This is a genomic window from Sphingomonas sp. CCH5-D11, assembly GCF_001557395.1.
GTDB lineage: Bacteria > Pseudomonadota > Alphaproteobacteria > Sphingomonadales > Sphingomonadaceae > Sphingomonas.
This window is the reverse complement of sequence record NZ_LSKH01000018.1, coordinates 1-51,337: the sequence shown is the minus strand read 5'-3', so window position 1 is coordinate 51,337 and position 51,337 is coordinate 1. Positions and strand designations below refer to the sequence as shown.

Genomic DNA, 51,337 nt, shown 5'->3' with positions numbered 1-51,337 from the left:
GCTCGGCACCGCGCCGCCGGTGATCGATTCGGCGGACGTGCTGCGTGATCCCGCCGGCACGCTGTCTGCCCTCTGCGGGGCGCTCGGCATCCCGTGGGATGAAGCGATGCTGTCCTGGGCGCCGGGGCGCCACGTGGACGACGGCGTCTGGGCCGCGCATTGGTATGGCCGGGTCGAGGCATCCAGCGGCTTCGGCCCGCCCGAGCCGGAACCCGAGGCGTTGCCGCCAGCGCTCGCTGAGGTCGCCGACGCATGCCAGGCGGATTACGCCGCCATGGCGCAGCACCGGATACGCGCGCGCTAACCCTGGCCGGGCGCGGCAGGAAGCGCCGCGCCCGAGCCCTTGCTATCGGCTGAGGAACGTCAGCAGATCCTTGGTCAGCCGGTCGCTTTCGGTGGCGAACAGCCCGTGCGGCGCGCCGTCATATTCCACCAGCTGGCTCATGCCGATCGCGCTGGCAGCGGCGCGGCCGGTGGCGTCGATCGGCACTGTCTTGTCGCCCGTCCCGTGGATCACCAGCGTCGGCACGCGGAACGCCGGCAGGTCGGGTCGGAAATTGGTGAAGCTGAAGCTGCGTGCGCATTCCAGCGTGGAACGCAGTGACGCCTGCATCGCCAGCCGCCATGCCCAGTCGAGCGTCGCCTCGCTCACCGGGCTGGTAACATAGCCGACGCCGAAGAAGTCCTTGAAGAAGCTGCGGAAGAAGTCGGCGCGGTCGTGCCGGATGCCTTCGCCGATCTGCAGCAGGTCCGCCTCCGGCGCGCCATGCGGGTTCTCCTCCGATTTCAGCAGGCCCGGCACGACCGAGCCGATCAGCACCGCCGCGTTGACGCCGCGGCCGTCATGGCGGCTCATGTAACGCGCCACTTCGCCGCCCCCCATGGAGAAGCCGACGAGCGTTGCGTCCTGCTCCACCCCGGCGGCCTTCATCACTTCCGCCAGATCGTCGGTCAGCGAATCATAGTCATAGCCGTTCCATGGCTGACTGGACCGTCCGAAGCCGCGCCGGTCATAGGCGATCACGCGATAGCCCGCCTCGGCCAGCGCCAGGGCCTGCGGATCCCAGCTGTCGGCGGAGAGCGGCCAGCCGTGGATCAGCACGACGGGTCGACCCTCGCCCCAATCCTTCACAAACAGATCGGCACCATCGCGCGTCTTGACGTAGGGCATGTTCAACTCCGGTCGGTGAGACTGGAAGAACGGTAGCGGCAAGGCCGCGTTCCGTGCCCGGGCCGCCGCCTAACGCGTTTGCCGCAGCGTGGGCACGTCGTCCCGCACTTCGGTCATCGTTGGCCTTCGGATCGACGGCCGCAGCCGGGCGATGCTGCACAGGCCGGCGATCAGTGCGAGGCCGGCGGCGACCATCGACGGCACCGCGCCAGCGCCGACCCCGGCGGCGAGCAGGGCCGCCGCCAGCGTTGCGCCGGTCGTCTGCCCGGTGAGCCGGACGGTGGAGACGAGGCCGCCCGCTGCCGCCGCCCGCGCTTTCGGGGCGGAGCCGACGACCAGCCGGGCATTGGGCGGCAGGTACAGGCCGAAGCCCGAGCCGCACAGCGCCATGCGCCAGGCCACGTCGAAATAGCTCGGATCCGCCGGCAAGGTGGCGAGCAGCGTCAGCGCCACCAGCGTCACCGCCATGCCGATGCCGCCCAGAATGCCGGCCGGCACGCGATCCGAAAGAAAGCCGGACAGCGGCGCCACGATCATGTTGGTGAGCGGCCAGGGCGCGATGCACGCGCCGATCTGGGTCGCGGTGAAGCCGAGAGCCGACAGGCGGAAGGGGGTGGAAACCAGCAGGGTCATGGAGGCGGTGAACGCCGTCAGGCTGCCCACCGCCGACAGCGCGATGATCGGCCGCGCGAGAAGATCGACGGGCAGGATCGGGGCAGGGGCGCCCATTTCGCGCCGGACGAAGAACCAGCCGAGCGCCGCGCCTGTCGCGATGATGGCAAGGCTCACCACCGGGCTGTCGCCATGAACCAGGCTTTCCGCCCCGCCGATGGTGAGGCCGAACATGCCAGCGCACATGATCGCGCCGATAAGATCGAGGTGCGCGAGGCCCGGCTTGGGATCGGGCAGGGAGCGACCGAGCGCGATGCTGATGACGGCAAAGGGCAGCGAACTGGCGAATACCCAAGGCCAGGGCGCCACCGCCAGCACCAGCCCGCCGATCGTCGGCGCGGCCGCGGCGGAGCTGGTGACGATCACCGAATTGATGCCGAGCCCGCGGCCAAGCTGGCTCGCCGGATAGGTCTGGCGGATCAGCGCGGATGAGACGCTCAGCACCCCCGCTGCCCCGATCGCCTGTACCGCCCGCACGATCAGCAGGAACGGCAGGCTCTTGGCGAAAAAGCAGAGCAAAGTCGCGACCGCGAAAATCACCTGCCCCGCCTGATAGGTGCGCTTCAGCCCGATCCGCTCACCCAGCCCGGCGAACGGCAGGAGAAGCATGACCAGCATCACCTGATAGACGGTGACGATCGACACCACCGAACTGGGCGCGACGCCCAGGTCGTGCGCGATGGTGGGCAGCGCGACATTGGCGATGCCGCCGTCGATGATGACCAGCGCGGAGCCGCTTCCCAGCGAGGCTATCGCAAAGAGGCGGCGGGGAAGGGGCAGGCCATCCGACATCGCGGCCTGCATTACGGAAGCTGGCCGGGCGGGCAAGCGCCGCTGTCATCCCGATGGCCCGCGGTCGATTGTTGTGGCGGGTGCAATTCATCCTCCCGAGCCGCACGGCGTGAACGAGCGGTGACTGGCGGGCAAACGTCGCAAGGGGCGGGATGATCCGAAACAGTTCCGGCACATTGCGGCCGGTCGGCGCGCCCGGCATGGAGGATGCCTGATAACGGGGGAGCGACACATGAAGCATCGGTGGTTGGCGGCTGTGGGATTGGCGGTGCTTGCGACCTCGGGCGGGATCGCCCAAACCGCGGCCGTGACTGATGATCCCCATATCTGGCTCGAAGATCGGGAGGGCGCCAAGCCGCTCGCCTGGGTAGAAACCGAAAACAAGCGCACGCTGGCGCGGCTGGAGGCGGACCCGCGCTATCCGACCTTCTACGCCGAGGCGCTGGAGATCGCCTCCGCCGAAGATCGCATTCCCATGCCGCAGATCATCAACGGGCGCGTCTTCAACCTGTGGCGGGACAAGGCGCACCCGCAGGGCATCTGGCGGGTGACCAGTGCGGCCGATTTCGCCAGCGCCAATCCCGAATGGACGACGCTGATCGACCTTGATGCGCTTTCCCAGGCGGAAGGGCGCAAATGGGTGTGGAAGGGCGTCACCTGCCTGGAACCGGACGAGCGCCGCTGCCTTGTCGCCTTGAGCGAAGGCGGGGAGGATGCGACCAGCCTGCGCGAATTCGATCTCCAGACCGGCACGTTCGTGAAGGGCGGGTTTGATCTGCCCGCGTCCAAGCAGAACGCCGACTGGATCGATGCCGACACGCTGATCGTCTCGCGCGACTGGGGCGAGGGCACGCTCACCAAGTCCGGCTATCCCTTCGTCGTGAAGATCCTGAAGCGCGGCCAGCCGCTCGCCTCCGCGCAGGAGATCCATCGCGGCACGCCCGACGATATCGGCACCTGGCCTTCGGTGGAGCGGGACGCACTGGGCAATCGTGCGATCGTGATCACCCGCGCAAAGACCTTCTTCACCTCGGACATCCTGCTCTGGGACGGCACCAGGGCGGTGAAGGTGCCGTTGCCCGGCAAGGTGGAGGTGAACGGGCTGGTGAGCGGCCAGCTGGTCGTTCGCACCAGCGAAACATGGCGCAAGGTGCCGGAAGGCGCGCTGGCCTCGCTGCCGCTCAAGGATGCACTCGAAGGGCGCGGCGACCTCGTTACGATCTTCGCGCCCGGGCCACGTCAGTCGGTGGACCGAGGCAATGTGGCCGTCACCGATTCCGCGGTGATCGCGTCCGTTTACGACAACGTACGCGGCCGGGCGATGGTGTTCACGCCCTCGGGCGAGGGCTGGAAGAGCCGTGCGCTTGATCTGCCCGACAATCTGTCGGTCGATCTGGTGACGGCCGAACATGGCGGCGATCGCGGCTATCTCACGATTTCAGGCTTCACCACGCCGACCCGGCTGATGGCATTCGACGCGTCGAGCACGGCGGCGCCGGTGGCCGTGAAATCCTCACCTGCGCGGTTTGATGCCAGCGGCCTCGTCGTGGAGCAGTTCGAGGCGCGCTCGTCGGATGGTACCATGGTGCCCTATTTCCTCGTTCACCGCGACGGAGCGCCCAAGGATGGGAGCACGCCCACGCTGATGACGGCCTACGGTGGCTTCGAGATTTCGAATACGCCTTATTATTCCGGCATCACGGGCAAGCTGTGGCTGGAGCGGGGCGGCGCCTTCGTACTGGCCAACATTCGCGGCGGCGGCGAGTTCGGGCCGAAATGGCATGAGGCGGGCCGCAAGACGAAGCGCCAGCTGGTGTTCGACGATTTCGCCGGCATCGCCCGGGATCTGTTCGCGCGCCGCATCACCAGCGCGGAGAAGCTTGGCATCTATGGCGGCTCCAACGGCGGTCTGCTGATGGGGGTGGAGCTCACTCAGCACCCCGAACTCTGGGGCGCGGTGACGATCCAGGTGCCGCTGCTCGACATGCTGCGCTACGAAGGCATCGCCGCCGGCGCGTCGTGGGTGGACGAATATGGCTCCGTTTCCGTGCCGGAGGAGCGCGCCTTTCTCGCCAGCATGTCGCCCTATCATGCGCTCCGGAAGAATGGCCGTTATCCGGAGCCGTACATCTGGACGACCACTAAGGACGATCGCGTCGGCCCGCAACATGCGCGCAAGTTCGCGGCACGGATGAAGGAATATGGCCTGCCGTACCTCTTCTATGAGGATACGGCCGGCGGCCATTCCGGCGATGCCGATATCGCCCAGGGCGCGCGGCTGCAGGCGTTGCAGACGGTGTATTTCGCGCAGAAGCTGATCGGGCCCGGCGCCCCGTAAGGCCGCCCGGCGCGCCGGCCTGATGATCAGTCGGGCGCATCCGCGGCAGCGGCCGGGTGGCTGGTGGATTCCGGCGCCAGATAACGCTGGTTGGCTGCGCGCAGCCTGGCGCCTTCCTCGTCATAGAGGAACGGCAGGAACGCATATCGCTTGCCGCGAGTGACGGTCTTCGCCTCGTGCAGCAGCGAGCAGGAGAAGATCACCGCCCCGCCGGTCGGCGCGCGATAGGTCTGCGGGCCATATTCGGGAAAGCAGAGATCACCCCCGTCATAGTCGCCGGCGTTCAGGTTGATCGTGCAGGCGAACTTGCGATGCGCCGTTCCCTTGGTCGTATTGTCGCGATGCGCGCGGAAATGCCCGCCGCCATTGTCGCCGTCATAGCAGGCGACCAGCCACCGCTCGATCCGTGTCGCTTCCCAGCCGAGCGCGCGCTTGATCTGCGGGATCAGGAAACGGGCGAGGCGGGCGCGCAGCTGTTCGCGCAGGGCATCATCCTCGATATGGTAATCTGACCGGCGCTTGTGGCTATGATCGATACGCCCGACCGTCAGGCCGTTTTCCTCGCGCATGAAGCCCGACTCCTCACCGCCATTGGCCTCGTAAAGCTCGATCAGTCGCCGGCACAGCGCCGGCTCGAACACGCGCGGCACGATCAGCACCGGCGCGGCGGGATAGATCTCCGGCGCCGCTATCTGCGTCTGCAATGCCGCAATCGCCTGGTCGCCGGCGTTGAGCGGAAACCGGTCCAGCACGCGCAAGGTGCTGTCCAGCAGCAGCCAGTGCGGCCGGTACTTGGCCGGGCCCTCCGCCTCGTCGCACGCCCCGTACAGGCGCGACACGGCCGCGTCATGATCCAGGAACCAGCGGATGCCGGGCAGTTCCTGCCGCACCACGCCCTGCGTCGCATCGGCGGGATCGGTCGATACGCCGAAGAAGCTCGCCCCCCGATCATCGAACAGCGCCCGGTTCTCCGCCAGCAGCTGGAGCGCCGGGGCGATCGCGGGATGAGCGGCGCGGCCGGCGAACAGCATCAGGATCGGGCGGCCGGCGGCGGTGTCAAAGGCGTAGCGCGGGTTGCCGGACAACGCCGGGGCATGAAACCAGGGCGCTTGGTCGCCCGGGAGCAGCAGATGGGGCATAAGGAACGCTATCATTCCGCCAGGCACGGCGCGATTCGTTTTGCTACGTAGGTTTACGGATGCAAAGTGGGAACGCACCGTTGCAGAAAACGGTTATTGCTGCACTGCAACAGCATGGATATTGCCGGTGAGCATGAAGCTGAACACCGATGAAGATCGGGTCGCCGCACCAGCAACGCCGCCCGTCAGCATGCCGACCGTTTTCGAAGCGATCGTGAAGCAACAGGCGATCGCCGCGACCTATAATCGCGGCACGGTCACGCTGGCCCCGCACATCGTCTACACCAAGCACGGCGAGTTCTACCTCGACGCGCTGACGCTGGAGCGTGACGGCAAGCCCCCGCGAGAGCCGAAGATCGGCGCGTTCAAGATCGCTGGCCTCAGCGGCATGCGGGTCACCCCGCGCCGCTTCACGCGCAGCGAGCTCTTCAACCCGGCCGAAGAGCGCTACGAAGGCGTTACGCTGCTAACCATCGAGGGCTGAGGGCGACCAGCCGGGCGGCGCAAGCTCGAACCCGGCAAAGTCGAACCCCGGCGTCACGATGCAGCTGACCAGCGCCCAGCCGGCCGCCGCCTCGGCTGCCTGCCAGGCGTGCGCGGGCACCAGCACCTGCGGCGCGTCTGGCCCCAGCCGGTGCGTGGTGATCGCGCCTTCCCCCTCCACATGCAGCAGCAGCGGGCTGCCGGCGTGCCACAGCCACAGCTCCGCCGCATCCACCCGGTGCCAGTGCGACCGCTCGCCAACATCGAGCAGGAACAGGATCGCGGTCATCGGCGATCGTTCTCCCGCCGGCGCTGGCAGGCGCACCGTCTCGCGATAATGGCCGCCCTCGGGATGCGGCGCCAGGCGATGGCGCGCAATCAGGGCGGCCGCCTCGCTCACCGGCAGCGGACCTGGCTGTTCTGGTCCACGGCCCGCCCCGCCAGCGCGCCAGCCGCGCCGCCGAACAGCGTTCCGACGATCCGGCTGCGCCCGCCGTCGATCACATTGCCCAGGACGCCGCCCAGCGCGCCGCCGACGATGAGGCCCGTCGTGCCGTCGGAGCGGCGGCAGTAATAGCGCCCGTCGGAGCCGGAATAGACGCGATCGGTGGGGGCCAGCGCACGCTCCTGATATTGCGTGCCGGAGCGGTAATAGCGGGTGGGATCATAATCCCCCTCGTCGCGCCATTCCTCGTCGTCATAGCGCGAGACGGGCGGCGGCGCGCCGCGACCATCGTCCCAGCGCGGATCGCGATAGCCGGAACCCGGCACCCGGCGCACCGACTGATAGCGGTCAAATTCGCTGCGGAAGATCTGCAACTCGCGCTCGAACCGTTCCTGCGCCGCGCGGAAACGCGCATCGTCTGCGCTGGACTGGGCGACGGCGGGCGTGCCGATGGCGACGGCCGCTGCGCCGATGGCGATCGCGATGCGACGGGTAAGCATGTGACGTTTCTCTCCACGCCCACAATGGGCCGCAGCAGGATACGGCCGCCCGGCCATATCGTTCCTGAACGAACCTCGCGCCCCGGACGGACGATCAGCCTTGGTCCTGCATCGGTGCGCCATAAGCATCGATGGCCTCGAACAGGCGGGTCAGCGCGCCGCGCTCCGCCACGTCGATCTCCGGTTTCCAGATCTCGAACAGCAGCACCGTGCGTGTTTCGCTGCCCCGGTTCCACGCTTCGTGTTCAAAGGAATCGTCGAAGATGACCAGTTCGCCCTCGCGCCATTGGTGCACGTCCGCGCCGACGCGCAGCCCGCATCCGGGCGGCGCGATGATCGGCAGGTGGCAGATCAGGCGCGTGTTGAGCAGGCCGTGATGCGGCTGGATGTGCGCGCCCGGCGTCAATCGCGAGAACAGCGCCATCGGCGACCGCCCGGCAATGCGCGGGATCGGCAGCTTCGCCAGCGCCGCCATGGTCGCCGGGAAGCGCGACGCGTTCGCCTCCACCACCTCGCCGCCGCGCCACAGATGAAGCGCGCTCCACGCCGGATCGTCGAGCAGCGGATTGTTCGGCAGCGGGCGATCGGCATTGCCCTCCACATAAGGCGCGAAACCCTCCGTCGCGGCCTCCAGCTCGGCCCGGATCGCCGGGGTGGCCGCTTCCAGTTCCGCCACCCAGGCGAACTCGTCGCGCGCGTAAAAGGCGCGCTGCGGCAGCCCTTCGAAATAGAACATGCTCGGCTGTTGCAGGTACAATTCGCGCCGGCCGAGCAGCAGCTCGATCGATTGCGCGACCCGCGGCGGCTGCGGGCCGGTGATCGCGCCCTCGACATGGCCGGTGAAGCGCGCGTTCGCCTCCTGCTTGAACGCCTCCGCCTGCCGCAGCAGCGGGTGGAGCGCGGGCGGCACGTCGCGTGTCACGGCCGCCTGGTTGAGCGCGGCGGTGTAGAAGTTCGCGGCGGCGCGATCGTCGCCGTCCTGCCGCTTGCGATCGCCCATCAGCAGGAGGGCGGCAATATGACGCGGCTGTTCGCGCAATTGCGCCTGCAGCGCCGCAGTCTCGGCAGCTGCGTCCCCGCTCAACCGGCACGCCTGCGCCAAAGCCAACCAGGGCAGGGGAAAGTCCGCCGGGCGCGCCGCGATGATTTGGTCGAAGTTCGCCCGCGCCTCTGCGCCATCGCCGCGCCGCAACGCCTCCACACCCTGTCTGGCGAGGTGTTCGGCTTCGGCGCGGGTCATGGTCATGCCGCTTCTATCGCGGCTCCACCCCGGCGCGTAAAGCAGGCCAGCGTCACGGCAGGGTGACGAAACTGTCCATCACGCGCTTGTGCCCGGCCTTCTCGAATTCGATCTCGAGCTTGTTGCCTTCGATGCTTTCGATCGTGCCATAGCCGAACTTCTGGTGGAACACCCGCTGCCCGACGGACAGGTCGGACCGGCCCTTGTTGCCGAGGCTGACGGAAGGCGCGCGGCTTTCCACCACGCGCGTCGGCTCGCGGTTGAAGGTGCGGCTTTGCCATTCTCCGCCCGGCTTGCCGCCCAGCGTGCCCGCCGCCCGCTGCCACCCCGGCCCACGCCCGGTGCCGCGCCCGACATCGGCGAAGGGATCGGCCCGCTCGGACCAATTGGCGCGCCACAGGCTTTCGCCCCCGCTCATGGTGGTTTCGCTTTCCACATGATCGGGCGGCAGTTCGCCAACGAAGCGCGAGGGGATGGAACTGGTCCACTGCCCATAGATGCGGCGGTTGGCGGCGTGCAGGATCACGGCCAGCCGGCGCGCACGGGTGATCGCGACATAGGCCAGGCGCCGCTCCTCCTCCAGGCTGCGTGTGCCGCCTTCGTCCAGCGCGCGTTGCGACGGGAACAGCCCTTCCTCCCACCCGGCGAGGAACACCGTGTCGAACTCCAGGCCCTTGGCGGCGTGGATCGTCATGATCGTCACCTTCGGGTCCTCGCGCGCGCCCTCATTGTCCATGACGAGGCTGACATGCTCCAGGAAGGCGCCGAGGCTCTCATATTCCTCCATGGCGCGGACCAGTTCGTTCAGATTCTCCAGTCGCCCTGCCGCCTCGGCGGATTTCTCCGCCTGCCACATGGCGGTATAGCCCGATTCATCCAGGATCTGCCGCGCCAGCTCGGCATGCGGCAGGTCGCGCGCCATGTCGCGCCATCGGGCAATGTCGCCGATGAAATTGCCCAGCGCACGGCGCGCCTGCGGCGTCAGCTCGTCGGTGTCCAGGATGCGTGCGGCGGCCAGGCTCAGCGGCAGGTTCTGGGCGCGGGCGAGCTGGTGCAGCTTGGCGATCGCCTTGTCGCCAAGGCCGCGCTTGGGCGTGTTGACGATCCGCTCGAAGGCAAGGTCGTCGGCCGGCTGGTTGACGATGCGGAGATAGGCGAGCGCGTCGCGGATTTCCTGCCGCTCGTAGAAGCGGAAGCCGCCAACGATGCGATAGGGCATGCCGATGGCGATGAAGCGATCTTCGAACTCGCGCGTCTGGTGCTGCGCGCGGACCAGGATGGCAACATCGTCCAGCGACTTGTCGCCTTCGGCCCGGAAGTCACGCTGGCAGGCCTCGATCTCGTCACCAACGCGCCGGGCCTCCTCCGGGCCGTCCCAAACGCCGATCACGCGAACCTTTTCGCCCACGTCCAGCTCGGTCCACAGCTGCTTGCCGAGCCGGCCCGAATTGTTGCCGATCACGCCGCCCGCCGCGCCCAGGATGTGCGGCGTGGAGCGGTAATTCTGCTCCAGCCGGATCACCTTGGCGCCGGGAAAATCCTTTTCGAACTTGAGGATGTTCTCCACCTGCGCGCCGCGCCAGGAATAGATCGACTGGTCGTCGTCCCCCACGCAGCAGATGTTGCGCCGTTCCTGTGCCAGCAGCCTCAGCCAGAGATACTGGACGGAATTGGTGTCCTGGTACTCGTCCACCATGATGTATCGGAAGCGCTGCTGATATTGCTCCAGCACCTCGCGATTGGTCTTCAGGATGGTCAGGACATGGAGCAGCAGGTCGCCGAAGTCGCACGCGTTCACTGCGCGCAGGCGATCCTGATATTGTTCGTACAGCTCACCGCCGCGGCCATTGCCATAGCGTTCGCTCTCCCCCGCATCGATCTCGCGCGGGGTGAGCCCCTTGTTCTTCCATTCGTCGATCAGCCCGGCGAGGCTGCGCGCGGGAAAGCGCTTTTCGTCAATATCGGCCGCGGCGATCAGCTGCTTCAGCAGGCGAAGCTGGTCATCGGTGTCGAGAATGGTGAAATTGTTCTGCAGCCCGACCAGTTCGGCATGGCGGCGCAGCATCTTGGCGCCGATCGCGTGGAATGTGCCCAGCCACGGCATGCCCTCGACCGCATCGCCCACCAGCCGCCCGACCCGCTCGCGCATCTCGCGGGCGGCCTTGTTGGTGAAGGTGACGGACAAGATTTCGCTGGGGTAGGCGCGGCGGGTATAGAGCAGATGGGCAAGCCGGGCGGTCAGCGCCGCGGTCTTGCCGGTGCCGGCGCCGGCCAGCACCAGCACGGGCCCATCGGTGGTGAGCACCGCTTCGCGCTGCTGCGGATTGAGGCCCCTAAGATACGGAGGGTCGGCAAGCTGGGTATCGGTCACGCACGAACAGTTAGGGAACGAGGGCGGTGGGAGCAAGCGACGTGACGATCAGCGGAGGGTGCCATTGCGGCGCGGTGCGTTACGTGATCAGCGGTGAGGTCAGCCGACACTCGCTTTGCCATTGCAGCGACTGCCGGCGCTGTGCCGGCGCCGTTCCGGTGGGCTGGGCATCGGTGCGCCGGGAGGATCTGGCGGTTCAGGGCGACACGACGATCTATCGATCCTCGGACGATGTCGAGCGGCGCTTCTGTGCTGGTTGCGGGACCGGCCTGTTCTACGAGAGCGAGTCGCTGTTTCCCGGGCTGGTCGACGTTCAGTCTGCCACGTTCGACGATCCCGATGCACACGTCCCGACCGAGCGGATCCAGCTCGCCGATGCGCCTGAATGGCTCGCCCGTGCCCATCTGCTCCCGGGGCATCGCCGCTTCCCAGAATGATCATTGCAGTTGATGCGGCTTCATGAGAACATAGCGGAAACATGAAGCAGGAGGAGGAGTCGATGGCGACGACGGGCAAATGCCACTGCGGGGCGATCAGCTGGTCGGCGGAAGGGCCGCCGGAACATCATGCCATCTGCCATTGCGATGATTGCCGCCGCTGGTCCGGCGCGCCGCTGGTCGGCTGGATCGCCTGGCCGGCCGATCGCGTGACGGTCAGCGGGGACACGGCTACCTATCATTCCTCGCAGCACGGCACGCGTGAGTTTTGCGGCAGCTGCGGGACGGGGCTGTTCTACCGCAATGCCGAAGCGTTGCCGGGCATCATCGACATCCAGTCGGGAACGCTCGACGACCCCGAAAGCCAGCCGCCGGGCGCGCAGATCATGGTCAAGGATCGGCTCGGCTGGACCGCCGGCATCACTGAGCTTCCCGCTTTTCAAACTTATCCCGGTATGGACTGACTTCGAGAATTTTGCCGGTCGGTTTGCCGGCGGGCAGTCCCCGCGCTTCTTCGTCGGCGCGCGTGGAAAGTTTGTCTTTGCGCCGCCCAAGTGCCGGCGGACGGCAATATTGACGCGGGCTGGCGGCGAGGGGAGAGGGGGGCATGACGACGACCACTGCGACGACCGCGACCAGCACCAATTCCCCCCGCCGCGTGCTGCTGGCGAGCTTCGTCGGCACAGGCGTCGAATTCTACGATTTTTACATCTACGCCACCGCGGCAAGCCTCGTCTTCGGGCAGATCTTCTTCCCGGTGGCGGAGCCCGGCATGCAGCAGATGGCAAGCTTCGCCACGCTGGCGGTCGCCTTTTTCGCGCGTCCGGTCGGGGCCGCCTTTTTCGGCCATTTCGGGGATCGCATCGGCCGCAAGTCAACGCTCGTCGCCAGCCTGCTCACCATGGGGCTGTCCACCACGCTGATCGCTTTTCTCCCGACCTATGCCGATGCCGGCTGGTGGGCACCGTTCATTCTGTGCCTGCTGCGGTTCGGGCAGGGGTTCGGCCTTGGCGGAGAATGGGGCGGGGCGGCGCTGCTGGCGGTGGAGAATGCGCCGCCGGGCTGGCGTGCCCGCTTCGGCAGCGCGCCCCAGATGGGCGCCCCGGCCGGGTTCATCGCTGCCAACGGCCTGTTCCTTCTGCTCGGATTGTGGTTGACGCAGGATCAGTTCCGCGAGTGGGGCTGGCGCATCCCGTTCCTGATCAGTGCCCTGTTGGTTGGGCTGGGTTTGTGGATCCGGCTCAAGCTCACCGAGACGGCCGAGTTTGCCGCCGCACTGGAAGAAGCACCGCCCCCTGCCGTGCCGTTTGCGGAACTGGTCCGCCATCATGGCATTGCCACCATCGCCGGGACGATCGGCGCGATCGCGTGCTTCGCCCTCTACTATATCACGACCGCCTTCGCGCTCGGCTACGGCACGAAAACGCTCGGCTATTCCATGCAGTCGATGCTGCTCGTCCAGCTTGGCGCGATCCTGTTCATGGCGGTCGGCATCTATGGCTCGGCCTGGCTCGCGGACAGCAGGTTCGATGAGCGGCGCGTGCTTGCCGGGGGCTGCGTGGGCGTGGTTCTGGCAGGACCGCTGCTCGGCCCCATGCTGGGGTCGGGATCACTTCTGCTGGTATTCGCTTATCTCGCGCTCGCCTTGCTGCTGATGGGCTTCGTCTATGGCCCGCTCGGCGCTTGGCTGCCGGGCCTGTTCCCGCCGCGTGTTCGCTACACGGGGGCGTCGATGGCCTTCAACATTGCGGGCGTGCTTGGCGGCGGCCTGACCCCGCTGATCGCGCAGGCGCTGGCGGAGAATGTCGGGTTGGCGGCGGTGGGCTGGTACGGCAGCGTGGCGGCCGCGCTAAGCCTGGTCGCGCTGGTCGCGACGCGGCCACGTCCCCGCGCGCATGCGATCGTCGTGCAGCCGTGAGCGCGGCACTGCCAGGCCGTCACATCGTCGTGGCGAGCCGCTATGCGAGGCGGAGCAACGTCAATCTGGCTTTGCCATAGACACGAGTGGCATCCTCGACAAAGCCGTCTACGGTCACCTGCTCGTCACGCGCGGTTTCGATGCTGATCCACGTGGCCGGCCCCGTCCAGCCAAGCCGACCCAGTTTGTGGAGGGCGACCGCGCCGGCGCCGGTGCCGTAGGGCGGGTCCATCATGATCAGGTCCATTGGCGCTCGCGCCGGCCCCAGCGCCAGAACGCTTCCGGCGCGGACATCAGCGCCGGGCGCGGCGAAGGTCGTGATGTTGGCGCGAAGGGCATCCAGCGCCGCACGATCCTGCTCGACGAACAGGCACGAAGCAGCCCCGCGCGACAACGCCTCCAGGCCCAGCGCGCCGGATCCGGCAAAAAGGTCTGCCACTGCCAGGCCGTCAAAGCTGCCGAGACGGCTGGTCAGCATGGAAAACAGCGCCTCCCGGGTACGATCCGCGGTAGGGCGGGTCACGTCTCCCCGGGGTGCCGCGAGCGGGCGCCCACGCCATTGTCCCGCAACGATCCGCATCAGCGCGCGCCCCGCGGTTTAGTAGGCCGGGTCGGACGCGGTCGCGGCGAGCGCGGCGCTTCGTCGCTGCGATCCTGCCGGAACGACCGGGTGCGCTCGGTGCGCGCGCCGCTGTCACGCACGGCCAGCGTGCCGTCCGCGCGGCGCTGTGGGCCCTTGGCCGGTTTCGCGCCGGCTTTGCTCTTGTCGGACGCGACCGGCCGGGCCTTGGCCTGCGCGCGAGGCTCGACACTGGCGCGCACCTCCGGCGCTCGAGCATCATCCACAGCGACGGGCGCAACCCCGCGGCGCCGGGACGGCTGCGGCAGTTCACGCCGGGTCGGGTCTGCCTGAAACGCCTCGACGTCATGATGGCGCACTTCGCCGATTTCGCCTGGCGCCAGCTCCCCCAGGACGAACGGGCCGTAACGCGTACGGATCAGCCGGCTGACCTGCAGCCCGAGATGTTCAAGCACGCGGCGAACCTCGCGGTTCTTGCCTTCTTTCAGCACCAGCTCGATCCACAGGTTCGCGCCGGTGCGCCGCTCGATGTTGGCGTCGATCGAGCCGTACCTCACCCCTTCGATCTCGACACCGTGGATCAGTTCCTCAAGCTGCGGTTGACTGACCTTGCCATAGGCGCGGGCGCGATAGGCACGCTCCACGCCGGTGGCGGGCAGCTCGAGTTGTCGTTTCAGGCCGCCATCGGTGGTCATCAACAACAGGCCTTCGGTATTCAGATCGAGCCGACCGACGGGCATCAGCCGCGGCAGGCCCTTGGGCAGTCGATCATAGATCGTCGCCCGCCCCTTGGGATCGCGCTCGGTCGTCAGCACACCCGTGGGCTTATGGAACAGAAACAACCGGGCAGGCTCAGGCGCCGCCACGGGCGCGCCATCAACGGTGACGCCATCCAGCGAAGGCAAAAGCGTTGCAGGAGTGTCGACCAGCACGCCGCCAAGCGCGACTCGACCATCAGCGATCATGCGCTCGATCTCGCGGCGGGAGGCAACCCCGGCGCGGGCGAGGAGCTTGGCGATACGATGCAAGGGCGCAGTGGGCGGCGATCCGGCGCGGGAAGAACTCGACATGCCGCACCTGATACAGCCGTTGTGCGCGCGCGGCGAAATTATTTGCGTCGCAGCGAGCAGATGCGCGTTATCTGATCAGGCGTTCGCCGTCGTAAAACTCACAGGTCCAGGGAATGATCTTCGGCAGAAAGAAGCGTTCAATCGTACGGCTACTCGTGGTGGAGGACGAGCCGCTTGTTGCGTTCGATACCGAGCATCTGCTGAGCGAACAGGATTATGAGATAATCGCCACGGTCGACCGGGTCGCAGACGCGGTGGCGATCCTGAACACGGCGAGCGACATTCATCTTGTGCTGGCTGATCTGGCGCTTGCGGATGGCAGCGGGATCGAGGTGGCGCGCGCCGCTGGTCAGCTCGGGATACCCGTGATGTTCGTGACGGGAAACTGCCCCGGAGACGCGGAGGCGCTGGCGGTCGGCTGCTTGTCCAAGCCTTACGCGCCGCGCGATCTCCTGGGAGCGATCGGTGCGGTCGAGGCTACGCGGAGCGGCAAGGCACCGCGCCGGCTGCCCAATGGCTTTCGGCTGTTTGCACCCGTCCAAAGCACCGGCGACACTGCTGCGTTCGGCTGACGCTCCGTAGGTACGGCGTCTCGCAAGCGACGATCACCGCGCGGCACCTGCACCTCAGATGTTTTCGCGGCGCTGCGCGCGTGGATCAGTTCACGCGCGGATCGACGGATGGAGCCTCAGGCCCATCCGGCTCGCTGAAGCGGGCCGGCGCGTCATGCGGCTCCGCCGGGGCGCCGTCGTCCACCGCGTCGTTCCGTGCCGCGGTCTGGCCCTCGATGTCGGTACGTGCCGCATCGTCCCATGCGGCCGGTGCGCTGTCAGGAGAGGTGTCGGGTTCGTCCTCTGGCATGCTGTCCGGGTGCGGATCGCTGGTACGTCGGTCAGTCATGGTCATATGCTCGGCTGCGTAGGTGCCGGATCGGTGCCGGGAGTGGCAGGGGCAGGCTGATCGAAATCGGGGTTGGGCGGCGTGACCTCGGGCGGCGGTGCGGTCGGCTGTGCCGGCTGGCTTGGGGGCACAGGCTGTTCGGGCGGGGGCGTGGTAGCCATTGTCATCTGTCCTCTTCTGCCGCACCAACGCGCGATCGTGCGTCGCGGTTGCTGCCAATGCTTGCGGGGAGGCGCTGCGCGGTATAGAGGCCCGCGACCGGCGGTGCCTTATGCGGGCGTGGCGGAACTGGTAGACGCGCTGGATTTAGGTTCCAGTATCGCAAGATGTGGGGGTTCGAGTCCCTTCGCCCGCACCAGTTTATCCGCGGCGTGCCCGCGGATAGGCACCATCCACGAAATTCTTTTCAAGGCACGAAGATGCAGACTGTCGAGACGTTGAACGAGGGCCTGAAGCGCGCCTACACGCTGACCATCCCCGCGAAGGACATCGAGTCCCGCGTCGATGCCGAACTGGCACGCGTCGCGCCGCAGGTGCGGATGCCGGGCTTCCGCCCGGGCAAGGTTCCTGCAAACCTGGTGCGCAAGATGCACGGCCCGGCGCTGATGCAGGACGCGCTCAACACGTCGATTCAGGAAAGCATCCAGGCGCTGCTCGCCGAGAAGCAGCTTCGTCCTGCCGTTCAGCCCTCCGTCGCGCTGACCGAAGGCTATGAGCCGGGCAAGGATGCCGAGCTGAAGATCGAGGTCGAGGTGCTGCCGCAGGTGCCTGCTCCCGCTATCGAAGGTCTCAAGCTCGAGAAGCTGGTCGTCCCGGCCGCCGACGAGGTGATCGACGAGCAGCTTCAGAAGTTCGCTGACCAGACCAAGAGCTGGGACGAGACCGACGAGGGCTATGCCGCCCAGAACGGTGACCTCGTCACCATGGATTTCGTCGGCAAGACGATGGACGGTGTCGCCTTTGAGGGCGGCACGGGCACCGACATGGCCGTGGAGCTCGGCTCGGGTCGACTGATCCCGGGCTTCGAGGATCAGGTCGTTGGAGCAAAGGCAGGCGAAGAGCGCCAGATCAAGGTGACCTTCCCTGAGGAATATCAGGCCAAGGAACTGGCCGGCCAGGACGCGACTTTCGATCTCACCATTAAGTCGGTGAAGACCGCGGGCGAAGCCAAGGTCGATGAGGATCTGGCAAAGAACCTCGGGTTGGAGAGCCTCGAACAGCTGCGTGGCCTGATCCGCAGCCAGGTCGAGAGCGAGCTGGGCAATCTCACCCGCACGCACATGAAGCGCAAGCTGCTCGACCAGCTCGCCGCCGGCCATGATTTCGAAGTCCCGCCGTCGATGGTCGAAGCCGAGTTCCAGCAGATCTGGGCGCAGCTTGAGCATGAAGCGACCCATGAGCCCGATCCCAAGGCGGCCATGGAAGAGATGGAGAAGGAGCGCGACGATTACCGCAAAATCGCCGAGCGCCGCGTCCGTCTCGGCCTGCTGCTGAGCGAGATCGGCCAGGCGAATGGCGTCGAGGTGACGCAGCAGGAGATGAACCGCCTGATCGCCCAGGCCGCGCAGCAGTATCGCGGCGAGGACCAGCAGCGCTTCATCCAGTACATCCAGCAGGAGCCGATGGCGGCTGCCCAGCTGCGTGCGCCGCTGTACGAGGACAAGGTCGTCGACTTCCTGTTCGACAAGGCTGACGTGACCGAGCGCGAGACGACCCGCGAGGAGCTGGAAGCCGCGATCGAGAGCGAGGACGGTTTCGCGACCGGCACGCACCACCACGATCACGACAACCACAAGCCCAAGCAGAAGAAGGCTGCTGCCAAGAAGAAGTCCGAGGAAGCTACCGCCGACGTGGCAGCTGAGGACGATGCCGAGGTGAAGCCGGCCAAGAAGCCTGCGGCCAAGAAGAAGGCGGCTGATGCTCCTGCCGACGCTGGCGAGGAAGCTGCCGCGGCGGCTCCGGCCAAGAAGCCGGCGGCGAAGAAGGCTGCCGCAAAGCCGGCCGCGCAGGACGAAGCGGCTGAGGGCGAAGCGGAAGCCAAGCCTGCCAAGAAGGCACCGGCCAAGAAGGCTGCGCCGAAAACCGAGGCGTAACCGCAAGGCCGGTCCGTCGACCGTTCACGGCGGCGTGGAGAAACATGCGACAACGTAGCGCGTGATGTCTCCAGTTCCCGGCACCGACGGTCTGGCGATTGACTGTTCCTATTCTCATCACCCCGGCTTTGCGCCGGGGTCCCGCCACCTTCCGCGATATGGCGGGTGCGGGACTCCGGATCGAAGCCGGGGTGATGTGCTGTTTGGCCTCAGGCAGACGTATGATCGTCCTGCCATGTGCTTCCCTGGCCCTGCCCGGCAGGCTTGCCCGGCGTCCATCCTTCCGCAAGAACCTTGAGCTATCAGGTGAGCGGCGCAGTGACGCAGTATGCGGCAGCGATTACGCAAGGAATTACGCTTGAATCAGCCAGTGATAGCTGTCCTGCTGCCGTGCTACAACGAAGATGCCGCGATCGGCCTCACAGTGGCAGGGTTCCGTGCGGCGCTGCCGGGCGCAGCGATCTACGTGTACGACAACAACTCCAGCGACCGAACGGTGGAGGTGGCGCGCGAGGCGGGCGCGATCGTGCGGACCGAGCGCATCCAGGGCAAGGGCGCGGTGGTGCGTCGGATGTTCGCCGACATCGACGCGGACATCTATGTCATGGCGGACGGGGATGCGACCTATGACGCGGCCTCCGCGCCGAAATTGGTCGCGCGCATGCTCGAGGAGCAGCTGGACATGGTCGTCGGGAGCCGGGTCGGCGAGGCGGCGGCCGCTTATCGCCGTGGACACCGCTTCGGCAATGCAATGCTCACCGGCATGCTCACACGACTGTTCGGCCGGAGTTTCAGCGATATTCTGACGGGTTACCGCGTGTTCTCTCGGAGGTTCGTGAAGAGCTTCCCGGTGCTGTCGGTCGGGTTTGAGATCGAAACCGAGATTTCGGTCCACGCGCTTGAGCTCAAGATGCCGGTGGCTGAGATTGAAACGCCCTATTTCGCGCGGCCAGAAGGATCGGTGTCCAAGTTGAGCACCTATCGGGACGGCTGGCGCATCCTGGGCACGATTGCGACCCTGTACCGGATAGAACGACCCTTGTGGTTCTTTGGCGCCTTTGGCGCGGCGCTGCTGGCGCTTGCGATCATCCTCGCGATACCGCTGGCGGTCACTTATGCGCAGACCGGCCTTGTTCCCCGTTTCCCGACCGCCATTCTAGTGACCGGGCTGACGATCCTGGCGGCGCTTTGTGCCTTTGCCGGGCTGATCCTCGATACGGTTGTTCGCGGTCGTCGTGAGGTGCGTCGCCTTGCTTATCTGGCGCATCGTGCACCTGGCGGCTGATGACGCTGGTCACGGCTGATTGGCTGCCCTAGGCTGGTCGGATGACACAAAAACTCGCGAGCCGCGTCGTGGCCCTCGTGCTGGCGGGCATGGTGCTGCCCAACGCAGCTCACGCGCAGGATGAGGCGGAGAAGCCGCGGGGAGCGTGGCGGACGCGGATCGGGGCGGGGCCACAACTGGTGCCCCGTTTTCCGGGCTCGGGAGATATGGTCTTTAGGCCCTTCTTGGACGTGTCGCGGGCGCGCGGTGATACGCCATTCGAGTTCGAGGCAGCGGATGAGAGCAGCGGCCTTCCCCTGTTGCGCCAGCAGGGGTTTGACTTCGGTCCGGCACTGACATTCGAGGGATCGCGACGAACACAGGATCTGCCTGGCGTGCCGCGTGTCGGCTTCACGGTGGAGGCTGGCGGCTTCCTTGAGTATACGTTTGCAAACCCGGTGCGCGCCCGTCTGGAGGTGCGGCAGGGTATCGGTGGGCATGAAGGTCTCGTTGGCATGGCCAGCGTTGATTACATTGCCCGTGATCGTGATGACTGGCTGTTTGCGATAGGCCCGCGCCTGTCGTTCAGCGACCGCGGGTATCAGCGCGCCTATTTCGGCGTCCCGGTTGAAGCCTCGATCCCGTCAGGCCTTCCGGCCTTCCGGCCCGACGGCGGCATTCATGCCGTTGGTGGCACGGTCACGTTTCTCAAGCAGCTTGATCGCCGCTGGGGTATATCGAGCTACGCCAAGTACGACCGGCTGATTGACGATGCGGGTCGCTCCCCCATTGTGGATCGACTGGACTCGAAGGATCAATGGTCTGGCGGCATCATGCTGACCTACACATTCGGACCGGTGAACGACTGATCTGAGCGGGACTTGAAGTCGTGCGACCCGCGCGCGACATAGGTGTTCCTGAGGCATAAGAGAGATATTCCATGCACAATCCGTTCGAGACCGGCGACTTCGCAGGCGCCCTGGCGCGCGCCGGAGTCGGCATGCAGCAGACGCAAGCCGGCCTCGTTCCCATCGTGATCGAACAGTCGAACCGCGGCGAGCGTTCGTTTGACATCTTCAGCCGCTTGCTTCGCGAGCGGATCGTGTTTGTTACCGGCGGGGTCGAAGACGGCATGGCGAGCCTCATCACCGCCCAGCTGCTGTTCCTGGAATCGGAAAATCCGAAGAAGGACATCTTCATGTACATCAACTCGCCGGGCGGCGTCGTCACGGCGGGCATGGCGATCCATGACACGATGCAATACATTCGGCCGCGCGTCGGCACGGTGTGCATCGGTCAGGCGGCGTCGATGGGCAGCTTCCTCCTGTCGGCGGGCGAGCCGGGTATGCGCGTGGCGCTTACCAACGCCCGGATCATGATCCACCAGCCGTCCGGTGGCGCGCAGGGCATGGCCAGCGATATCGAGATCCAGGCGCGCGAGATCCTTCGTATCCGCAGCCGCATGAACGAACTGTACGCCAAATATACCGGCAAGCCGATCGAGGTGATCGAGAACGCGATGGATCGCGACAAGTTCATGAGTTCGGACGAGGCCCGGGAATTTGGCCTTATCGACGAAGTTTTCGACAAGCGGCCGGCACCGGCCGATGATGTGGCAGCGGCGGCCTGATCTCCGTTAGCCTCTTTCCGGCATTGCCGGATCATGACTGGCCGGGTTACCATGCCCGGCCGGCAAAGGATGTGATTGAATGACCAAGCTCAGCGGCGGCGACTCGAAGAGCACGCTTTATTGCTCGTTCTGCGGCAAGTCCCAGCACGAGGTTCGCAAGCTCATCGCGGGACCGACCGTGTTCATCTGCGACGAGTGTGTGGAGCTGTGCAACGACATCATTCGTGAGGAAACCAAGTCGGCGCTTGTCTCCAAGAAGGATGGCGGCGTGCCGACCCCGCAGGAGATCTGCGACGTCCTCGACGATTACGTCATCGGGCAGAAGCAGGCCAAGCGGGTGCTCTCGGTGGCGGTGCACAACCACTATAAGCGGTTGAACCACGGTGCGAAGGGCGCGGATGTCGAACTCGCCAAGTCGAACATCCTGCTTGTCGGCCCGACCGGATGTGGCAAGACGCTGCTGGCGCAGACGCTGGCGCGCATCCTCGACGTGCCGTTCACCATGGCGGATGCGACGACGCTGACCGAGGCCGGTTACGTCGGCGAGGATGTCGAGAACATCATCCTGAAACTGCTCCAGGCGTCCGACTATAACGTCGAGCGGGCGCAGCGCGGCATTGTCTATATCGACGAGATCGACAAGATCAGTCGCAAGGCCGAAAACCCGTCGATCACGCGCGACGTGTCGGGTGAGGGCGTGCAGCAGGCACTGCTGAAGCTGATGGAGGGCACCACCGCCTCCGTGCCGCCGCAGGGTGGCCGCAAGCATCCGCAGCAGGAATTCCTGCAGGTCGACACGACGAACATTCTGTTCATCTGCGGCGGCGCCTTCTCGGGTCTGGAAAAGATCATCGGCGATCGTCTGCAGGGCAAGTCGATTGGTTTCGGCGCTTATGTCGCGTCGCCCGAGGAAAAGCGCACCGGCGAGGTGCTGCGCCAGACCGAGCCGGAGGATCTGCTCAAGTTCGGCCTCATCCCCGAGTTTGTCGGACGCTTGCCGGTGATCGCGACGCTTGAGGATCTGGACGTAGCCGCGCTGGTGAAGATCCTGAGCGAGCCGAAGAATGCGCTGGTCAAGCAGTACCAGAAGCTGTTCGAAATGGAGGAAGTGAAGCTTGGCTTCACCGACGATGCGCTGGTGACGGTTGCCAAGAAGGCAATCGAGCGGAAGACCGGCGCTCGCGGCCTTCGGTCTATCCTGGAGGGCATCCTCCTTGATACGATGTTCGACTTGCCCGGCATGAATTCGGTTGATGAAGTGATGATCGACAAGGACGTGGTGGATGGCCGCAAGGAGCCGATCCGCGTGTACGCCGAGAAGAAAAAGGCTGGTAGCGACGCCGCGTAAGCGATCGTCTGCGCAGGGCATGAGCGGGCGCCGAGCAATCGGCGCCCGTTTTCGTTTCGGATCGGGAGCAGTTACGCGGCTGTGTCATTCCCAAGAGGGACAATTGAGGAGATCTGATGACCGAACAGCCCGACAACGTCGACGCCATCGTGCCGCCCGCGAGCAAGCGGGCCTTGCTGGGGCGGCTTGGCCTTCCCGCCTACACGCTGGCGTTCCCGCTGCTCGGTGCGATTGCCGTGTTGCTGTCGCTCTACAAGATGGGGACAATCGGCACCGTTGCTGCATCCGCGATCCTGATCGGCTCCGTGCTTGCCGCGGTCCACCACGCTGAGGTCGTTGCGCACCGCGTTGGCGAGCCCTTCGGCACCTTGGTGCTCGCCATTGCGGTCACCGTCATTGAGGTGTCGCTGATCGTCAGCCTGATGTTGTCGGACTCCGGCGATGCCTCAGCCCTCGCGCGCGATACCGTGTTTGCCGCGATCATGATCATTCTCAACGGCATCGTCGGCCTCTGCCTGATGGCAGGCGGGCTGAGACATGGCGAACAACGGTTTACGCTTAGTGGTGTCAGCGCAGCACTGGCGGTGCTGACGGCACTGGTGGTGCTATCGCTGGTGCTGCCCAATTACGTCACCAGCGCAGCAGGGCCGACCTATGCGCCAGCGCAGCTTGTGTTCGTGGCGGTCGTGTCGCTGTTCCTGTATCTCATGTTCGTGCTCGTTCAGACCGTGCGGCACCGCGAGTATTTCCTCCCAGGCGAGGAGCTGCCCCGTGATGCGCACGCTGACCGGCCGAGCCGCACGACCACGATGTTCGCGCTCGCCTTCCTCCTTATCGCGCTGGTGGGGGTGGTGCTGCTCGCCAAGGGGCTTTCCGCCACCGTCGAGAGAGCGGTGCTCGACGCCGGCCTGCCGCTCGCCGTCGTCGGTGTGGTGATCGCGGCGCTGGTGCTCGCCCCGGAAGGCCTGGCGGCCTATCGCGCTGCCAAGCGCAATCGGTTGCAGACCAGCCTCAACCTTGCCCTGGGATCCGCGCTGGCGACGATCGGGCTGACCATTCCTTCGGTCGCGATCGTCTCGTTGATGCTCGATCTGCCGCTCGCGCTCGGCATTGGCGCCAAGGGCATCACGCTCTTGATCCTGTCGCTGTTCACGATCACCCTGTCACTTGGAACGGGACGGACCACCATCCTGGGAGGGGCAGTGCATCTGGTGATCTTCGCGGCCTATCTGTTCACCACCGTGGTCCCGTGACGGCGATCCGGATGGCCGGCCGTGCGGATCGCGCGCGCGTTTCCGCCATGCTGGCGCGCGCCTTTGCCGACGATCCCGCGATGGCGTGGATCTTCCCTGATCCGGCAGAGCGCGCGCGCCGGCTGCCGCGGCTGTTCGCGCTATTGTTCGACGATGACGCCGGGGGCATGCGCCTAGTAACCGCGAACGGCGAGGCGGCGACGCTATGGCGGGGGCCCGGCGAGGCGACAACCAGCACGGTTGCGATTCTGCGCCAGGCCTGGCCGTTCTGGCGCGCGCTGGGCACCCGCATTCCGCGCGCGCTCAAGGTGTCGGCCGCGATTGAAGCGCACATGCCGCCCGGTGAGTTCTGGTACCTGCACATCGCCGGATGCGATCCCATCGCGCAGGGCAGGGGGCTGGGCCGCGATGTAGTGAAGGCCGGGCTCGATCGCGTGGCAAAGCGATGGCCGGCGTATCTGGAGACTGCGACCGAGCGCAATCTAGGTTTCTATCGCGCGCTGGGGTTCACCGTCACGGACGAATGGACGGTGCCGGGCGGTGGCCCCAGGTTCTGGTCGATGTGCCGCCCAGCGGACTGAGCGCCGGCAACGAGGTGTTCGATCCGCGACGGATCGTCAGCCAGCGCGTGTGACGGCAAAGGCCGCCACTAGGGTCATCAGCGCAAGGCAACTGCTCGACACTGCGAAAAGGATGAAGCGCGGCTTCACCCGATTGCTGGTCGCCTGGACGAGACTATGTGCCACACGCAGCGCGACATAGGCCCAGGCCAGGATCAGCGCGATCGACGACGCGCCATCGGCAAGCGTCAAGATGAGGCATAGCGCGTAGAACAGCACGGGCTGTTCGAGCAGATGGTTATAATTATGGGCCTTCCACTGCGCTTCGGCAGGCAGCGAGCGATCCGCGTCGGAGGCGCGGGAGCCGACCAGCGTGCCCATGCGGATACCGGCACGGCGCATCGCGGGGAGCCGAGTGGCAAACATCCAGCCTAGCATCACCAGCGTCCAGCCGATCAGCGCCACAGCAGGCTGGAGAAGCGCGAGGGAGATCATGCCCGAAGGCTAGCGCGACGCCGATCGGCTGTCACGCGCCTCGGCAGGGGGCGCGGGCCGCGCTGGCGCCGGCAGAAGCGGGGCAGCTACGCCGCCCCGCTTCCGATCGATCAGGCGAACAGCTTGGCCCAGCCGCGCTTGGCGCGGTCCTTCCAGTGGCCGCGGTGATAGGCGTCGGACGCCAGCAGCGGCATTACCGAGCCTGCCTCCGCGAACACCATCTGCTCAATGCCGGTGTTCACCTTGCCCCAGCTCGCCGCTTCCTGCAGCGTCGAGGACGAGCAGGCGCCGTCGCGCACGTCGGCGACGGTGATCTGCACGGCGTATTTGTGCACCTCGACATCCTCGTGGCCGAGGATTTCGGCGCACACCACCGTGTCCTGGATGAAGTTCTTCGGCACGCCGCCGCCGATCATCAGCAGGCCGGTGGTGCCGGCCTGGATCTTGATCTCGGTCAGCTCGCGGAAGTCGGCGATCGCGTCGAGCACCATGTACGGGCGGCCTTCCTTGGCCGCGTCGACCTGATGCTTCACCAAGCCGAAGCCGGCCGACGAATCGACGAACGCCGGGCAGAAGATCGGCACGTCATGCTCATAGGCGAGCTTGACGAGGCTATTGTCCTTCTTGCCGTGCTCGACGAGATACTTGCCCATCTCGCGGATGAACGCGCGGCTCGAATAGGGCTTCGGCTCCAGCGACTCGGCGATCTTGTTGATCGTGAAGTCGCAGTCCTGCAGCTGCTCCTCGTCGATGTACGTGTCGTAGATGCGGTCGATATAGAGCGAGCGCAGCGTGTCATCATCCGGCACTTCCAGCGCCTGATAATGCTTGTGGCCGAGGCCCTCGAAGAAATCCATGTCGACGATGGTGGCGCCGGTCGCGACGATGCAGTCGACCATGTTGTTGCGCACCAGCTCGGCATAGAGGTCCATGCAGCCGCCGGCCGAGGTGGAGCCCGCGATCACCAGCACGACGGTGCAGTCCTTGTCGGCCAGCATGTCGTTGTAGATCTTGGTCGCGCGGCCGAGGTCGCGGCTGGTGAAGCTCATGTCGCTCATCGCGTCCACGATCGGGCGCGCATCAAACGAGCGGATGTCGATGTGCTTGACCTGCTTCGACAGCAGTTCCGCCTTGCGGGTGTCGTTGATCGGCGCATTCGCGGCCGCGGTCTTCGTGAGGGTGTCAGTCATGTCGGTTGCTCTCGCATGATTGCACAGTCGTTCGGAAGGGGACGCGCTAACCCGTAAGCACGGCAGCGCCCCGCAAGGAGCGCTGCCGCTGTTCAGTGATGTAGGTCGTGAGTTACAGCTTTACGACGTTGGAAGCGGCTTCGCGTTCCACGATGGCGTACATCGATGCCATCGGCTCGTCCTCGACGATCACCGTTTCGTCCGATCCGAAGCCGTTGAACGCCGTGCGCATCGCTGAGCCATAGGCACCCAGCATGCCGATCTCGAAATAATCGCTGGTCTGGATGTCGGCCGGCAGCAGGAACGGACCTGCCATATGGTCGATATCGTCGCAGGTCGGGCCATAGAACGAGAACGGGTGATCGCGAACAGTCGACTCCGGCTCGCGAAGCAGCGCGACCGGGAAACGCCAGCCGATGTGCGCGGCGTCGAACAATGCGCCATAGGCACCGTCGTTGATGTACAGCTCGTTGCCGCGGCGCTTTTCGACCCGCACGACAATGCTGCTATATTCCGCACACAGCGCGCGACCTGGCTCCGCCCAGAGCTCAGCCGAATAGCTGATCGGCAGGCTCTCGAACGCGCGATGGATCGTCTCGAAGTACCGCTCCAGCGGCGGCGGCTCCATGCCCGGATAGGTGGAGGGGAACCCGCCGCCAACGTCGATCACGTCAACCGTCACAGCCGCGTCGACGATCGCCGCACGCACGCGCTCCATCGCATCAGCATAAGCCTCGGGCGTCATCGCCTGGCTGCCGACGTGGAAGCAGATGCCGAGCGCGTCAGCCGCCTGGCGGGCGGCAAAGAGCAGCGGCTTCGCATCCTGCGGCGACACGCCGAACTTGGACGCCAGGCTGAGCTTGGAATGCTCGGACGAGACGCGCAGCCGGACACAGAGCGTCAGATCAGATGCATTGCGCGTGGCGCGCATGATCTTCTCGAGCTCTTCCATCGAATCGAGGCTGAACGTGCGCACCCCGTGCTTGAAATATGCCTCGGTGATCGCCTCTTCGGCCTTCACCGGGTGCATGAAGCAGAGCGTCGCTTCCGGCACGGTCCGCGCCACCATCCGGACTTCGCCGATTGAAGCAACGTCGAACGTGGTAATCCCGTTGTCGAACAGGATCTTGATCAGATCCGGCGAGGGATTGGCCTTCACGGCATACATCGAGCGACCCGGAAACTTCTCCACGAAGAACCGGGCGGCGCGTGCCGCGGCGTGCGGACGCACGAGCGTGACCGGCTGGACCGGCTTGCCCTGTGCGATGTCGATAGCGCCCGAAACAGAGTTGCGAGCAACGGTCGAGAGGGGCGCTAGCCCCAGCGCGCGATGATCCTGGTGCAATTCAAGGGACCTCCAATGCCAGGGGGCAAGCCCCCGGTCTTCAGTTGACGAAATCACTGCCTTGCGGTGGAAGTCCCATGGGGCAGCGGAGGCGCGCACTTAGGGTCGCTCACCCCCTATGTAAAGTGTGTTTTCGCTGGCTCGAATTTGCGGCAAGGACGAATTGTGACAATTCTGCGACAACCTACGCGCGCCGGAGTGCGCGATGCTGCGGCGAAGATCGCCGCGATCCTTCCACCGACGCCGCTTTTCGTTAGCGAAATCAAGGGCGTGCCTGTCGCCTTCAAGGCGGAATCGCTGCAGCCGATCGGTGCATTCAAGATACGTGGTGCCTGGCACCGATTGACCGCGCTGGAACCGAACGCACGCTCACGCGGCGTGGTTGCGTTCTCGAGCGGCAATCATGCGCAGGGGGTTGCCTGGGCGGCCAAGAGACTCGGCATGCCGGCGATCATCGTGATGCCTGCGGATGCGCCCCGATCGAAGGTGCAGGGCACGTTGGCGCTGGGCGCGGAGGTGGTGAGCTACGACCGGCTTACCCAGTCCCGGGAGCTGATCGCAGCCCAGCTTGCCGAGGCGCGTGGAGCCACGTTGGTGCCAAGCTTTGACGATCCCTGGATCATTGAAGGTCAGGGATCTGCCGGGGTCGAGATCGCTGCTCAGATGGAAGCCGCCGGCTTGGGAGAGCCGCGCCATGTGGTCGTTCCGTGCGGGGGCGGCGGGCTGGCGGCGGGCCTTGCCCTGGCCCTTCCGGGAGCAGCAGTCAGCGTCGTGGAGCCCGAAGGGTGGGATGATATGCGCCGGAGCCTGGAGGCGAGTTGGATCCTTCCGGTGGGGGATGGGCCGCCGCCGACGAGTTGCGACGCATTGATGACGAAGGAAGTTTCCCGGCTCACCTTCGACGTGCTGTCGCGCCGCGATGCCACAGGCGTGGCGGTCTCGGAGGCGCAGATCGGGGCGGCGCAGCGCTGGGCGGCCGAGCGGCTGCGCCTCGTGGTCGAGCCGGGTGGTGCGGTTGGCCTGGCTGCCGTTCTCTCAGGTGCAATCGCGCCTGTGCCTGGGATGGTGGTGATCCTGTCGGGCGGGAACGTGGATATCGACGCTTATGCGCGGACGATCGCCACTTCAGCCGTATCGTGAGAGCGCCGCAGCCCGACCTTTGCCGGTCCCGCGCAGAGCGATAGGAGGCCATCATGAATGCGATTGCCAGCGCCGCGCCCGCCATTGCCATGCTTGCGTCCTTCGCCTGCCTGCTGGGCGGCGGCTGGTTGATCAAGACGCGTCGGGATACCAAGCGTGGCTGGTTGATGATTGTGATGGCGGCCGTTCTGTTCGGCAACGTGCTGATCTGGACCTTGTAGCTTTGGCAGCACGCCCCTTGGGCCTCGGGTGATTACTGACATCAAGGTAAGTTCGGTTCTTTCCTGCCATCGTCGGATGAGCTAGACTCTCGTCAAAGAGAGGATCGTCCATGAACGAGCATGTCGACGTCATCATCGTCGGAGCCGGGCTGTCTGGCGTCGGGGCGGCGCATCATTTGCAGCAGCGCTGTCCGGATCGGAGCTACCTGATCCTTGAGGCCCGACAGGCGATGGGAGGAACCTGGGATCTCTTCCGTTATCCGGGCATCCGCTCAGACAGCGACATGCATACGCTCGGATACAATTTCCGGCCCTGGACCAAGGCTAAGGCCATCGCCGACGGCCCGTCGATCCGTGAATATATCGAAGAAACGGCGCGCGACGGCGGAATAGATCGGCGAATCCGGTTCGGTCATCGGGTGACCGGCATGGATTGGTCGACGGCTGACGCGCGCTGGACGGTAAGCGTTCACGGACCGGATGGGCCGACGTCCTTCACCTGCTCATTCCTGCACATGTGTTCGGGTTATTACGATTACGAGCAGGGGCATGCGCCTCACTTCCCCAATCAGGAAGAATTCGGCGGTCGGATCGTACATCCGCAGTTCTGGCCCGAGAACCTTGACTATGCCGATAAGCGCGTTGTCGTGATCGGGAGCGGTGCCACGGCCGTAACGTTGGTGCCCGAGTTGGCGAAGACGGCGGCGAGCGTCACGATGCTGCAGCGATCGCCCACCTATGTCGTCTCGCGCCCGGGTCAGGACGCGCTGGCCAATTGGTTGCGGGCGAAGCTTCCCAGCAAGGCGGCCTACGGGCTGACACGGTGGAAGAACGTCATGTTCGGGATGTTCTTCTATCGCATGACGCGCCGGAAGCCGGACAAGGTTAAGCAGAAGCTTCTGGATCAAGTGCGCGAACACCTCGGTCCCGACTACGACGTGGCGACCCATTTCACGCCGCGTTACAATCCGTGGGACCAGCGTCTCTGCCTGGTGCCAGACGCAGACCTGTTCGACACGATCAAGGCCGGGAAGGCGGCGGTCGTGACGGATACGATCGAGCGCTTCACGCCAGAGGGGATCCTGCTGTCCTCCGGCCAGCTGCTTGAGACGGACATCGTCGTGACCGCGACCGGGCTGCGGGTGAAGCTGCTGAGCGGTATCGATCCGATCGTCGACGGCGTGGAAAAAAGCATCGCAAACGCGCTGCAATATAAGGGAATGATGTTCTCCGACATTCCCAATCTGGCGTTCACCTTTGGCTATACCAATGCCTCCTGGACGCTGAAGGCCGATCTGGTCGCCATGTATCTGTGCCGCCTGCTCAACACCATGAAGAAGCGCGGCGTGCGCCAGGCTACTCCCCGGATCGGCAACCAGTCGATCGCGGCGGAACCGTTCGTGGATTTCAGTTCGGGTTATATCCAGCGGGTGGCGGATCAATTGCCCAAGCAGGGAAATAGGAAGCCGTGGCGCCTCAACCAGAATTATGCGCTGGACGTCATGGCGCTCCGCTTCGGCTCGGTTGATGACAGCATGGAATTCTCCAATCCGCTGCCGGAAAGGACGCGCGCCGCGGCATAGCGACATCGCGTCATTCGCCTGTTCCCTCCGGCGTCTAAGGCGCTAAGGCGCGTGCCTTCGCAGCAAAGGAGAATGGCGCGGTGGCCGATGTGCTGATCCTCACCACTGGGGGAACGATCGACAAGCTCTATTTCGATGCACTGAGCACTTATCAGATCGGCGAAAGTGTGGTCGATCGGGTGCTGAAGACGGCACGCGTGACCTTGCCGTATCGCGTCGCCGAGGTGATGCGGAAGGACAGCCTGGAGATGACCGACGATGATCGGGCGTTGATCGCCCGTCAGGTCGAAGATGCGGCCGAGACACGCATCATCATCACCCATGGCACCGATACCATGACGCAGACGGCGCAGGCGCTCGCCGGCATTACGGGTAAGACGATTGTTCTGGTGGGCGCCCTGTCACCAGCACGCTTCGCCGAAAGTGACGCCAGCTTCAATCTGGGCATGGCGATCGCAACTGCCCAGGCTGCACCTGCGGGCGTCTGGATCGTGATGAACGGTACCGTCTTCGACGGGTTGCGGGTCCGGAAGGATCGTGCCGCGAACGCCTTTATCCCCGTCGAACCATAAGGTTCGCTAGTTCCGAACCGGCCCCCGCCGTCACTCGCCGGTTCGTCGTGTCGCGGACTTCAGCGCGCCATTCGCAGCGGTTATCTCAGGGCTGGTGGCGGGTTAAGAACACCGGACAGCGCTATCGTAAAAAGGCGGGCTGATCCGAGCCCGCCCGCGTTGTTCAACGCTGCGCGAGGCTCACCACGCCGACCGGGGGTGGAAAGTCGAGCACGCCACACTTCTTCGTCTGCCATTCGCCCTTCCGGGACCAGCAGATGCTGTCGAGGCGCGGGACGCGAGATTCAGCGTAAAAGTAGCGCGGGAACTGCTGCTCACCCCACGGCGACAGGCTGTTACGGAACTCGCGCATGCGCTCCTGCGCCAGGGTGCCGAAGCTGCCCCGCGGCGTGTAGATCGCGGCGCGGCCAATCTTGCCTGCCGTCTGGCAGAAGTTGAACTGCGAGGCGACAGCGTTGAAGCTGGAATAGGTTCTGGTGCCAAACTGATCGAGCGCCGTCTGCCCTGCCTTGGGCGTCTTGTTGACGCGCTTGAAGTAGGCAGTCAGCGTGTCGTAGCTCTCCTTCAGCTCCGCACGATGATCGGTCAGCACCGCATTGTAATTGTCGACCGTGAGCAGCGTGGGCTCGAACTGGCATTGCAGCGCGGCGACATTCAGCGCCGCTCGCAGCGTCCAGGTCAGTCCAGCCTTGACTTCCTGCTCGGTCGCGCCGGGCAGCGGATGTGCGATGCCGGGTTCATCCCCGCGCACCACTGCGCCCGACAGGTCCTTGGACTTCATGAAGAATTGCGCCGAAGCCGGCATGGCGCCCGTCACCGCGGCCGCTGCCAAGCTTAGCCCGACGATCCGCAACCCAACCATCCGCATGATATCCCCCAAACGCAACGCGCGGGATTCATACGCGTTTTTGCTCAATCCTCCAACCCTGTTCGTCACGCCAATCGCACAATCGGGCGATCCTTACCTGCTCTGAAACGACGAAGACCGCCCGGTTGCCCGAGCGGTCTTGAAGAACACCTTTTCGAAGCGAGGATTACATCGCGTTCGTGGTGGTGTTGGTCATCATCATGTCGTTCGACATCATGGTGTCGTTCGCCATCATGCCGCCGTTCATGGCGCCATCGACCGCCGTCATGTTGTCGGTCATCGTGTCGAGACCCTCGGTCGCGTTCATGTCGGTGATGGTGGTGTTGTCGACCGTGGTTTCGGTCTGCGAGCCGCAAGCCGACACGGCAAGCGCGGCTGCCGCAATGGCCGAACCGGTCAGGATCTTCGAGATAGCACGCATGGAAAGCTCCCTAGATAGTGGATTTGGACGGCGGACGGATCCTTAATACCCAAATCGAAGTGGATATTAGTCACAGATCGCCGACCCCTCAAGCCTCGTTTTCACGCGCACAAGTAAGGCTTTCGAGGAAAGCGTTGAATGTTAACGCCATCGCGGCGTCAAAGGTTTCAAACCCGTGCTCCGCGCCAAGCGCCTCGGCGCTGGTCACCGGATAATCAGCGATGCCGCACGGCACGATCCCGCCGAAATGCGACAGGTCAGGGGAGAGGTTCACGGAGAAGCCGTGCATGGAGACCCAGCGGCGCACGCGCACGCCGATCGCGCCGATCTTAGCCTCGGTTCCACTGCTGTCTCGGGTCCAGATCCCGATCCGGCCGGGCGCGCGAAACGCGGCTATTCCCATTTCGCCAAGTGCGGCGATCACCCAGCCTTCAACCGCGTGAACAAAGCAGCGCACATCGCGGCCGCGCTGGGCCAGGTTGAGGACCAGATAGCCGATGCGCTGGCCAGGCCCGTGATAGGTGTACCGGCCGCCACGGCCCGCATTCACCACCGGGAAGCGAGGGTCGATCAATTCCGCAGCGTCTGCGCTGGTGCCGGCCGTATAGACTGGCGGATGTTCCAGGAGCCACACCAGTTCGCGCGCCTGCCCCGCGGCGACATCCGCGGCGCGGCGCTCCATTTCTCGAAGAGCGGCCGCATAGTCGGTCAGCCCCGGCGTTATCCGCCATTCGATCTCTTGAGCGTTGATCACGAAAGGGCAGATGCGGATGGTGGCGGCGATTGGCAAGCGACCGGTCGATCGAGTAGCGTTGCGGGCATGATGCACGCACAGGATCGGCCATGATCAACATCGGGACAGTGTGGGATCGCACCATGTCCGTCATTGCCGGACGGTTCGGCATCCTGCTGTCGCTGGCACTGCTTCTGCTGATCGCCCCGCCGCTTGTGCAGGCTGCCGTCGATACGTTGGGCGGCACTTCATTCGCGATGCGAGCCATGCAGATGGCGATGGCTCTAGTCGTTTTTGTAGCCGCGGCGATCGGCGCGATCGCGATTACCGCGGTCGCGAGCAATCCTGATGTGGACCGCGCATCGGCTCTCGCAATCGGACGTGCGCGTCTTGGTCCCTTCATCGGAGTTTCGCTGATCATCGGACTTGCGTTCGGACTGGTCACACTTCCGGGCCTGATCCTTGTCGGGATCTCGGGCTTCAGCCTGGAGCAGGCGCGCGCGGGCGGAGCTCAGGATGCGGTGAACTTAACCCTTCTTGGCATTGGAATTCTGTATTTATTTCTGCTGGCGCCATTGATGTTATGGGCTGCGGCGAGGCTTGTTCCGCTTGGCGCCGTGATCGTGAACGAACGTCGCGGCATCGCGGCGATTGCACGGTCGTTCGCGCTGACGCGTGGCGCGACGCTGAAGCTGATCGGCGTGCTTATTCTATATGGCGTCGTGTTCCTGGTGGTGCTGACTGCCGCAACATCCGTGATCGGTCTCGTCGCCCGCCTGCTCGCAGGAGCGAACGGGACTGTCGCGGTGTCTTTGGCCGTTGCTGCAGCCACGGCTCTCGTCACCGCCTTGTTCAGCATCTTGCAAGCCGTGTTCGGCGCAAGCCTTTACGCGGCGGCACAAGAGGCGCACGAGGCCGCATGACCATCAATTTCGCGCGCCTGCTGGCGGACGGCTGGGCTGTCCTTCGCCGTGAGGCCGAACTGGTTCTCGCGCTGGCGGGGGCGCTCGTCTTTCTGCCTGCGCTTGCCGTGCAATTGCTGTGCGATCCGATGCCCCCGCTGCCGGCTCAACCCGGCGATGAAGCATCGATGACGCAGTGGATGGAGGCGGTATCGACATGGGGGCAGGGCAACGCGATCTGGTACCTACTGGCAGATCTCGTCGGCATGGTCGGGCTGGCTGCCATCGCTTTGTTGCTGGTGGCGCCTGAACGGCCGACGGTGGGCGCCAGCCTCACGACTGCGCTGCGGCGGTTGGGCAGGTTCGTGCTAGTAAATCTGCTGGTCGCGATTCCCGTGGGGCTTGGACTATGGCTCTTCGTTTTGCCGGGCCTGTACCTGCAAGCCCGCTTCATCGCCGCCGTGCCGATCGTGGCGGCTGAGACGGATCAGAGCGCCGCGCGCGCGCTGGGTCGCAGCTGGCGGATGACGGCTGGGGTCGGTTGGGCGGTGCTTGGCGCGGTGGTCGCGCTGTTCATGGCGCAGTGGCTGGCCGTCAGCCCGCTCTTCTCGTTCGATGCGTGGCTGAGGGATCCGGGCCACGACAATCCGTTCCTCATCGCGCTCGTCACGACCCTTCTGACGCTGGCGGGAACGATCTACAACGTCGGCCTGCTGCTGGTCGGGATCGTCGTCTACCGCCGCTTCGCAAGCATCGGGACATGACGACCCGCCTCGGGCGGTAACAATCCGGCGAGGCGAGGATCGGCAAAGGTTTCCATCGTGCGTTTCACGGCAACGAAGCCCTGTGCGCGATAGAAGTTGAGCGCTGACGGGTGATCCAGCGTGCACGTGTGCACGATCACGCGCTCGACCCCGGGGCGCCAGCTTCGCGCCATCGCTTCGCTCATCAGCCACCGGCCATGACGCTGGCCGGCAAGTTCCGGAACAAGCCCGAAATACGATAGCTCGCACGCGCCCGTGTGGCGAAAATCGAGCTCCAGCATGCCGACCTCGATCCCGCTGCGGTCGGTGACGGCATATATCTCGATCCCGGTGCTGTGGATGATCGCGAGCAGCTCATCTTCACCCATGGCGAGGCGGGAAAACCACAGCCATGGGCCGCCTACCCGGCGGAACAACGTCCGGTACGCTGCGGCCGATGGCTCCGGCCAGTGCACCAGGCGCAAGGGAGAGGCCGGCAGCGGGCGCAGCTTCGGCCTCTCGGTCATCTCCAGCGTGGTGACGATTGTCGCCAGCTGATCGTTCGGGACTGGGATCAGGCCCATGTCGCCACGGGAGGCAGGCTCATCAGGATGGCATCGATGTTGCCGCCCGTCTTCAGTCCGAACAACGTCCCCCGATCGTAGACCAGATTGAATTCCGCATAGCGCCCGCGCCATGCATTGCGCTCAGCCATCTCTGCCTCGGTAAACGGAAGGCTCATGCGCCGGCGGACGATGCGCGGGAACACGTCGAGGAAGGCGCGGCCAACATCCTGCGTAAAGGCGAAGTTGGCGGCGAAATCGCCCTCCAGATGATCGTAGAAGATGCCCCCGACACCGCGATGGACCTTGCGGTGGGGGATGTAGAAATACTCGTCCGCCCATTGTTTGAAGCGGTTGTAGTGCTCCGGATCGTGCGCATCGCACGCGGCCTTCAGCGTCGTGTGGAAATCCGCCGTGTCTTCTTGCCGGGGAAGTGGCGGATTGAGGTCCGCACCGCCACCGAACCAGCGTTTCGTGGTAACCAGGAAACGGGTGTTCATATGCACGGCGGGCACGTGCGGATTAGCCATGTGAGCGACCAGGCTGATGCCGGTCGCAAAGAAGCTGGGATCCTCGGCAGCGCCGTGGATCGTCTTGCCGAATTCGCCCTCAAACCGGCCGCCAACGGTTGAGACGTTTACGCCGACCTTCTCGAAGACGCGGCCGCGCATCACGCCGCGGACGCCGCCGCCGCCAGGTGCACCTGAGGGATCCTCGCGGTCCCATGCCGTATAGTCGAAGGTGGCGTCCGAGCCGGCCTCGCGTTCGATCGCCTCGAATTCCGCGCAAATGAGGTCGCGAAGCTCTTCGAACCAAGCGCGGGCGGTGGATTGTTCGTGGTCAAGCGTCTGCATGGCGGGCTGATACCGGGTCAAAAGCCGCACTGTCGAGATGTCAGGCGCGGGCCGACCTGCCATGTCGCGGGCTGCTCACCCGGAAACAGTCGTTGTCGCGGTCTGGCGAAGCGATTCGGCGAGGATGATGCCGGCGCTCACCGCGACGTTCAGTGATCGGAAGCCGTGCCGAAGCGGTATGCGCACCGCAAGCTCGGCCGTCGCATGCACGTGATCCGGCACGCCCGCACTTTCGCTGCCGAACAGAAGAATGTCGTCGGGTTCGAACCGCGCGTCCCACAGGTCAACGGCGCCGCGTGTCGTGGCGAGCACCAGCCGTCCGGTTCGGGCCTTGTTAAATGACGCCCAATCGAGATGCCGGGAAACCGCCACGGAACCCGCATAATCCATGCCCGATCGGCGCAAGGCACGGTCGCCCCACGGGAACCCCATCGGCTCGATCAGATCGACGGACACGCCAAAACAAGCAGCGGTGCGCAGGATCGTGCCCACGTTTCCGGCAATGTCGGGCTCATACAAGGCTATGCGCATCGCGCTTCAATAGCGTGCTTCAACGCCGCCGACACGATGAAGGCTTGATGAACGGAGGCAAAAATCACCATTGGCAGGGGCAGGGTGCGCAGCTATCAACCGCCCACCCCGCGGGTCGATGGGGGTTTTCAGGCGGGCGTCGGGGGAGGCTCTTTCCACATGCGCACCCCGCCGGGGCCGGTTGGACAAGGGTTGGTGAATGGCGACGGTCGACAACACGATTACTCCGGGCGATTATCCTGCCCGACATGAAGAGGACGGGCATGATCCCCGTCGCCGGGACTTCATCAATATCGCTGCCGTTGCATGGGCTGGCGTGGGCGCGGGCGTCGTTGTTCTGCCGCTCATCAACCAGATGAACCCATCCGCCGACGTGCTCGCGCTGTCGACGACCGAAGTCGACATCAGCAAGATCGAGCCGGGTCAGGCGATCAAGTCCACCTTCCGCAAGCAGCCGCTTTTCGTGCGCAATCTGACGCCGAAGGAAATCGCCGACGCTGATGCGGTGGCGGTGAGCTCGTTGCGCGATCCGCAGTCCCTGGAAGAGCGGACCAAGGCGGGCAAGAAGAACTGGCTCATCACCCTGGGCGTGTGCACCCACCTGGGCTGCGTGCCGCTCGGCGCGGGCGAGGGCGAGAACAAGGGGCCGTTCGGCGGCTATTTCTGCCCCTGCCATGGCTCGGCGTACGATACCGCCGGCCGCATCCGTCAGGGCCCGGCGCCGACCAACCTGGTCGTCCCGGATTACACATTCACGTCCGACACTGTCGTGACGGTCGGTTGAGGTAGCACGAGAGATGAGCTTTCCCTGGGCCAAACATTATGAGCCAAAGCAGCCGCTGATGCGGTGGATGGACGAGAAGCTGCCGCTGCCGCGTCTCGTCTACAATGCCGTTGGTGCCGGCTATCCCGTGCCGCGTAACCTCAATTATTTCTGGAACTTCGGCGTGCTCGCCGGCGTGGCATTGGTGTGCCAGATCGTCACCGGCATCGTGCTGGCGATGCATTATGGTGCCAACTCGCTAGTCGCCTTCCAGTCGGTCGAGCAGATCATGCGCGACGTGAACGGGGGCTGGTTCCTGCGCTACGCGCACGCCAACGGCGCGTCGATGTTCCTTGCGGTCGTCTATATCCACATCGGCCGCGGCCTTTACTACGGGTCCTACAAGGCGCCGCGCGAGATGGTTTGGCTGCTCGGCGTCGTGATCTTCCTCCTCATGATGGCCACCGCCTTCATGGGTTACGTGCTGCCGTGGGGCCAGATGAGCTTCTGGGGCGCGCAGGTGATCACCGGCTTCTTCTCGGCAATCCCGCTCGTCGGTGAGCCGATCCGCATCCTGCTGCTCGGCGGCTATGCGCCGGACAATGCTGCGCTGAACCGCTTCTTCTCGCTCCACTATCTGCTGCCGTTCGTGATCGCGGGCGTCATCATCCTGCACATCTGGGCGCTGCACATTCCGGGTTCGAACAACCCGACCGGCGTCGATGTGAAGGGCGAGCAGGACACGGTGCCGTTCCACCCGTACTACACGGCCAAGGATGGCGTCGGTGTGGCAGTGTTCTTCCTGATCTTTGCTGCGCTGATCTTCTTCTCGCCGAACATGCTGGGCCACCCCGACAATTACATCGAGGCAAACCCACTCTCGACCCCGGCGCACATCGTGCCTGAATGGTACTTCCTGCCGTTCTACGCGATCCTGAAGAGCTTCACCGCGGACTTCATCCTGACGGGCAAGCTGTGGGGCGTTCTGGCGATGTTCGGGTCGATCCTGCTGCTGTTCTTCCTGCCGTGGCTGGACTCGTCGCCGGTGCGCTCGGCCAACTACCGCCCGACCTATCGCTGGTTCCTCGCCGTCCTGCTGATCGACGTGCTGGTGCTCGGCTATATCGGCGGTGCGGAAGCGACAGCGCGCAACGTCATCATCGGTCAGATCGCGACGGCTTATTACTTCGCGCACTTCCTGATCATCCTGCCGATCGTGTCGCGCTCGGAGCGTCCGCGCCCGCTGCCGAATTCGATCACCGAGGCGGTGCTCGCCAAGCATGGTGGCACGTCGCCGGCGCAGACCGCGCTGGCGCACTGAGCCGATACGGGGGAATTACAAGAAAATGGTTCGTACCATCGCACTCCTGATCGGCGCGGGCTTCGTGTTCGTGCTCGGCATCGCGCTGTTCGGGACAATCTCGACCGCGATCACCGATCCGGCGCCCGAAACCGCGGAACATGAGTTCCACTTGCACCCGAAGAACGTCGGCCTTCCCTCGGAAGGCCTGTTCGGCAAGTTCGACAAGCAGCAGCTGCAGCGCGGCCTGAAGGTCTATCAGGAGGTTTGCGCCGCCTGCCACAGCCTGAAGTATGTCTCGTTCCGCGACTTCGAGGAGCTCGGCTACAGCGAAGGCCAGGTGAAGGCACTCGCGCAGGCTTGGCCCATCGAGCAGCCGAGCGTAAACCCGGAGACAGGCGAAGCCGCAACGCGGAAGAACATCCCGTCCGACCGCATCCCGAGCCCCTATCCGAACGAGGTTGCGGCGCGCGCGGCAAACAACAATGCGCTTCCGCCTGACCTGTCGCTGATGACCAAGGCTCGGCACGACGGCGCGAACTATGTCGCCTCGCTGCTGACCGGCTACCAGAACCAGCCGGCTGAGCTGCTGCGCAAGTTCCCGGATGCCAAGACGCCGACCGGGCTGCACTACAACCCGTATTTCGCAAACCTCAACATCGCGATGCCGCCGCCGATCACGTCGGACGGGCAGGTGACCTATGAGGACGGCACGCAGGCGACGCGTGACCAGATGGCGAAGGACGTGGCAGCGTTCCTCACCTGGACCGCAGAACCGAACCTGGAATCGCGGCACGGCGCTGGCTTTGCGACGGTGATCTTCCTGGTCATCTTCGTCTTCCTCACCATCGGCGCCTATCGGAACGTCTGGCGCGGGGTGAAGCACTAAGACCTCGCTCGGCTCCACGGCCCGGCCAACAAGGCCCCGCTCGCCCGGCGCGAGCGGGGCCTTCTTGTTTCGGCAAACAGGCGCTTGGCACCGCGTCGGGCAACTTCCTTGCGGTGCGCCGGCGGGACAGGCATGTGAGGTCCATGACCTCGCGTGAAAGCCAGACGCCGAAAGCACCCCAGGTGGGCGGGCCTGACAACCAGGATCTGAAGGCGCTGATCCGAACAATCCCCGACTTCCCGAAGCCAGGCATCCAGTTTCGAGACATCACTACTTTGCTGCTCGATCCGCAGGGGCTGGCGCAAAGTGTCGAGCGGATGGCCGCGGCGACCACGGAGCCGATTGACCTTGTGGCGGGCATCGAAGCGCGCGGGTTCCTCTTCGCCGCAGCACTGGCGGTGCCCTTGAAGGCGGGCGTGCTGCTGATCCGTAAGGATGGCAAGTTGCCGGGGGTCACGATCGCCGAAGACTATGCGCTGGAATATGGGCAAGACCGTATCGCCATGCATGCGGATGCTTGTGCGCCCGGCGCGCGCATCTTGCTGATCGATGATCTGATTGCCACCGGTGGAACGGCGCGCGCGGCGGTCAGGCTGTTGCGAAAGGCCGGTGCAGTGGTGACCCAAGCGCAATTCCTTGTCGACCTGCCCGATCTCGGCGGCGCTGCAGCATTGCGGAAGGACGGCATTGATGTGCACGCGCTTGTTTCGTTCCCGGGCCATTAAGGAACTTCGCTTTATTGCTCTCGTTTCAAGAGCATTGCGGTGCGTAATTGCCGCTTCTCCAATGTACGGGAGTGAGAACATGGGTCTCAAGCGCTTCGGCCTGCTGGCCTTGATCGGTGGACTTGCCGTCGGAACGGCCGCTTGCACGGACGGATATGGCTATGGCGGTGCGTCGCTCGGCTATGGATCGGCCTATTATGCCGATCCTTATTATGCCGACGCGGGCTGGGGCGGTTACGGCCTCGGCTATGGCGGCACCTTCGGATGGTACAACGACTTCTATTATCCGGGCACCGGCGTTTACGTCTACGACCGCTATCGCCGTCCGCACCGCTGGAACAATGCACAGCGGCGCTATTGGCAGTCGCGGCCCGGCTGGAACCAGCCTGGCGCGCGTGCCAACTGGAATGATTTCCGCCGGGACTATCGCGCGGAAAGGCGTGACTTTCGGGGCGACTTGCGCGGCAATCGGCAGGATTTCCGCGACGGCACGATCAATCGCGATCAGTTCCGCCAGGGGCGGCAGGATGCGCGCCGCGAGTTCCGGCGCGACGTGCGCCAGGACTGGCGTGATCTGCGGCGAGAAAATCGCGCAGATGGCGTGCGTACGCCGGGGTTCAACCGGAGCCCGGGCTTTACCCGCAACCCTGGTATCAACCGCGGCAGCGGCAGCGGCGGCGGCCGCGGCGCCAACCCGCGCGGGGCCGAGCGCCCGCGGTAACGCCGGCCTGTAGCGCGGCCCGCGCCGGCTCAGGCGGCTGGGCGGGTCGCGATCAAGCCGTTCGACACCATGGACATGACGGCGACATCGTCCTGATTGTAAACAGTCATGCGGCTCTTGAAGATGCCCATTTCTGGACGCGACTGCGACTGACGCTTTTCGATAACTTCGGTCTCGCACCGCAGGGTGTCGCCCGGATAAACGGGCTTCAGCCAGCGCAACTCGTCGACACCCGGTGATCCAAGGCCCGCTTGCTTGTTGTTCTTCAGGTTTGCGACGATCATGGACATGACCATCGCACAGGTGTGCCAGCCACTGGCCGAGAGCCGGCCGAAATGCGTCTGCGCCGCAGCTTCGTCCGATAGGTGGAACGGCTGCGGATCATAGCGGCTCGCGAAATCCATCACCTCCTCACGCGTGACGTGATAGCTGCCGAAGTTCGCCTTGGTGCCGACGGCAATGTCTTCGAAATACTGCATTCTCTCTCCTATCGGTTCTGCAACACGGGGCGGAAAACCGCGTCCGTTCCGTCCAGCTTTGGATCGGCCGGCAGGCGTAGCAGGGTGCGGAGCAGCGGCGCCACCGCGACATTGTCAAACGCCCGTAGCGTCTGCCCACGCGCAAAGGCCGGGCCATTGGCAATGAACAAGGCGCTCATGCTGGGCGCCATGGGATCGAACCCGTGGTTGCCGCGCGTGTAGCTTTGGGCGGGCGCAGTCTTCATCAATTCCCATCCGTCCGCCGCCAGGCAGAGAAAGGGCGGGATGCGTGTGTTGCGGCCATAGTGGAAGCGCGCAGGGATGTTCTCCTTGCGCCAGCATTCCATGTGCGGGTGCGACTTCAGCAATGCGGACGCGACTGCCGCCTCCCGTGCCGGCAACGGGGCAAAAGTTGCATAGGGGCCTGCCTCCACGATCCGGGCGTCGGTCGCGGCAACGATCTGATCGAGCGGAACCACCCGCTCGCTTGATGTTGCCGCCATGCCATGGTCGGACACGATGATCAGATTGGCAGGCTGGCCGAGCTCCGCCAATTCCGAGACCAGTTCACCGATCTGCCGGTCGACTTCCGCCAGCGCCGTCTGCACGCCTGCCGAGTCCGGACCGCCGCGATGCCCTTCGGTATCCACGACATCGAAATAGGTGGTCACGAACTGGGGCCGGATGTCAGCAGGGCGGCGCATCCAGTCGATCACCTGGCGGACGCGGTTCTCGCCCGGCATCTGCTGGCTGAACGCCTGCCAGTCGCTCGGCCGCACGCCGCCCGTCAACGTGTTCGGCCACTCGGTCGCGCGCGTGCCGCCCCAAGCCACCGTTGATCCCGGCCAGAACATGGAGGCGGTGCGCACGCCTGCCTGCTCCGCCGTCACCCAGATCGGGGGCGCGGCATTCCACCAGAAGGGATCGTCGGTGGCCATGGTGAAGACCTCGCCCGGCCGGGCCGGATCCTCCATCATGTTGGCTGTGATGCCATGGCGATCGGGACGGAGCCCGGTCACGAGCGTCCAGTGATTGGGGTAGGTTTTGGAGGGGAAGGACGGTCGCATTGGCCCCGTCACGCCCTCTTTCGCCAGGCGCGACAGATTGGGTGTGACACCGCGCTTGAGATAATCTGTCCGAAAGCCGTCGATCGAGACCAGGATGGTCACGGGCGTACGGATTTCGTTCTGCGCGGCCAGCGTGGTCTGCGGTGCTGGCGATGTAGCAAGCGGCAGGGCAGGGGGCGTTCCGGGATAGCCGCAACCGGCCAGGAACGAGGCAGCGAAGAGAGCGGGAATGAGTCGGCGTAGCATCCGTCCCCGGTAGCGATCAGAGCGGCTGCTGTCGCCCACCGCATTGGACGCGCGCGGCGCTTCGATCACCAGAGACACACGGGAGGGATCGGCGGCCCGCCCGTGCGGCTATGCCCGGAAAGAAAGGCTTGGATCAGCGCGCTGGCGTCGCTGCCGGAGCGACGCGCCAGATCACGTTGCCCACGTCATCGGCGACGAGCATCGCGCCTGTGCGATCCCCGATCACCCCCACCGGCCGCCCCATCGCCTCGCCATCGGCATTCAGGAAGCCTGTTAGGATGTCGACCGGCTTCGCGCCAGACACGGGCCAACCTTTCGGCGTGAACGGTACGAACACTACCTTGTAGCCTGACGGCGGCACACGGTTCCATGAACCATGCTCCCCGATAAAGGCGCCTTGCGCGAACCGCTGCCCCAGGTTCACGTCTCCGGCGAAGGTCAGGCCCAGCGCCGCGACGTGCGGCCCCAGCGCATAGTCGGGCCGCTTGGAATATTGCTGAAGCTGCGGATTGGCAGGCTCGACCCGCTTGTCGGGATAGCCGCCCCAATAATACCACGGCCAGCCGAAGTGGTCGCCGAGTTCGATCGCGGTCAGATAATCCGGCACGATGTCGGATCCCAGCATGTCGCGCTCGTTCACCACCGTCCACAGCTGCTTGGACTGCGGATTGATCGCCATGCCATTGGGGTTGCGCAGACCGGCGGCATAGATGCGCGAGGTCTTTTCCTTGGGCCATACTTGCAGGATGTTGGCCCGGCGTCGCTCGAGATCGAGCCCCTTTTCAGCAACGTTCGAGGCGGATCCGACCGACACGTACAAGGTGCGGCCATCCTCCGCCGTGATCACGTTGCGTGCCCAATGGTTCTCCCCTCCAGGAAGCTTCACCACCATTTCGGGCTTCGCCGCAATCTTGGTTGCACCCTCTTCATAGGGGACGCGCACCAGGGCGTCGGTATTCGCAATGTAGAGCTGCCCGTCCAGCAGCGTCATGCCGAACGGAGAATTGAGCCCGGTCATGAACACGGAGCGGAATTCTGCTCGACCATCGCCATCGGCGTCGCGCAGCAGCGTGATGCGATTGGCGGAAGGCACGCCGGCGCCGGCGCGCCCCATCAGGTAACGCATCACTCGATCGACGAAGCTGCGTCCACGCGGCGGCGAATTGGTTTCCGCCACAAGCACGTCGCCGTTCGGCAGGCGATACATCCAGCGGGGATGATCCAGCCCCTCGGCGAAACGCGCCACGGTGAGCCCGGCCGCAACCTGCGGCTTCGCGCCGGCCGCCCAGCCGACCGCGTCAGCCACCTTGACGGTGGGGATCATCTGGCTGCGCGGCTCGGTGATCTTCGGCCGCTGGCCGGTCACTTCGGCAACGCCAAGCCGGGCCTTGTCGGGCCAGCTCAGCCAGGTGAAGATGCCAATGCCGGCAAGGATGATCAGGCCGAGCACGATCAGGATGTGTTTGCGCATGAATTCGAGATAGACGCGCCGAACGGGCGGGGAAAGGGCGCAGGACGATGTCGAGCGCCTCGAACGCGCAACAGGCGCGGATTATTGGCGTTCCGGCTGCTGCTCAGGCCAGCAACGCGTCCGACAACAGCAACAGCAACTTCACGTCCATCGCGGCGCCTTCGGTACGTTTCCGGGCGACAAAGTCCGGGAGCGTCGCGCGCGGCACGACGTGGACGGTAATGTCCTCTTCCGCATCGCCGCCGCCTTCGCCGACCTTCACCAGATTACGCGCGCGTACCAGCGTGAAGCCCTCGCTCACCATGCCGGGGGACGAATGGAAGAAGCCTAGAGGTTCGATCGAGCCGGCCCGATAACCAGTCTCCTCCTCCAGTTCGCGCCGGGCCGCCTCAACCAGCGGCTCGCCTGCCTCTACGTCTCCGATCAGTCCGGCCGGAAGCTCAAGGCAATGACGTCCCAGCGGCACGCGATATTGCTCGACCAGGATCACCTCGTCGGCATCGGTGATCGCCACGATCACGGCAGCGCCGATCCCTCTCGATCGCGAGGCATATTCCCATTTGCCCTGCTTCACCATCTTGATGAAGCGGCCTTCCCACATGGTTTCGGCGGGGATCTCGTCCGTCATAGTTCGATCAATCGATCCGGCAGTTCATTAGGGTTGGTGCCCGTGCGCGGAAAATGCTCTGCCAGCACGACGCCGATTTCCTCGACGGCCGCCGCCATGCCGTCTCCGGGACGCCCGTCCTTCACCGCCGCCAGCAAGACCGCCATGGCATGGCCCCACACATCGGGCGAGACACGGCTGTGGATGCCGGCATCAGCGACGATTTCGGCGCGATGCTCGTCAAGGCTGAGGTAGAGGAGTACGCCCGTCGCAGCGACGGTGCGATGCTCCGCGCTAGCCCGAAACAGGGTGAGCGCGCGGGCATGAACCCGCCTGGTCTTGGTCGCGCCGGGTGTCAGCGCCATGCGCAGCGTCGGTAGGGCAAGCAGGTAACGCACCAGCAGAAAGACCACAACGGACAGGATGGTGGCCACCGTCAGTGCAGTCCCGGTGGAGACGTGTTCGTTCCACGATCCGCCGGTCAGCAGGTGAACGGCGTCAACCGCGCTCGGAAACGTTGCCAGCAGCGCCAGCACGAGCAGCATGGCGAGGATGGCCCAATGCAGTCCGACATCATGATAGGCGTCAGAGCGGCGGGCGCCGCCACTCGCGCCCGCCAGCAATCACGTTCCGCTGATCGCGGCGGCCGAGGCGGGGGAATGGGCAGCAACACCTCCCGCGCGCGCCAGCCGTGGCTGGCGGCTGGGCGCAGCTGTCGCTGCGATCGGCCTGACCGCGGCCGGCGCGTTCCTGGCCCGCGGCGCGGCCAGCGAAGACGAGGACATCGGCTACCATCCGCTCGACACGCCCAAGCCGCTGGCCGATGATCTGTGGATCGTGGACAGTGGCCCGATCAGCGCCTTCGGCATGAAGCTGCCGATCCGCATGACGGTGATCCGCCTCAAGGACGGCAGCCTGTGGCTCCATTCGCCGACGCGTTATACGCCGGCACTGGCGAAGGCGCTCGGTGGGCTCGGCCCGATCCGCCACCTGGTGGCGCCGTCGCTGGCGCATTGGACGTTCCTGAAGGAGTGGCAGCGCGCCTTTCCTGATGCCACCACCTGGGCCGTACCGGCGTTGCGCCAGCGATCGCAGGTCCAGCAATCGGGCGTGCGGATCGACAATGATCTGGTCGAGGGTGGCCCGCTGGCGTGGAATGCGGACATTGAGCAGGGGATCGTCCATGGCGGTGGCGGCTCCGAGGAAGCATGGTTTTTTCACCACCCGAGCCGCACGCTGGTGCTGACCGACCTCATAGAGAATCTCGACCCGGCAAAGCTTCGCCCGGCCACCGCGGCCGTGATGCGGGCCACGGGCGCAACGGCGGGCACCACCGCCTTTCACCTGCGATCGGCGCTGCGGATGCGTGCCGATTCCGTCCGGTCGGCGGTCGAGAGGATGATGGCGCTTGCACCCGAGCGCGTGGTGTTCGCGCATGGCGATATATTCCGGGGTGCCGGCACGGCCCGGCTCGCCAGCGCCTTCGCCTGGCTTCGCTGACGTGAGGCGCCCGCTCAGTGCCTCCTGAGCGGGCGAAGGCGCATCACAGGAGCAGGCGAAACAGCGCGCCGCCGCCGGGCGCATCATGCACCTCCAGCGTGCCGCCATGCGCCACCGCGATTTGTCGCGCGAGGTTCAGCCCCACCCCCGTGCCCTTCGCGCGGGTGGTGAAGAACGGCAGGAACACCTCTTGTCGCAGCTTCGCGGGCACGCCCGGGCCATTGTCCGCCACCTCGACCAACACCGGGCGGGCTGGCGCGATGGTCAGCGTCACCTGCGGGTCGGGGCGGTGCTCGCTGGCCGCCTGCGCGGCGTTGCGCATCAGGTTCAGCAGCAATTGCGACAGCAGCGCCCGGTCACCGTGAATGGTGAGCGGATCGGCCTTCACCTGCAATGCCACGTCGGGCCATTCGGCGCGGAACAGCCGGGCATGTTCCTCCGCGAACTCGGTCGCCGGAAACGCGTGCTGCACCACCGTCGGCTCGCGCGCGACGACGCGATAACTGTCGATGAAATGACCGAGGCCCTGCGTGCGGCGCGCCAAGGTGTTGGCGGCCTCGCGCGCGTCGGCAATCCGGGCGGCATCGACATGCTCATTAGACAGCAGCGTCGCAGTCGTCTGCGCCAGTGACATGACCGGTGTCAGCGAGTTCAGGATTTCATGCGTCAGGACGCGAATGATGTCGGTCTGCGCCGCCATTTCCACGGCATCCAGCGTTTCCTGCACCGGCTGGACCACCACGGCGCGGGTCCGCCGGCCCAGGCGATTTAGCGTCGCCTGACGCACCAGGGTTCGCTTGGCACGCCCGTCCAGGTTCAGGATCAGCATCTCCTCGCCGGCCGCATCCTCGTCGGCCAAGCGCCGAGCGAATGTGGCGCCATAGGTGGCGTAATCTTCCGCCCTGACGCCGCTGTGCCGGGTGAAGAGCGCCCGCGCGGCCTTGTTGCCGGGCTCCACGCGGCCGCCATCGATCGTCAGCAGCGCAATCGGCATGTCGTCGATCAGGGCGTCCTTGTACCGCAGCTCGGCATCCGTCTGCCCGCGCTGTTCGCGCAGGCGCCGGATGGTGTCATTCAGCGCCGCGCCCAGCGTGCCGAAGCCGGCGCCGCCCGCCTCGGGAAAGTGCGCGGCGAAATCGCCCAGCCGTACCGCCTCGAGGAAGCGCGCCAGTTCCAGATTGGTGCGCGCGACATGCCGCCACAGCGTCAGCGCGGCCAGCATCGAAATGCCGATCGTCACCACCCGCACCATCACCAGCGACGGCGTGCGGAAAGCCCAAACCACCGCCATCAGCGCCAGCAGCAGCACCGATATGCGGAAGATCAGGCCCAGCGTGAAGCGCCGGTCAAAGCCCATGCTTTTCCATGCGCCGATAGAGAGCCGCCCGTGAAAGCCCCAATTCGCCGGCGGCGAGCGTGATGTTGTAGCCGTGCTTGCGCAGCGCCTCCTCCACCAGCCGCCGTTCCACCCGGTCCAGGTTCAGATCCGGCGGCGGGCTGCTCGGGTGATGAGCGACGGCGCGGTGCATGCCCGCTTCGAGGCCGAAATCCTCGGGCTCAAGAACAGGACGGGCGGCGAGAATGGTCGCGCGCTCCACCGCATGGCGCAGCGCGCGCACGTTGCCGGGCCAGTCATGCGCGATCAGCGCGACGCGCGCGGCATCGCTCAGCACCGGGCAGGGGCGCTCGTAACGCGCGGCGTAATGGGCGAGGAAATGCTCGGTCAGCTCGATCACGTCCTCGGGTCGCTCCGCCAGCGGCGGCAGCGCGATCTCCACCGTATTCAGGCGATAGAGCAGATCCTGGCGGAACAGCCGTTCGTCCATCAGCCGCTCGCGCGGCATGTTGGTGGCGGCGATCACCCGGATGTTCACCTTCACCGGCTTGTTCGCGCCCACCGGCGTCACCTGCCGCTGCTCCAGCGCGGTCAGCAACTTGGGTTGCAGGTGGAGGGGCAGGTTACCGATCTCGTCCAGAAACAAGGTGCCGCCGTCCGCCGCCTGGATGCGCCCGATGCGATCGGCCTTGGCGTCGGTGAACGCACCTTTCACATGGCCGAATAATTCGCTGTCGATCAGCTCGGTGGCGATCGCGCCAAGATCCACCGTCTGAAGCACCTTGGTCGCGCGCAGCGATCGGGCGTGCAGCTCGCGCGCGACCACTTCCTTGCCCGTCCCGTTCTGGCCCAGCACCAGAACATTGGCATCGGTCGGCGCCGCCCGGTCGATCAGTGAATGGACCCGCGCCATCGCCGGCGAATGCCCCAGCAACGGGGACTTGGACGCGGGCGCCGGCTGCGGCGCCCCCGCTGCGCTGCGGGAGCGGCGAAGCGCGGCAGCGGTTCGGACGGTGGCGAGCAGACGATCGTTGGACCATGGCTTGGGCACGAAATCCGTCGCGCCGCGCTTCATCGCCGCCACCGCGACATGCACGCCGGCGTGCGCGGTGATCATTACCACCACCATTTCCGGATCAATCGCGGTCAGCCGATCGAGCCACTCCAGCCCTTCGCTGGCGTCGGTCGCGCCCCGCGCGAAGTTCGCGTCCAGCAGCACCACATCGGGCGCGCGCTCCTCGATCTCGGGCAGTGCCTCCTCCGGCGTTCGCGCGGTCAGCACCTCGCGAAAGAGCGGCCGCAGCAGCAATCGCGCTGCCAGCAGGATATCGTCGTCATCGTCGACGATCACGCAGCGATCGAATTCAGGCCCCATCCCGTCCGCTCTCGTACAGCTACTGTTCGACTTTGAACAATCAAGTCTTGTGCCAGCCCGGGCAAAGCACAGTTTCTCAAGCTCTTAGCTGATTTCCGCCGTTTTTCATGCCGGCGCTCTATCCTAATTCTTGGCGTGCGGATCCGAAAAGTCGGGAATTTTCCGGTGTGCGGATCGGCCCATACCCTTAGCTTCACCGATCCTGTCGATCGAACCTGAGCCGCTTCGGCAACACGCGTTGAGCCAACTGGCACGCGGCCTGCAAGGGGCCGATCATGACCAAGGTGCTCCTTCCCCGTTTGCTGTTGCTCGCCGCTGTCGTGGTCGCTGGTGTCGCTCTCGCACGAGCGCCCGCCAATGCTTCAACGCCGACGATCTCACTGTCGGTCGTAACGCCGCACCTCAGCATCGCGGTGGCGATGTGAACCGTCCGATTTCGCACACTTCCGTTCGGATCCGGACGCGATGAGCGTCGTGCACATGCCGAAAGACCATCCGGCGGAGCCGCGCGCCGTGTCGGGCAGCGGCATGGACAGGGTCGTGGTGCGCAAGCGCCTGCCGCGCTCCTGGGTGATCGCCGGTGCGGCACTTGGGCTGATCGCCATCATTCTGCTGATCTGGTGGATCGTGCCCCGCGGCAGCACGCAGTCGATCGCCGCAGACCGGCTGACGATCGCGTCGGTGCAGCGTGGTACGTTCGAGGATTACATCCCGCTGCGCACCCGAGTGACCCCGCTGCTTACCGTGTATATCGACGCGATCGAGGGCGGGCGGGTCGAAAAGGTGCTGGTGGAGGATGGCACCATGCTTGCCGCGGGCCAGCCGATCGCGATCCTGTCGAATGCGGAGCTGCAACTGTCGACGCTCGCGCGCCAGACGGAGGTCGAGCAGCAGATCAACAACATGCGCGCGCAGGAGCTTTCGCTCGCACAGACCCGCGTGCTGAACGAGCGCGCCGTGCTGGAGGCGCAGCTCGCGCTGGAAAAGGCGCAGCGCCAGTTCGATCGCGAGGCGCCGCTGGCAGCGCGTGGCTTCATCGCCGGCCGGCAGTTCGCCGATACGGGCGACCAGCTGCGCTACGAGCGCCAGCGGCTCGCCGTGGTGCGTCAGGGCCGCAGCACGGATGACAAGCTGCAACGCGGCCAGCTTGCGCAGCAGCGCGCCTCCACGGCCTCGCTTCAGGCGGGGCTGGAGCTGGCTCGCGCCAATCTCAACGCGCTGAACCTGCGCGCGCCGGTCGCGGGGCAATTGTCCGGCTTTTCGATCCAGGTCGGCCAGTCGATGTCGCCGGGCGAGCGGATCGGCCAGATCGATTCACCCGGCCGCAACAAGCTGCAGGCCGGCGTGGATGAGTTCTTCCTGGGCCGTGTGGAAGTGGGGCAGAAGGCGCGGATCGATGCCGGCAGCCGTACCCACCTGGCGCGCGTCACCAAGATCTTCCCCCAGGTGCAGAACGGCCAGTTCCAGATCGAGCTTCAGTTCGTCGGTGCGGAGCCGGAACGGCTGCAGCGCGGCCAGACGGTGCAGGCGCGGCTGACGCTCAGCGATCCTGCGTCCGCGGTGCTGATCCCGAACGGCGGCTTCTACAACGATACGGGTGGCGCCTGGGTGTTCGTGGTGGCGCCCGATGGCCGCTCCGCAGTGAAGCGCCCTGTTCGGCTGGGCCGCCGCAATCAGGATCATGTCGAGGTGCTCGACGGGCTCACGCCGGGCGAGCGCGTGATCACCTCCCCCTACACCGGGTTCGCCGACAAGGACGCGCTCGATCTCACCCAAGGAAAGGATATTTGATGCTTCGGATGCGTGACGTGATGCGGCTGTATCGCACCGACAGCGTCGAGACGGTGGCGCTGGACGGGATCGACCTGGATATCGCCGCGGGGGAATTCGTCGCGATCATGGGACCGTCCGGGTGCGGCAAATCGACGCTGCTCAACGTCATCGGCCTGCTCGATAGCCCGACCAGCGGCTCCTATGTCTTCGATGGCACGGAGGTCGCCGGCCTGGGCGAGGCGAAGCTCGCGGCGTTCCGCAAGGCGCACATCGGCTTCATCTTCCAGAGCTTCAATCTGGTCGACGAGCTGACCGTGCGCGACAATATCGAACTGGCGCTGCTCTATCACGACGTCTCCGCCAAGGAGCGGCGCTCGCGGGCGGAGGAGGTAATGGACCGCGTGGGCATCGGTCACCGCGCCCGCCATCGCCCCAGCCAGCTTTCCGGTGGCCAGCAGCAGCGCGTGGCGGTGGCCCGCGCGCTGGTTGCCACGCCCAAGCTGATCCTGGCCGACGAGCCGACCGGCAATCTTGATACCAATCATGGCGAGGAGGTGATGCGCATGCTGCAGCAGCTGAACGCGGAAGGATCGACCATCGTGATGGTCACCCACTCGCCCGCCCATGCCGATTACGCCAGTCGCGTGGTCAACATGCTGGACGGTCGGATTCTCCAGGAACGCCGGCGCGCGGCATGATCGCGCCCGCCCCCCTTCAGCC

General features: G+C 65.4%; 55 protein-coding genes, 1 tRNA gene and 1 pseudogene. 31 read left to right on the top strand and 26 right to left on the bottom strand.

The genetic code is table 11. From position 1 onward, the window contains the following. Nucleotides 1–304: pseudogene (locus tag AX702_RS22320) on the top strand (HAD family hydrolase); the annotation flags it as partial. Nucleotides 305–346: 42 nt separating this feature from the next. On the opposite strand, the gene AX702_RS01210 reads toward AX702_RS22320, so the two are convergent. Together AX702_RS01210 and AX702_RS01205 are read right to left on the bottom strand one after the other, a co-directional pair. Further along, complete coding sequence (locus AX702_RS01210; RefSeq protein ID WP_066775303.1) at nt 347–1,171, bottom strand: alpha/beta fold hydrolase; 825 nt, start codon at nt 1,169–1,171, stop codon at nt 347–349. A gap of 69 nt (nt 1,172–1,240) precedes the next feature. Beyond that, nucleotides 1,241–2,635 (bottom strand): MFS transporter, encoded by a 1,395-nt coding sequence (locus AX702_RS01205; protein ID WP_066775333.1) that lies wholly within the window; start codon nt 2,633–2,635, stop codon nt 1,241–1,243. 232 nt (nt 2,636–2,867) lie between these two features. Between AX702_RS01205 and AX702_RS01200 the strand changes: the two genes are divergently transcribed. Beyond that, entirely contained in the window at nt 2,868–4,973 is a 2,106-nt protein-coding gene (locus tag AX702_RS01200; protein ID WP_066775300.1) for a prolyl oligopeptidase family serine peptidase, read from the top strand. 26 nt (nt 4,974–4,999) lie between these two features. On the opposite strand, the gene AX702_RS01195 is transcribed toward AX702_RS01200, so the two are convergent. Beyond that, the gene (locus AX702_RS01195) at nt 5,000–6,112 is read right to left on the bottom strand and encodes a 2OG-Fe(II) oxygenase (protein ID WP_066775297.1); all 1,113 of its coding nucleotides are present in this window, start codon (nt 6,110–6,112) and stop codon (nt 5,000–5,002) included. Nucleotides 6,113–6,245: 133 nt separating this feature from the next. Here AX702_RS01195 and AX702_RS01190 point away from each other — a divergent pair, with 133 nt between their 5' ends. After that, nucleotides 6,246–6,596 carry a hypothetical protein gene (locus tag AX702_RS01190; protein WP_066775295.1) on the top strand — a complete coding sequence of 117 codons (351 nt, stop codon included), beginning with the start codon at nt 6,246–6,248 and terminating at the stop codon, nt 6,594–6,596. Here the strand turns inward: AX702_RS01190 and AX702_RS01185 are convergent. From AX702_RS01185 to AX702_RS01170, 4 genes are all read right to left on the bottom strand, one after another. Further along, nucleotides 6,579–6,995 (bottom strand): cupin domain-containing protein, encoded by a 417-nt coding sequence (locus AX702_RS01185; RefSeq protein ID WP_066775293.1) that lies wholly within the window; start codon nt 6,993–6,995, stop codon nt 6,579–6,581. The two genes, AX702_RS01190 and AX702_RS01185, sit on opposite strands and share 18 nt — an antisense overlap. Then, nucleotides 6,992–7,540: a glycine zipper 2TM domain-containing protein gene (locus tag AX702_RS01180; RefSeq protein ID WP_066775289.1), complete on the bottom strand. Its 549-nt coding sequence runs from the start codon at nt 7,538–7,540 to the stop codon at nt 6,992–6,994. The genes AX702_RS01185 and AX702_RS01180 overlap by 4 nt, the downstream gene beginning before the upstream one ends. 94 nt (nt 7,541–7,634) lie before the next feature. After that, complete coding sequence (locus AX702_RS01175; RefSeq protein ID WP_066775330.1) at nt 7,635–8,780, bottom strand: aspartyl/asparaginyl beta-hydroxylase domain-containing protein; 1,146 nt, start codon at nt 8,778–8,780, stop codon at nt 7,635–7,637. Nucleotides 8,781–8,832: 52 nt separating this feature from the next. Further along, nucleotides 8,833–11,151 (bottom strand): ATP-dependent helicase, encoded by a 2,319-nt coding sequence (locus tag AX702_RS01170; RefSeq protein ID WP_066775278.1) that lies wholly within the window; start codon nt 11,149–11,151, stop codon nt 8,833–8,835. A 41-nt stretch (nt 11,152–11,192) separates the two neighbouring features. Between AX702_RS01170 and AX702_RS01165 the strand changes: the two genes are divergently transcribed. From AX702_RS01165 to AX702_RS01155, 3 genes are all read left to right on the top strand, one after another. Next, nucleotides 11,193–11,588 carry a GFA family protein gene (locus tag AX702_RS01165; RefSeq protein ID WP_066775325.1) on the top strand — a complete coding sequence of 132 codons (396 nt, stop codon included), beginning with the start codon at nt 11,193–11,195 and terminating at the stop codon, nt 11,586–11,588. A gap of 62 nt (nt 11,589–11,650) precedes the next feature. Beyond that, nucleotides 11,651–12,052, top strand: a complete 402-nt coding sequence (locus tag AX702_RS01160) for a GFA family protein (RefSeq protein WP_066775319.1) — start codon at nt 11,651–11,653, stop codon at nt 12,050–12,052. Between the two features lie 143 nt (nt 12,053–12,195). Next, the gene (locus AX702_RS01155; protein ID WP_066775276.1) at nt 12,196–13,506 is read left to right on the top strand and encodes an MFS transporter; all 1,311 of its coding nucleotides are present in this window, start codon (nt 12,196–12,198) and stop codon (nt 13,504–13,506) included. A gap of 40 nt (nt 13,507–13,546) precedes the next feature. On the opposite strand, the gene rsmD is transcribed toward AX702_RS01155, so the two are convergent. Together rsmD and AX702_RS01145 are read right to left on the bottom strand one after the other, a co-directional pair. Beyond that, nucleotides 13,547–14,086 carry a 16S rRNA (guanine(966)-N(2))-methyltransferase RsmD gene (gene rsmD, locus AX702_RS01150; RefSeq protein WP_066775273.1) on the bottom strand — a complete coding sequence of 180 codons (540 nt, stop codon included), beginning with the start codon at nt 14,084–14,086 and terminating at the stop codon, nt 13,547–13,549. Then, a complete protein-coding gene (locus AX702_RS01145) occupies nt 14,086–15,156 on the bottom strand; it encodes a pseudouridine synthase (RefSeq protein ID WP_231731681.1) in 1,071 nt (356 codons plus the stop codon). Before AX702_RS01145 ends, rsmD begins: the two co-directional genes overlap by 1 nt. A 113-nt stretch (nt 15,157–15,269) precedes the next feature. Between AX702_RS01145 and AX702_RS01140 the strand changes: the two genes are divergently transcribed. Next, entirely contained in the window at nt 15,270–15,728 is a 459-nt protein-coding gene (locus AX702_RS01140) for a response regulator (protein WP_066775271.1), read from the top strand. Nucleotides 15,729–15,813: 85 nt separating this feature from the next. Here AX702_RS01140 and AX702_RS01135 read toward each other — a convergent pair whose 3' ends face one another. Next, complete coding sequence (locus AX702_RS01135; RefSeq protein ID WP_156455304.1) at nt 15,814–16,056, bottom strand: hypothetical protein; 243 nt, start codon at nt 16,054–16,056, stop codon at nt 15,814–15,816. 273 nt (nt 16,057–16,329) lie between these two features. On the opposite strand from AX702_RS01135, the gene AX702_RS01130 reads away from it, so the two are divergent. From AX702_RS01130 to AX702_RS01095, 8 genes are all read left to right on the top strand, one after another. Beyond that, a tRNA-Leu gene (locus tag AX702_RS01130) sits at nt 16,330–16,414 on the top strand. Nucleotides 16,415–16,475: 61 nt separating this feature from the next. Further along, nucleotides 16,476–18,149: a trigger factor gene (gene tig, locus AX702_RS01125; RefSeq protein WP_066775262.1), complete on the top strand. Its 1,674-nt coding sequence runs from the start codon at nt 16,476–16,478 to the stop codon at nt 18,147–18,149. 328 nt (nt 18,150–18,477) lie between these two features. Further along, the gene (locus tag AX702_RS01120) at nt 18,478–19,434 is read left to right on the top strand and encodes a glycosyltransferase family 2 protein (protein WP_066775260.1); all 957 of its coding nucleotides are present in this window, start codon (nt 18,478–18,480) and stop codon (nt 19,432–19,434) included. A 41-nt stretch (nt 19,435–19,475) separates the two neighbouring features. Further along, entirely contained in the window at nt 19,476–20,282 is an 807-nt protein-coding gene (locus AX702_RS01115) for a MipA/OmpV family protein (protein ID WP_066775256.1), read from the top strand. A gap of 71 nt (nt 20,283–20,353) precedes the next feature. Further along, entirely contained in the window at nt 20,354–21,043 is a 690-nt protein-coding gene (locus AX702_RS01110; protein WP_066775254.1) for an ATP-dependent Clp protease proteolytic subunit, read from the top strand. A 79-nt stretch (nt 21,044–21,122) separates the two neighbouring features. Next, on the top strand, nt 21,123–22,391 hold the full coding sequence (gene clpX / locus AX702_RS01105; RefSeq protein ID WP_066775251.1) for an ATP-dependent Clp protease ATP-binding subunit ClpX: 1,269 nt from the start codon (nt 21,123–21,125) through the stop codon (nt 22,389–22,391). Between the two features lie 116 nt (nt 22,392–22,507). Further along, nucleotides 22,508–23,644, top strand: a complete 1,137-nt coding sequence (locus AX702_RS01100) for a calcium:proton antiporter (RefSeq protein WP_082745907.1) — start codon at nt 22,508–22,510, stop codon at nt 23,642–23,644. Between the two features lie 11 nt (nt 23,645–23,655). Continuing rightward, nucleotides 23,656–24,225 carry a GNAT family N-acetyltransferase gene (locus AX702_RS01095; RefSeq protein ID WP_231731680.1) on the top strand — a complete coding sequence of 190 codons (570 nt, stop codon included), beginning with the start codon at nt 23,656–23,658 and terminating at the stop codon, nt 24,223–24,225. 36 nt (nt 24,226–24,261) lie between these two features. Here AX702_RS01095 and AX702_RS01090 read toward each other — a convergent pair whose 3' ends face one another. The 3 genes from AX702_RS01090 to AX702_RS01080 all read right to left on the bottom strand — a co-directional run bounded on the left by AX702_RS01090 (nt 24,262) and on the right by AX702_RS01080 (nt 27,234). Continuing rightward, nucleotides 24,262–24,699 (bottom strand): MAPEG family protein, encoded by a 438-nt coding sequence (locus tag AX702_RS01090; protein WP_066775249.1) that lies wholly within the window; start codon nt 24,697–24,699, stop codon nt 24,262–24,264. A gap of 110 nt (nt 24,700–24,809) precedes the next feature. Then, entirely contained in the window at nt 24,810–25,889 is a 1,080-nt protein-coding gene (locus AX702_RS01085) for a 1,9-bis(guanidino)-5-aza-nonane synthase (protein WP_066775246.1), read from the bottom strand. 112 nt (nt 25,890–26,001) lie between these two features. Next, on the bottom strand, nt 26,002–27,234 hold the full coding sequence (locus tag AX702_RS01080; RefSeq protein WP_066775243.1) for a type III PLP-dependent enzyme: 1,233 nt from the start codon (nt 27,232–27,234) through the stop codon (nt 26,002–26,004). A 198-nt stretch (nt 27,235–27,432) separates the two neighbouring features. On the opposite strand from AX702_RS01080, the gene AX702_RS01075 reads away from it, so the two are divergent. The 4 genes from AX702_RS01075 (at nt 27,433) to AX702_RS01065 (ending at nt 30,750) form a co-directional block, all read left to right on the top strand. Continuing rightward, entirely contained in the window at nt 27,433–28,374 is a 942-nt protein-coding gene (locus tag AX702_RS01075) for a threonine ammonia-lyase (RefSeq protein WP_066775240.1), read from the top strand. 53 nt (nt 28,375–28,427) lie between these two features. Beyond that, nucleotides 28,428–28,595 (top strand): hypothetical protein, encoded by a 168-nt coding sequence (locus AX702_RS21930; RefSeq protein ID WP_156455303.1) that lies wholly within the window; start codon nt 28,428–28,430, stop codon nt 28,593–28,595. 110 nt (nt 28,596–28,705) lie between these two features. Further along, on the top strand, nt 28,706–30,178 hold the full coding sequence (locus AX702_RS01070; RefSeq protein WP_156455302.1) for a flavin-containing monooxygenase: 1,473 nt from the start codon (nt 28,706–28,708) through the stop codon (nt 30,176–30,178). An 80-nt stretch (nt 30,179–30,258) separates the two neighbouring features. Beyond that, the gene (locus tag AX702_RS01065) at nt 30,259–30,750 is read left to right on the top strand and encodes an asparaginase domain-containing protein (protein ID WP_066775237.1); all 492 of its coding nucleotides are present in this window, start codon (nt 30,259–30,261) and stop codon (nt 30,748–30,750) included. A 163-nt stretch (nt 30,751–30,913) separates the two neighbouring features. Here AX702_RS01065 and AX702_RS01060 read toward each other — a convergent pair whose 3' ends face one another. After that, the gene (locus AX702_RS01060; protein WP_231731679.1) at nt 30,914–31,531 is read right to left on the bottom strand and encodes a hypothetical protein; all 618 of its coding nucleotides are present in this window, start codon (nt 31,529–31,531) and stop codon (nt 30,914–30,916) included. On the opposite strand from AX702_RS01060, the gene AX702_RS22315 reads away from it, so the two are divergent. Further along, nucleotides 31,521–31,724 (top strand): hypothetical protein, encoded by a 204-nt coding sequence (locus AX702_RS22315; protein ID WP_197420455.1) that lies wholly within the window; start codon nt 31,521–31,523, stop codon nt 31,722–31,724. The two genes, AX702_RS01060 and AX702_RS22315, sit on opposite strands and share 11 nt — an antisense overlap. 60 nt (nt 31,725–31,784) lie before the next feature. On the opposite strand, the gene AX702_RS01055 is transcribed toward AX702_RS22315, so the two are convergent. Together AX702_RS01055 and lipB are read right to left on the bottom strand one after the other, a co-directional pair. Further along, complete coding sequence (locus AX702_RS01055; protein WP_066775232.1) at nt 31,785–32,039, bottom strand: hypothetical protein; 255 nt, start codon at nt 32,037–32,039, stop codon at nt 31,785–31,787. Between the two features lie 88 nt (nt 32,040–32,127). Further along, nucleotides 32,128–32,829, bottom strand: a complete 702-nt coding sequence (gene lipB, locus AX702_RS01050; protein WP_443026275.1) for a lipoyl(octanoyl) transferase LipB — start codon at nt 32,827–32,829, stop codon at nt 32,128–32,130. Nucleotides 32,830–32,882: 53 nt separating this feature from the next. On the opposite strand from lipB, the gene AX702_RS01045 reads away from it, so the two are divergent. Beyond that, nucleotides 32,883–33,695 (top strand): hypothetical protein, encoded by an 813-nt coding sequence (locus AX702_RS01045; RefSeq protein WP_066775229.1) that lies wholly within the window; start codon nt 32,883–32,885, stop codon nt 33,693–33,695. Continuing rightward, a complete protein-coding gene (locus AX702_RS01040) occupies nt 33,692–34,438 on the top strand; it encodes a hypothetical protein (protein WP_066775226.1) in 747 nt (248 codons plus the stop codon). Before AX702_RS01045 ends, AX702_RS01040 begins: the two co-directional genes overlap by 4 nt. Here AX702_RS01040 and AX702_RS01035 read toward each other — a convergent pair. From AX702_RS01035 to AX702_RS01025, 3 genes are all read right to left on the bottom strand, one after another. Then, nucleotides 34,408–35,001 carry a GNAT family N-acetyltransferase gene (locus AX702_RS01035; RefSeq protein WP_066775223.1) on the bottom strand — a complete coding sequence of 198 codons (594 nt, stop codon included), beginning with the start codon at nt 34,999–35,001 and terminating at the stop codon, nt 34,408–34,410. The two genes, AX702_RS01040 and AX702_RS01035, sit on opposite strands and share 31 nt — an antisense overlap. Then, nucleotides 34,992–35,834, bottom strand: coding sequence for an oxygen-dependent coproporphyrinogen oxidase (hemF, locus tag AX702_RS01030; RefSeq protein WP_066775220.1), 843 nt, complete (start codon nt 35,832–35,834; stop codon nt 34,992–34,994). Before hemF ends, AX702_RS01035 begins: the two co-directional genes overlap by 10 nt. Nucleotides 35,835–35,909: 75 nt before the next feature. Beyond that, entirely contained in the window at nt 35,910–36,365 is a 456-nt protein-coding gene (locus AX702_RS01025) for a tRNA (cytidine(34)-2'-O)-methyltransferase (protein WP_066775216.1), read from the bottom strand. A 199-nt stretch (nt 36,366–36,564) separates the two neighbouring features. Between AX702_RS01025 and petA the strand changes: the two genes are divergently transcribed. The 5 genes from petA (at nt 36,565) to AX702_RS01000 (ending at nt 40,763) form a co-directional block, all read left to right on the top strand. Then, nucleotides 36,565–37,149 (top strand): ubiquinol-cytochrome c reductase iron-sulfur subunit, encoded by a 585-nt coding sequence (petA, locus tag AX702_RS01020; protein ID WP_066775213.1) that lies wholly within the window; start codon nt 36,565–36,567, stop codon nt 37,147–37,149. Between the two features lie 13 nt (nt 37,150–37,162). Next, entirely contained in the window at nt 37,163–38,449 is a 1,287-nt protein-coding gene (locus tag AX702_RS01015; RefSeq protein ID WP_066775210.1) for a cytochrome b, read from the top strand. Between the two features lie 25 nt (nt 38,450–38,474). Beyond that, nucleotides 38,475–39,317, top strand: coding sequence for a cytochrome c1 (locus tag AX702_RS01010; protein WP_066775207.1), 843 nt, complete (start codon nt 38,475–38,477; stop codon nt 39,315–39,317). A gap of 143 nt (nt 39,318–39,460) precedes the next feature. Beyond that, on the top strand, nt 39,461–40,042 hold the full coding sequence (locus tag AX702_RS01005; protein ID WP_066775205.1) for an adenine phosphoribosyltransferase: 582 nt from the start codon (nt 39,461–39,463) through the stop codon (nt 40,040–40,042). Nucleotides 40,043–40,121: 79 nt separating this feature from the next. Continuing rightward, nucleotides 40,122–40,763 (top strand): hypothetical protein, encoded by a 642-nt coding sequence (locus tag AX702_RS01000; RefSeq protein WP_066775203.1) that lies wholly within the window; start codon nt 40,122–40,124, stop codon nt 40,761–40,763. 29 nt (nt 40,764–40,792) lie between these two features. On the opposite strand, the gene AX702_RS00995 is transcribed toward AX702_RS01000, so the two are convergent. From AX702_RS00995 to AX702_RS00975, 5 genes are all read right to left on the bottom strand, one after another. Beyond that, nucleotides 40,793–41,242 carry a MaoC family dehydratase gene (locus AX702_RS00995; RefSeq protein WP_066775201.1) on the bottom strand — a complete coding sequence of 150 codons (450 nt, stop codon included), beginning with the start codon at nt 41,240–41,242 and terminating at the stop codon, nt 40,793–40,795. Between the two features lie 8 nt (nt 41,243–41,250). Further along, nucleotides 41,251–42,555 carry an alkaline phosphatase family protein gene (locus AX702_RS00990; RefSeq protein WP_066775306.1) on the bottom strand — a complete coding sequence of 435 codons (1,305 nt, stop codon included), beginning with the start codon at nt 42,553–42,555 and terminating at the stop codon, nt 41,251–41,253. 133 nt (nt 42,556–42,688) lie between these two features. Next, the gene (locus AX702_RS00985; protein ID WP_066775199.1) at nt 42,689–44,026 is read right to left on the bottom strand and encodes a PQQ-dependent sugar dehydrogenase; all 1,338 of its coding nucleotides are present in this window, start codon (nt 44,024–44,026) and stop codon (nt 42,689–42,691) included. 103 nt (nt 44,027–44,129) lie between these two features. Then, nucleotides 44,130–44,654, bottom strand: a complete 525-nt coding sequence (locus AX702_RS00980) for an NUDIX hydrolase (RefSeq protein ID WP_066775193.1) — start codon at nt 44,652–44,654, stop codon at nt 44,130–44,132. Continuing rightward, nucleotides 44,651–45,256, bottom strand: a complete 606-nt coding sequence (locus AX702_RS00975; RefSeq protein ID WP_066775191.1) for a TPM domain-containing protein — start codon at nt 45,254–45,256, stop codon at nt 44,651–44,653. The genes AX702_RS00980 and AX702_RS00975 overlap by 4 nt, the downstream gene beginning before the upstream one ends. 214 nt (nt 45,257–45,470) lie before the next feature. On the opposite strand from AX702_RS00975, the gene AX702_RS00965 reads away from it, so the two are divergent. After that, complete coding sequence (locus AX702_RS00965) at nt 45,471–46,133, top strand: DUF4336 domain-containing protein (RefSeq protein ID WP_197420453.1); 663 nt, start codon at nt 45,471–45,473, stop codon at nt 46,131–46,133. A gap of 43 nt (nt 46,134–46,176) precedes the next feature. Here the strand turns inward: AX702_RS00965 and AX702_RS00960 are convergent, their stop codons facing one another. After that, complete coding sequence (locus AX702_RS00960; protein WP_066775184.1) at nt 46,177–47,490, bottom strand: sensor histidine kinase; 1,314 nt, start codon at nt 47,488–47,490, stop codon at nt 46,177–46,179. Beyond that, nucleotides 47,480–48,844, bottom strand: a complete 1,365-nt coding sequence (locus AX702_RS00955; RefSeq protein WP_066775181.1) for a sigma-54-dependent transcriptional regulator — start codon at nt 48,842–48,844, stop codon at nt 47,480–47,482. Before AX702_RS00955 ends, AX702_RS00960 begins: the two co-directional genes overlap by 11 nt. A 275-nt stretch (nt 48,845–49,119) precedes the next feature. Here AX702_RS00955 and AX702_RS21925 point away from each other — a divergent pair, with 275 nt between their 5' ends. Genes AX702_RS21925 through AX702_RS00945 form a run of 3 tightly spaced genes read left to right on the top strand, consistent with a single transcriptional unit; the run spans nt 49,120 to nt 51,315 of the window. Continuing rightward, nucleotides 49,120–49,269, top strand: coding sequence for a hypothetical protein (locus AX702_RS21925; RefSeq protein WP_156455301.1), 150 nt, complete (start codon nt 49,120–49,122; stop codon nt 49,267–49,269). A gap of 55 nt (nt 49,270–49,324) precedes the next feature. Next, nucleotides 49,325–50,635, top strand: a complete 1,311-nt coding sequence (locus AX702_RS00950) for an efflux RND transporter periplasmic adaptor subunit (protein WP_231731677.1) — start codon at nt 49,325–49,327, stop codon at nt 50,633–50,635. Next, nucleotides 50,635–51,315 (top strand): ABC transporter ATP-binding protein, encoded by a 681-nt coding sequence (locus AX702_RS00945; RefSeq protein WP_066775170.1) that lies wholly within the window; start codon nt 50,635–50,637, stop codon nt 51,313–51,315. The genes AX702_RS00950 and AX702_RS00945 overlap by 1 nt, the downstream gene beginning before the upstream one ends. Nucleotides 51,316–51,337 lie beyond the last annotated feature (22 nt).

What these genes read in the sequence shown, in the direction of transcription:
- AX702_RS01190 (WP_066775295.1), top strand. Translation starts at nt 6,246, where the DNA reads ATGAAGCTGAACACCGATGAAGATCGGGTCGCCGCACCAGCAACGCCG.
- AX702_RS01010 (WP_066775207.1), top strand. Translation starts at nt 38,475, where the DNA reads ATGGTTCGTACCATCGCACTCCTGATCGGCGCGGGCTTCGTGTTCGTG.
- AX702_RS00995 (WP_066775201.1), bottom strand. Translation starts at nt 41,242, where the DNA reads ATGCAGTATTTCGAAGACATTGCCGTCGGCACCAAGGCGAACTTCGGC.
- AX702_RS01015 (WP_066775210.1), top strand. Translation starts at nt 37,163, where the DNA reads ATGAGCTTTCCCTGGGCCAAACATTATGAGCCAAAGCAGCCGCTGATG.
- AX702_RS00950 (WP_231731677.1), top strand. Translation starts at nt 49,325, where the DNA reads ATGCCGAAAGACCATCCGGCGGAGCCGCGCGCCGTGTCGGGCAGCGGC.
- AX702_RS01090 (WP_066775249.1), bottom strand. Translation starts at nt 24,699, where the DNA reads ATGATCTCCCTCGCGCTTCTCCAGCCTGCTGTGGCGCTGATCGGCTGG.
- AX702_RS01115 (WP_066775256.1), top strand. Translation starts at nt 19,476, where the DNA reads ATGACACAAAAACTCGCGAGCCGCGTCGTGGCCCTCGTGCTGGCGGGC.
- hemF (WP_066775220.1), bottom strand. Translation starts at nt 35,834, where the DNA reads ATGCAGACGCTTGACCACGAACAATCCACCGCCCGCGCTTGGTTCGAA.
- AX702_RS01120 (WP_066775260.1), top strand. Translation starts at nt 18,478, where the DNA reads ATGCGGCAGCGATTACGCAAGGAATTACGCTTGAATCAGCCAGTGATA.
- petA (WP_066775213.1), top strand. Translation starts at nt 36,565, where the DNA reads ATGGCGACGGTCGACAACACGATTACTCCGGGCGATTATCCTGCCCGA.
- AX702_RS01160 (WP_066775319.1), top strand. Translation starts at nt 11,651, where the DNA reads ATGGCGACGACGGGCAAATGCCACTGCGGGGCGATCAGCTGGTCGGCG.
- AX702_RS01195 (WP_066775297.1), bottom strand. Translation starts at nt 6,112, where the DNA reads ATGCCCCATCTGCTGCTCCCGGGCGACCAAGCGCCCTGGTTTCATGCC.
- AX702_RS00960 (WP_066775184.1), bottom strand. Translation starts at nt 47,490, where the DNA reads ATGGGCTTTGACCGGCGCTTCACGCTGGGCCTGATCTTCCGCATATCG.
- AX702_RS01210 (WP_066775303.1), bottom strand. Translation starts at nt 1,171, where the DNA reads ATGCCCTACGTCAAGACGCGCGATGGTGCCGATCTGTTTGTGAAGGAT.
- AX702_RS01110 (WP_066775254.1), top strand. Translation starts at nt 20,354, where the DNA reads ATGCACAATCCGTTCGAGACCGGCGACTTCGCAGGCGCCCTGGCGCGC.
- AX702_RS01025 (WP_066775216.1), bottom strand. Translation starts at nt 36,365, where the DNA reads ATGCGCATAGCCTTGTATGAGCCCGACATTGCCGGAAACGTGGGCACG.
- AX702_RS01140 (WP_066775271.1), top strand. Translation starts at nt 15,270, where the DNA reads ATGATCTTCGGCAGAAAGAAGCGTTCAATCGTACGGCTACTCGTGGTG.
- AX702_RS01100 (WP_082745907.1), top strand. Translation starts at nt 22,508, where the DNA reads ATGACCGAACAGCCCGACAACGTCGACGCCATCGTGCCGCCCGCGAGC.
- AX702_RS01000 (WP_066775203.1), top strand. Translation starts at nt 40,122, where the DNA reads ATGGGTCTCAAGCGCTTCGGCCTGCTGGCCTTGATCGGTGGACTTGCC.
- AX702_RS01085 (WP_066775246.1), bottom strand. Translation starts at nt 25,889, where the DNA reads ATGACTGACACCCTCACGAAGACCGCGGCCGCGAATGCGCCGATCAAC.
- clpX (WP_066775251.1), top strand. Translation starts at nt 21,123, where the DNA reads ATGACCAAGCTCAGCGGCGGCGACTCGAAGAGCACGCTTTATTGCTCG.
- AX702_RS01145 (WP_231731681.1), bottom strand. Translation starts at nt 15,156, where the DNA reads ATGTCGAGTTCTTCCCGCGCCGGATCGCCGCCCACTGCGCCCTTGCAT.
- AX702_RS01155 (WP_066775276.1), top strand. Translation starts at nt 12,196, where the DNA reads ATGACGACGACCACTGCGACGACCGCGACCAGCACCAATTCCCCCCGC.
- AX702_RS00985 (WP_066775199.1), bottom strand. Translation starts at nt 44,026, where the DNA reads ATGCGCAAACACATCCTGATCGTGCTCGGCCTGATCATCCTTGCCGGC.
- AX702_RS00945 (WP_066775170.1), top strand. Translation starts at nt 50,635, where the DNA reads ATGCTTCGGATGCGTGACGTGATGCGGCTGTATCGCACCGACAGCGTC.
- AX702_RS00990 (WP_066775306.1), bottom strand. Translation starts at nt 42,555, where the DNA reads ATGCTACGCCGACTCATTCCCGCTCTCTTCGCTGCCTCGTTCCTGGCC.
- AX702_RS01035 (WP_066775223.1), bottom strand. Translation starts at nt 35,001, where the DNA reads ATGGGCCTGATCCCAGTCCCGAACGATCAGCTGGCGACAATCGTCACC.
- AX702_RS01175 (WP_066775330.1), bottom strand. Translation starts at nt 8,780, where the DNA reads ATGACCCGCGCCGAAGCCGAACACCTCGCCAGACAGGGTGTGGAGGCG.
- AX702_RS01060 (WP_231731679.1), bottom strand. Translation starts at nt 31,531, where the DNA reads ATGAAGTCCAAGGACCTGTCGGGCGCAGTGGTGCGCGGGGATGAACCC.
- AX702_RS01200 (WP_066775300.1), top strand. Translation starts at nt 2,868, where the DNA reads ATGAAGCATCGGTGGTTGGCGGCTGTGGGATTGGCGGTGCTTGCGACC.
- AX702_RS01135 (WP_156455304.1), bottom strand. Translation starts at nt 16,056, where the DNA reads ATGACTGACCGACGTACCAGCGATCCGCACCCGGACAGCATGCCAGAG.
- AX702_RS00955 (WP_066775181.1), bottom strand. Translation starts at nt 48,844, where the DNA reads ATGGGGCCTGAATTCGATCGCTGCGTGATCGTCGACGATGACGACGAT.
- AX702_RS21930 (WP_156455303.1), top strand. Translation starts at nt 28,428, where the DNA reads ATGAATGCGATTGCCAGCGCCGCGCCCGCCATTGCCATGCTTGCGTCC.
- AX702_RS01055 (WP_066775232.1), bottom strand. Translation starts at nt 32,039, where the DNA reads ATGCGTGCTATCTCGAAGATCCTGACCGGTTCGGCCATTGCGGCAGCC.
- AX702_RS01070 (WP_156455302.1), top strand. Translation starts at nt 28,706, where the DNA reads ATGAACGAGCATGTCGACGTCATCATCGTCGGAGCCGGGCTGTCTGGC.
- rsmD (WP_066775273.1), bottom strand. Translation starts at nt 14,086, where the DNA reads ATGCGGATCGTTGCGGGACAATGGCGTGGGCGCCCGCTCGCGGCACCC.
- AX702_RS01205 (WP_066775333.1), bottom strand. Translation starts at nt 2,635, where the DNA reads ATGTCGGATGGCCTGCCCCTTCCCCGCCGCCTCTTTGCGATAGCCTCG.
- AX702_RS01095 (WP_231731680.1), top strand. Translation starts at nt 23,656, where the DNA reads ATGGCCGGCCGTGCGGATCGCGCGCGCGTTTCCGCCATGCTGGCGCGC.
- AX702_RS01045 (WP_066775229.1), top strand. Translation starts at nt 32,883, where the DNA reads ATGATCAACATCGGGACAGTGTGGGATCGCACCATGTCCGTCATTGCC.
- AX702_RS01005 (WP_066775205.1), top strand. Translation starts at nt 39,461, where the DNA reads ATGACCTCGCGTGAAAGCCAGACGCCGAAAGCACCCCAGGTGGGCGGG.
- tig (WP_066775262.1), top strand. Translation starts at nt 16,476, where the DNA reads ATGCAGACTGTCGAGACGTTGAACGAGGGCCTGAAGCGCGCCTACACG.
- AX702_RS01040 (WP_066775226.1), top strand. Translation starts at nt 33,692, where the DNA reads ATGACCATCAATTTCGCGCGCCTGCTGGCGGACGGCTGGGCTGTCCTT.
- AX702_RS01180 (WP_066775289.1), bottom strand. Translation starts at nt 7,540, where the DNA reads ATGCTTACCCGTCGCATCGCGATCGCCATCGGCGCAGCGGCCGTCGCC.
- AX702_RS21925 (WP_156455301.1), top strand. Translation starts at nt 49,120, where the DNA reads ATGACCAAGGTGCTCCTTCCCCGTTTGCTGTTGCTCGCCGCTGTCGTG.
- AX702_RS00980 (WP_066775193.1), bottom strand. Translation starts at nt 44,654, where the DNA reads ATGACGGACGAGATCCCCGCCGAAACCATGTGGGAAGGCCGCTTCATC.